Annotated in this window: 43 protein-coding genes and 1 pseudogene; 26 read left to right on the forward strand and 18 right to left on the reverse strand. The window is 54.1% G+C overall.

Translation table 11 applies throughout. The features are described from left to right. From Q0711_RS06370 to Q0711_RS06420, 11 genes are all read left to right on the forward strand, one after another. Positions 1 to 1,070: UDP-glucose/GDP-mannose dehydrogenase family protein (locus tag Q0711_RS06370; protein ID WP_299041996.1), on the forward strand; the 1,070-nt coding region annotated here is incomplete at its 5' end. Positions 1,071 to 1,072: 2 nt separating this feature from the next. Next, positions 1,073 to 1,720: a ribonuclease HII gene (locus Q0711_RS06375; protein ID WP_298611872.1), complete on the forward strand. Its 648-nt coding sequence runs from the start codon at positions 1,073 to 1,075 to the stop codon at positions 1,718 to 1,720. 35 nt (positions 1,721 to 1,755) lie between these two features. Further along, on the forward strand, positions 1,756 to 4,218 hold the full coding sequence (gene pheT, locus Q0711_RS06380; protein ID WP_298611869.1) for a phenylalanine--tRNA ligase subunit beta: 2,463 nt from the start codon (positions 1,756 to 1,758) through the stop codon (positions 4,216 to 4,218). Positions 4,219 to 4,239: 21 nt separating this feature from the next. Beyond that, a complete protein-coding gene (gene bioB, locus Q0711_RS06385) occupies positions 4,240 to 5,241 on the forward strand; it encodes a biotin synthase BioB (RefSeq protein WP_366142483.1) in 1,002 nt (333 codons plus the stop codon). 259 nt (positions 5,242 to 5,500) lie between these two features. Then, positions 5,501 to 5,656, forward strand: coding sequence for a hypothetical protein (locus Q0711_RS06390; protein ID WP_299041999.1), 156 nt, complete (start codon positions 5,501 to 5,503; stop codon positions 5,654 to 5,656). A 52-nt stretch (positions 5,657 to 5,708) separates the two neighbouring features. Next, positions 5,709 to 7,043 (forward strand): four-carbon acid sugar kinase family protein, encoded by a 1,335-nt coding sequence (locus Q0711_RS06395; RefSeq protein ID WP_298611860.1) that lies wholly within the window; start codon positions 5,709 to 5,711, stop codon positions 7,041 to 7,043. Positions 7,044 to 7,137: 94 nt separating this feature from the next. Next, a complete protein-coding gene (locus Q0711_RS06400; RefSeq protein ID WP_298611857.1) occupies positions 7,138 to 7,512 on the forward strand; it encodes a cytochrome c in 375 nt (124 codons plus the stop codon). 99 nt (positions 7,513 to 7,611) lie between these two features. Beyond that, a complete protein-coding gene (gene sipA, locus Q0711_RS06405) occupies positions 7,612 to 7,827 on the forward strand; it encodes a regulatory protein SipA (protein ID WP_298611854.1) in 216 nt (71 codons plus the stop codon). A gap of 12 nt (positions 7,828 to 7,839) precedes the next feature. Further along, entirely contained in the window at positions 7,840 to 8,979 is a 1,140-nt protein-coding gene (locus Q0711_RS06410; protein WP_299042002.1) for a TPR domain-containing glycosyltransferase, read from the forward strand. Positions 8,980 to 9,118: 139 nt separating this feature from the next. Next, positions 9,119 to 10,132 carry a 23S rRNA (adenine(2503)-C(2))-methyltransferase RlmN gene (gene rlmN / locus Q0711_RS06415; protein ID WP_298611848.1) on the forward strand — a complete coding sequence of 338 codons (1,014 nt, stop codon included), beginning with the start codon at positions 9,119 to 9,121 and terminating at the stop codon, positions 10,130 to 10,132. Positions 10,133 to 10,194: 62 nt separating this feature from the next. Next, the gene (locus Q0711_RS06420; RefSeq protein WP_299042005.1) at positions 10,195 to 12,060 is read left to right on the forward strand and encodes an NYN domain-containing protein; all 1,866 of its coding nucleotides are present in this window, start codon (positions 10,195 to 10,197) and stop codon (positions 12,058 to 12,060) included. Here the strand turns inward: Q0711_RS06420 and Q0711_RS06425 are convergent. Further along, positions 12,057 to 12,794 (reverse strand): response regulator transcription factor, encoded by a 738-nt coding sequence (locus Q0711_RS06425; RefSeq protein WP_298611842.1) that lies wholly within the window; start codon positions 12,792 to 12,794, stop codon positions 12,057 to 12,059. The two genes, Q0711_RS06420 and Q0711_RS06425, sit on opposite strands and share 4 nt — an antisense overlap. A 482-nt stretch (positions 12,795 to 13,276) precedes the next feature. On the opposite strand from Q0711_RS06425, the gene Q0711_RS06430 reads away from it, so the two are divergent. Further along, positions 13,277 to 14,944: a DUF3370 domain-containing protein gene (locus Q0711_RS06430; RefSeq protein ID WP_298611839.1), complete on the forward strand. Its 1,668-nt coding sequence runs from the start codon at positions 13,277 to 13,279 to the stop codon at positions 14,942 to 14,944. A 4-nt stretch (positions 14,945 to 14,948) separates the two neighbouring features. Next, positions 14,949 to 15,680, forward strand: a complete 732-nt coding sequence (locus tag Q0711_RS06435; protein ID WP_298611836.1) for a metallophosphoesterase family protein — start codon at positions 14,949 to 14,951, stop codon at positions 15,678 to 15,680. Here Q0711_RS06435 and lspA read toward each other — a convergent pair. After that, positions 15,677 to 16,153 (reverse strand): signal peptidase II, encoded by a 477-nt coding sequence (gene lspA, locus Q0711_RS06440; RefSeq protein ID WP_298611833.1) that lies wholly within the window; start codon positions 16,151 to 16,153, stop codon positions 15,677 to 15,679. The genes Q0711_RS06435 and lspA overlap by 4 nt on opposite strands. Further along, a complete protein-coding gene (locus Q0711_RS06445) occupies positions 16,150 to 17,229 on the reverse strand; it encodes an Mrp/NBP35 family ATP-binding protein (protein WP_298611830.1) in 1,080 nt (359 codons plus the stop codon). Before Q0711_RS06445 ends, lspA begins: the two co-directional genes overlap by 4 nt. Positions 17,230 to 17,439: 210 nt before the next feature. Between Q0711_RS06445 and guaA the strand changes: the two genes are divergently transcribed. Next, on the forward strand, positions 17,440 to 19,047 hold the full coding sequence (gene guaA, locus Q0711_RS06450) for a glutamine-hydrolyzing GMP synthase (protein WP_298617077.1): 1,608 nt from the start codon (positions 17,440 to 17,442) through the stop codon (positions 19,045 to 19,047). 94 nt (positions 19,048 to 19,141) lie between these two features. Further along, positions 19,142 to 20,773, forward strand: a complete 1,632-nt coding sequence (locus Q0711_RS06455; protein ID WP_299042009.1) for a hypothetical protein — start codon at positions 19,142 to 19,144, stop codon at positions 20,771 to 20,773. Between the two features lie 19 nt (positions 20,774 to 20,792). Here the strand turns inward: Q0711_RS06455 and dnaB are convergent, their stop codons facing one another. The 4 genes from dnaB to Q0711_RS06475 all read right to left on the reverse strand — a co-directional run bounded on the left by dnaB (position 20,793) and on the right by Q0711_RS06475 (position 23,465). Further along, entirely contained in the window at positions 20,793 to 22,142 is a 1,350-nt protein-coding gene (gene dnaB / locus Q0711_RS06460; RefSeq protein ID WP_298617129.1) for a replicative DNA helicase, read from the reverse strand. Between the two features lie 8 nt (positions 22,143 to 22,150). Further along, entirely contained in the window at positions 22,151 to 22,615 is a 465-nt protein-coding gene (gene rplI, locus Q0711_RS06465; protein WP_298616199.1) for a 50S ribosomal protein L9, read from the reverse strand. Between the two features lie 192 nt (positions 22,616 to 22,807). Further along, the gene (gene psaJ, locus Q0711_RS06470; RefSeq protein WP_011058244.1) at positions 22,808 to 22,933 is read right to left on the reverse strand and encodes a photosystem I reaction center subunit IX; all 126 of its coding nucleotides are present in this window, start codon (positions 22,931 to 22,933) and stop codon (positions 22,808 to 22,810) included. A gap of 37 nt (positions 22,934 to 22,970) precedes the next feature. Next, complete coding sequence (locus Q0711_RS06475; protein ID WP_298616196.1) at positions 22,971 to 23,465, reverse strand: Photosystem I reaction center subunit III; 495 nt, start codon at positions 23,463 to 23,465, stop codon at positions 22,971 to 22,973. A gap of 316 nt (positions 23,466 to 23,781) precedes the next feature. Between Q0711_RS06475 and Q0711_RS06480 the strand changes: the two genes are divergently transcribed. From Q0711_RS06480 to Q0711_RS06495, 4 genes are all read left to right on the forward strand, one after another. After that, positions 23,782 to 24,966 (forward strand): adenylate/guanylate cyclase domain-containing protein, encoded by a 1,185-nt coding sequence (locus Q0711_RS06480; RefSeq protein WP_299042013.1) that lies wholly within the window; start codon positions 23,782 to 23,784, stop codon positions 24,964 to 24,966. Positions 24,967 to 25,208: 242 nt separating this feature from the next. Continuing rightward, entirely contained in the window at positions 25,209 to 25,613 is a 405-nt protein-coding gene (gene psbU, locus Q0711_RS06485) for a photosystem II complex extrinsic protein PsbU (protein ID WP_298616192.1), read from the forward strand. Between the two features lie 31 nt (positions 25,614 to 25,644). Further along, positions 25,645 to 27,285, forward strand: coding sequence for an L-aspartate oxidase (gene nadB, locus Q0711_RS06490; RefSeq protein ID WP_298617132.1), 1,641 nt, complete (start codon positions 25,645 to 25,647; stop codon positions 27,283 to 27,285). 40 nt (positions 27,286 to 27,325) lie between these two features. Further along, positions 27,326 to 28,549, forward strand: a complete 1,224-nt coding sequence (locus Q0711_RS06495; RefSeq protein WP_298616188.1) for an MlaD family protein — start codon at positions 27,326 to 27,328, stop codon at positions 28,547 to 28,549. A gap of 50 nt (positions 28,550 to 28,599) precedes the next feature. Here Q0711_RS06495 and Q0711_RS06500 read toward each other — a convergent pair whose 3' ends face one another. Further along, on the reverse strand, positions 28,600 to 28,827 hold the full coding sequence (locus Q0711_RS06500; protein WP_298616186.1) for a hypothetical protein: 228 nt from the start codon (positions 28,825 to 28,827) through the stop codon (positions 28,600 to 28,602). 128 nt (positions 28,828 to 28,955) lie between these two features. Between Q0711_RS06500 and Q0711_RS06505 the strand changes: the two genes are divergently transcribed. Next, positions 28,956 to 29,489 (forward strand): tetratricopeptide repeat protein, encoded by a 534-nt coding sequence (locus Q0711_RS06505; RefSeq protein ID WP_298616183.1) that lies wholly within the window; start codon positions 28,956 to 28,958, stop codon positions 29,487 to 29,489. Between the two features lie 115 nt (positions 29,490 to 29,604). On the opposite strand, the gene Q0711_RS06510 is transcribed toward Q0711_RS06505, so the two are convergent. The 6 genes from Q0711_RS06510 to pyk form a co-directional block, all read right to left on the reverse strand. Next, positions 29,605 to 29,721: a photosystem I reaction center subunit VIII gene (locus Q0711_RS06510; protein WP_149820283.1), complete on the reverse strand. Its 117-nt coding sequence runs from the start codon at positions 29,719 to 29,721 to the stop codon at positions 29,605 to 29,607. Between the two features lie 48 nt (positions 29,722 to 29,769). Then, positions 29,770 to 30,237, reverse strand: coding sequence for a photosystem I reaction center protein subunit XI (locus Q0711_RS06515; RefSeq protein WP_298616180.1), 468 nt, complete (start codon positions 30,235 to 30,237; stop codon positions 29,770 to 29,772). A 162-nt stretch (positions 30,238 to 30,399) separates the two neighbouring features. Beyond that, positions 30,400 to 31,572: a molybdopterin-synthase adenylyltransferase MoeB gene (moeB, locus tag Q0711_RS06520; RefSeq protein WP_298616177.1), complete on the reverse strand. Its 1,173-nt coding sequence runs from the start codon at positions 31,570 to 31,572 to the stop codon at positions 30,400 to 30,402. 71 nt (positions 31,573 to 31,643) lie between these two features. Next, positions 31,644 to 32,996: a DUF3370 domain-containing protein gene (locus Q0711_RS06525; RefSeq protein WP_298616175.1), complete on the reverse strand. Its 1,353-nt coding sequence runs from the start codon at positions 32,994 to 32,996 to the stop codon at positions 31,644 to 31,646. Positions 32,997 to 33,015: 19 nt separating this feature from the next. Further along, positions 33,016 to 33,753, reverse strand: coding sequence for an SIMPL domain-containing protein (locus Q0711_RS06530; protein WP_298616173.1), 738 nt, complete (start codon positions 33,751 to 33,753; stop codon positions 33,016 to 33,018). 51 nt (positions 33,754 to 33,804) lie between these two features. Continuing rightward, positions 33,805 to 35,217: a pyruvate kinase gene (pyk, locus tag Q0711_RS06535; protein ID WP_298617883.1), complete on the reverse strand. Its 1,413-nt coding sequence runs from the start codon at positions 35,215 to 35,217 to the stop codon at positions 33,805 to 33,807. Positions 35,218 to 35,365: 148 nt separating this feature from the next. Between pyk and Q0711_RS06540 the strand changes: the two genes are divergently transcribed. From Q0711_RS06540 to Q0711_RS06550, 3 genes are read left to right on the forward strand one after another with little or no spacing between them, the layout of a single operon-like run. Next, positions 35,366 to 37,090, forward strand: a complete 1,725-nt coding sequence (locus tag Q0711_RS06540; RefSeq protein WP_299042018.1) for an ABC transporter permease subunit — start codon at positions 35,366 to 35,368, stop codon at positions 37,088 to 37,090. A gap of 7 nt (positions 37,091 to 37,097) precedes the next feature. After that, entirely contained in the window at positions 37,098 to 38,237 is a 1,140-nt protein-coding gene (locus Q0711_RS06545) for an anhydro-N-acetylmuramic acid kinase (RefSeq protein WP_298617877.1), read from the forward strand. After that, on the forward strand, positions 38,234 to 39,754 hold the full coding sequence (locus Q0711_RS06550; protein ID WP_298617874.1) for an NAD(P)H-hydrate dehydratase: 1,521 nt from the start codon (positions 38,234 to 38,236) through the stop codon (positions 39,752 to 39,754). Before Q0711_RS06545 ends, Q0711_RS06550 begins: the two co-directional genes overlap by 4 nt. Here the strand turns inward: Q0711_RS06550 and gatB are convergent. Beyond that, on the reverse strand, positions 39,737 to 41,332 hold the full coding sequence (gene gatB / locus Q0711_RS06555) for an Asp-tRNA(Asn)/Glu-tRNA(Gln) amidotransferase subunit GatB (RefSeq protein ID WP_298977415.1): 1,596 nt from the start codon (positions 41,330 to 41,332) through the stop codon (positions 39,737 to 39,739). The genes Q0711_RS06550 and gatB overlap by 18 nt on opposite strands. A gap of 67 nt (positions 41,333 to 41,399) precedes the next feature. Further along, entirely contained in the window at positions 41,400 to 42,548 is a 1,149-nt protein-coding gene (locus Q0711_RS06560; protein WP_298977414.1) for a citrate synthase, read from the reverse strand. Positions 42,549 to 42,740: 192 nt separating this feature from the next. Here Q0711_RS06560 and Q0711_RS06565 point away from each other — a divergent pair. The 3 genes and pseudogenes from Q0711_RS06565 to ahcY all read left to right on the forward strand — a co-directional run bounded on the left by Q0711_RS06565 (position 42,741) and on the right by ahcY (position 45,162). Then, positions 42,741 to 43,370 (forward strand): annotated as a pseudogene (locus tag Q0711_RS06565) (hypothetical protein). 71 nt (positions 43,371 to 43,441) lie between these two features. Beyond that, positions 43,442 to 43,822: a hypothetical protein gene (locus Q0711_RS06570; protein ID WP_298617521.1), complete on the forward strand. Its 381-nt coding sequence runs from the start codon at positions 43,442 to 43,444 to the stop codon at positions 43,820 to 43,822. A 65-nt stretch (positions 43,823 to 43,887) separates the two neighbouring features. Further along, entirely contained in the window at positions 43,888 to 45,162 is a 1,275-nt protein-coding gene (ahcY, locus tag Q0711_RS06575; protein ID WP_366142459.1) for an adenosylhomocysteinase, read from the forward strand. 81 nt (positions 45,163 to 45,243) lie between these two features. Here the strand turns inward: ahcY and speE are convergent, their stop codons facing one another. Both speE and speD read right to left on the reverse strand, forming a co-directional pair. Continuing rightward, positions 45,244 to 46,185 carry a polyamine aminopropyltransferase gene (gene speE / locus Q0711_RS06580; protein WP_298617525.1) on the reverse strand — a complete coding sequence of 314 codons (942 nt, stop codon included), beginning with the start codon at positions 46,183 to 46,185 and terminating at the stop codon, positions 45,244 to 45,246. A 44-nt stretch (positions 46,186 to 46,229) separates the two neighbouring features. Continuing rightward, positions 46,230 to 46,628 carry an adenosylmethionine decarboxylase gene (gene speD / locus Q0711_RS06585; RefSeq protein ID WP_298617527.1) on the reverse strand — a complete coding sequence of 133 codons (399 nt, stop codon included), beginning with the start codon at positions 46,626 to 46,628 and terminating at the stop codon, positions 46,230 to 46,232. Positions 46,629 to 47,184 lie beyond the last annotated feature (556 nt).

Genomic DNA, 47,184 nt, shown 5'->3' on the forward strand with positions numbered 1-47,184 from the left:
GGGGCATTGGAGCCCATTTGTCTTTGGGATACAAGGTCATTGTCAATAAATCCACCGTGCCGATTGGCTCAGGGGACTGGGTGCGGATGATCATTTTGGATGGTGTTGTGGAGCGAGAACCGGCGTTAGCCGATGCGATTAAAGCTGGAGCCACCCATCCGCCTTTGGATTTTGATGTTGTCAGTAACCCTGAATTTCTGCGGGAAGGTTCAGCGGTCTATGACACCTTTAATCCTGATCGCATTGTCTTGGGCAGCAGTAGCCGCAAGGCCATTCAAATCATGCAAGAACTCTATGCACCAATCATTGAGCGCAAGTACGCAGTTGATCCCAGCTTACCCCCCGTGCCTGTTTTGGTGACGGATCTTAGTTCGGCAGAAATGATTAAGTACGCTGCTAATGCTTTCTTAGCAACTAAAATCAGCTTTATTAACGAAATTGCCAATATTTGCGATCGCGTGGGTGCAGATGTGGTTCAAGTGGCCAAGGGGATTGGCTTAGATTCCCGCATTGGTGAGAAATTTCTCCAAGCGGGCTTGGGTTGGGGCGGCTCCTGTTTTCCTAAGGATGTCTCGGCCTTAATTCACACGGCGGCGGACTACGGCTACGATGCCCAGTTGCTCAAAGCAGCCGTTCAAGTGAACCAGCGGCAACGCTTTGTTGTCATTGAAAAACTGCAACAGGTGCTCAAAATCCTCAAGGGTAAGACCATTGGCCTTTTGGGGCTAACGTTTAAGCCCAACACCGATGATCTGCGGGACGCCCCTGCTTTGAATCTGATTGAGGAGCTGCATCGCTTGGGGGCCAAGGTGAAGGCCTATGACCCCCTTGTGTCCCAGTCCGGCCTACGCTCAGGTCTTTCCCATGTGATTGTGGAAACGGATCTGCTGCACCTCGCCGACGGCTGTGATGCTCTAGTACTGGTGACGGACTGGCCCCAGTTCCAAGAGGTGGATTATGGGGAATTGGCCAAGGTGATGCACCAACCTGTGATCGTTGACGGCCGCAATTTCTTGGATCGTGGGGGGCTAGAAGCTCTGGGCTTTCGCTATGTCGGGATTGGCCACTAGGTATGGGGCTGCCCAGTTTGATCTATGAGCAGACCTACTGGCGGCAGGGGTATTGCCGTATTGTTGGTGTGGATGAAGTGGGTCGCGGTTGTTTAGCAGGGCCAGTGGTAGCGGCAGCCGTGATTCTGCCTGTGGACTGTGTGCCCCTTCCAGGGGTGCGGGATTCCAAGCTGTTGAGTGGCCGCCAGCGATCGCGCCTCTTTGCAGAAATTTGTAACCAAGCGATCGCTATTGGCATTGGCAGTGCTAGTGTGAGGGAAATTGATCAGGTGAACATTCTGCAAGCTACCTATCGAGCAATGGCACGTGCCCTTGCACGGGTTGCCCCTTGGGATCACGCTCTGATTGACGGCAAGTTAACAAAAACGGCGCCCTTTGCAAAGGTAACGGCCATTGTGGGGGGCGATCGCCACAGCTACACCATTGCCTGTGCTTCAATCATTGCCAAAGTGTGGCGCGATCGCCTTATGGCAGGCCTAGCCCGCCACTATCCCCAGTACGGCTGGGAACGCAATGTGGGCTATGGAACCCCCCAACACCGTCAAGCCCTTATCCAGTATGGTCCGACCCCTTGGCATCGGCAATCCTTCTTAAAATCCTTGCTGCATCCCGACTCACTTGTGCAATGCCATCGGAGGAGAGTAGGCTGAAAAATGGCAGAGTATGACGTTTTTTTGAGGATTCCATGCGGGTTTCCCTTCGCTGGCTACGGGAATTAGTGGCTGTTGATCTGGATGTGGCGACTTTGGCCGATCGCCTGACGATGGCGGGGTTTGAAGTCGAAGAGATTGAAGATCGACGCACATGGGCGGAAGGGGTTGTTGTGGGTTACATTTTGGCCTGTGAACCCCATCCCAACGCACAGAAATTGCGTGTCTGCCAAGTGGATGTGGGTCAAGGAGAACCCCGCACCATTGTTTGTGGGGCACCGAATGCCGCAGCCGGCTTGTATGTGCCAGTGGCATTACCGGGAGCCTATTTGGCCAAAATTGATTTGAAAATTCGACCGACAACACTGCGGGGCGTCAAGTCTGAGGGCATGATCTGCTCCCTTGCGGAATTGGGTTTAGCCAAGGAATCTGAGGGTATTCACACATTCGCTCATGGAGTGACGGTGGGTGAAGATGTACGTCCCCTTCTTGGCTTAGATGATGTCATTTTGCACTTGACCTCCACCGCCAACCGTGCAGATGCCTTGAGTATGGTGGGCATTGCCCGCGAGGTAGCAGCCCTTACTGGTGCGCCCTTGACACTCCCTAGCCCAAGGGCGATCGCTCCGAAAAAATCCCGTGCCAAGGCGCCTGTACAACTGGCAATCGCTGACCCCCAGGCTTGCCCGGCCTACTGTGGCACCCTCATCACCAATGTTCAGATTGCGCCCTCGCCCCCTTGGCTCCAACAGCGCCTAGAGGCTGCCGGTTTGCGTGCCATCAATAATGTTGTAGATATTACCAACTACATTCTCCTGAAATGGGGGCAGCCCCTCCATGCCTTTGATTGGGATCGCCTCCAGGCCGTTGCTGGCCAGACCCCAGTGACAGTGGGAGTGCGCTTTGCCAAGGCAGGGGAAACCCTGAAAACCCTCGATGGCGAGGAGCGGCTGTTGAACTCAGATCATCTGCTGATTACCGCTGGTGACGTACCCGTTGCCCTTGCGGGCGTGATGGGGGGTGAAGCCACAGAGGTTTACAGGGGAACAAAGAATGTATTCCTTGAAGCCGCCCTTTTTGCCAGCCCAGTAATTCGGCGATCGAGCCGTGCCCAAGGATTGCGCACAGAAGCCTCCGCTCGCTATGAACGGGGCGTGAATTTCGCAGAACTGGAGGCCGCCACCGCAGAAGCGATCGCCCTGCTAACCGAGCTTGCCCAAGGGACAGTTGCCTACACTACCCTCGTGGATCGGCGACCCCCCCTAGAACGCACCCTGACCCTGCGGCTGGAACAAGTGCATCGCCTCCTAGGGGCAGTGATTGCCGAAGACGAGAGCGACGACCTAGCCTACCTAGACGCCGCAACGGTAGAAGAGCTGCTGCACCGCTTGGGGTTTCGCCTTAGCCGTCAAAAAACCTTTGGGGAGGAACAGGTGGTGTGGTCTGTAACCGTGCCTCCCTACCGCTTCCGTGATATTGAGCGGGAGGTGGACTTAATTGAGGAAATTGCCCGGCTCTATGGCTACGACCGCTTTGAGGAAACCTTGCCAGCGCAAGCAGAGGTGGGCGCATTACCCCCAGAACTGACACTGCTGCGGGAACTGCGGGCAGCCTTTCGGGGGGCAGGTCTCACCGAACTGATGCACTATTCTTGGGTCAAGGGGGGACAGCCCAACCAAGTCACGGTGGTGAATCCGCTCGTGGCCGAGTTTTCATCCCTGCGTACGGATTTAATTACGGGTTTGGTACAGGCCTTCCGCTACAACCAAGAACAGGGGAACCCGCCTCTCAATGGCTTTGAGATTGGCCGTGTCTTTGGCCAAGATGAAGAGGGGTTGTGGGAAAGCGATCGCCTCGGTGGCATTATGGGTGGCGATCCTTGGCAGGGGAAATGGGTGCGTCGCTCTCAGCAGCCCCAGCCCTTAACTTGGTACGAAGCCAAGGGTGTTCTGGAGAGTGTTTTTCAGCGGTTTGGTCTGCAGGTGGAATATCAAAGCGATCGCCAAGATGAACGGCTCCATCCGGGACGGACAGCGGCTCTCTGCCTGAATGGAGAACGCCTCGGTATTTTTGGCCAATTACACCCCCAGTATGCGGCTACCCTAGACTTGCCGGCGGCGGTGTATGTCTTTGAACTGGATTTGGAGGTGCTCCTGAGCCGCCTTGAGGAACGCTATTGCCAAATCACCTTCCAACCCTTTTCAACCTATCCCGCCAGCGATCGCGACCTGGCCTTCTTTGCGCCAGCGGATCTCACTGTGGCTGAACTGAGCCGCACCATTTGGAAAGCTGCCGGGGGGCGCGACTCTCTCCTTGAGAGTGTTGAGGTTTTTGATGAGTACAGTGGCCCAGGCGTCCCTGAAGGCCAGCGCAGTTTGGCCTTTCGTCTGCGGTACCGCGCCAGCGATCGCACCCTCACCGAGGCAGAAGTGAATGAACTGCACCAGCGCATCCGCGACAGCCTAGTGGAAAAATATGCTATTACCCTGCGTAGCTAAAAGAAAGACCCCATGAGCACAGTGTTAACCAGTGATTGGCAAGCCCTTGCCGATTTAGCCCTTGCCGGCGAATGCCTCAGCCGCGAGCAAGCCCGTGCAGTGCTACAGGCTCCTGACACCGAACTCCTGAATCAATTGGCGGCAGCCTACCGCGTGCGCTATCACTACTGGGGCAATCGCGTACGACTGCACTATCTCCTCAATGCCCAAAGTGGTCTGTGTCCAGAGGATTGCCACTACTGCTCCCAATCAAGAATCTCCGCCGCTGAGATTGAAAAGTATCCCCTGCTTTCCCAAGAGAAAATTCTGGCAGCAGCCGAGCGCGCGGCTCAACTCAAGGCCGGCACGTTTTGCATGGTGATTTCCGGGCGATCGCCCACCGAAAAGGTGTTTGAGCAGGTCCTTGCTGCAATTCGGGCGGTCAAGGAACGCTACCCCCTAAAAATTTGTGCCTGTCTGGGTCTGCTTACCCCTGAGCAAACGGCACGGCTGGCGGCAGCGGGCGTGGATCGGGTGAATCACAACCTGAATACCTCGGCAACCTTCTACGGTGAAATCTGCACTACCCACACCTTTGGCGATCGCGACCAGACCTTGGCCAATCTCCAAGCGGCAGGCATTCCCACCTGCTCTGGGGGCATCTTGGGCATGGGGGAATCCGATGACGACGTGATTGATCTTGCCCTTGCGTTGCGGCAGCGGCAGGTGACCAGTGTCCCCGTCAACTTTTTGATTCCAATTGCGGGAACGCCTCTGGCAGAACAGCACACCCTCAATCCCCGCCACTGTTTACGGATTCTTGTGCTCTTTCGGCTGCTTTTGCCGCGCCAAGAGATTCGTATTGCCGGTGGCCGCGAAGTACACCTGCGATCGCTCCAACCCCTGGGTCTCTATGCTGCCAACTCTATTTTTGTTGGCGACTACCTCACCACCCCCGGCCAAGCCCCCCACCAAGACTGGCAAATGATTGCCGATGCCGGCTTTGTGCTTGAGGATGCCGAAGGGCAGGCGATCGCTCCTTAACCTCTAGACTCCTCAGCCCTAAACTAGGAATGGGCAACCCTGTTTTGCGGCATCTCCGAGGGGCGTTGTGGCCGGCCTCTTGCGAGTGGTGGCGATTGTCTTCTTCACTATCGCCTAAAGCTTCTCAGCCTTACCCTTGCCACTCCCTCAACCACCGCCGATTTGCCCTATCTGTAGCAGCAAATTGCAATCTGCGGGAATACGTGAAAGTCTCTGGTCGCATTGGGGGGATCAGCCCCTGATCTGCGAGCGGAAGCAAGTGCCCTGTGTCCACTGGCGCATGCGTGTTAGCCGCGAATACGAACAGGTGAGGGAAACGGACGGCGAAGAACACAGTGAGGAGCAATCATCCGACTATTTCCTTGCACTGGGATGGGCACACCGGTGGCAACTGGCGGCAATTGAGTGCCGATGAGCGATCGCCCCGATGATACACTGCAAACGAAAGAGTGTCGGAGATACCTTCGGTGACGCGCCCAAAAATTATTGTCTTAGATGATGACCCCACCGGTTCGCAAACGGTGCACAGTTGCCTGTTGTTGACCCGCTGGGATGTGGATACCCTCTGTCGTGGCCTCACCGATGCTGCGCCTATCTTTTTTATCCTCACCAATACCCGTGCCTTGGCACCGGAAATCGCGGCGGAGGTAACGCGCACAGTCTGTCGCCATTTGAAGGAAGCGATCGCCCAAACGGGCACAACCGATTACATTGTTGTCAGTCGCTCCGACTCTACGCTCCGCGGCCACTATCCCCTTGAAACGGACGTGATTGCCGCTGAACTGGGCCCCTTTGATGCCCATTTTCTGGTGCCTGCCTTTCTGGAGGGGGGGCGGATCACCCGCGATAGCCGGCACTACCTCCTCGTTGACGGTCACCCTGTGCCTGTCCATGAAACCGAGTTTGCCCGCGATTCCGTTTTTGGCTACAACCACAGCTACTTGCCCGACTATGTAGCCGAAAAGACCCAAGGGCGGATTCCGGCAACAGCCGTAGAGCGCTTTGTCCTTGCCGATGTCCGCAATCCAGAGACCCTGCTCAGGCGCTTGACTCAGTTAACCGGCAATGTCTGTGCTGTTGTGGATGCCGAGACCCAAGGGGATTTAGACCAATTTGCAACGGCGGTGCTTCAGGTGACCGGTCAAGGCAAACGCTTTCTGTTTCGCAGTGCCGCGAGTTTACTGACTGCCCTCGCCCAATTGCCCCCCCAGCCCACCCCCCCAGAGGCAATGGCCGCCTATTGCCGCCCAGGTCGCTATGGCGCAGTTTTAGTAGGTTCCCACGTGCGCAAAACCACTGAGCAACTGACCGCCCTGCTGGAGGAACCCGATGTGTTGCCCATTGAAGTGCCAGTAGCACGATTGCGCGACAGTGCAGCGGCTGAACCTGAAATCATCGGCAAAGTCTTGGCGGCGGTGGATCAGGCGATCGCCGGTGGGAAAACCCCCGTCATCTTTACCAGTCGCGAAGAGCTAACCTTCGCGGATGCAGCAACACGATTGGCCTTTGGGCAGCGAGTCTCTGAGGTATTGATGGCAATTGTCCAACAGTTACCCGCCGATTTGCGCTACCTCATCAGTAAAGGAGGCATCACTTCTAACGATGTTCTGAGCAAGGGCTTAAACCTAGCCACGGTTCGTCTCTTAGGGCAAGTCCTTCCCGGCTGCTCCGTTGTGCGTACGGGCGCCGATCATCCCCGCTTTCCAGAGCTACCGGTGGTGCTGTTTCCCGGCAATGTCGGCGATCGCCAAGCTTTGCGTATGGTCTATCATCGCTTTCGGGGTAGGGGTACAGCAGCTTAGGAATAATTACTCACTTGCTTGAATTTCCCTAAGTTCAGGGTTTAGAATGCAGTTGCAACAATAATAAACAATTTTTAATCTCTCCCGATAAGTAATGGGTTTGGTCAACACGGTTGGGGCTAGATCAACGGTATGGCGCTGGCTGCTGCCCATCTTGGCAGTGCTGGTGGTAGGCGGCGGTTGGGGGGCTTCTCTCCTATTGCCCCTGCGGGATCCCTACATCCAATCCGTAAGGGCAGCGGTGGGCGATCCCAGTCGCGGCGAGCAAATTTTTATTCTCAACTGCGCCGGCTGTCATGGCATTGAGGGCAAAGGAGAAGTGGGGCCTAGTCTTGTGCAGATTAGTTACCGGCGATCGCAAGTGCAGCTCATTCAACAAATCATCAGCGGCAATACCCCCCCCATGCCCAAGTTTCAAGCCCAACCCCAAGACATGGCCGACCTATTGAGCTACTTGAAGACACTCTAAAGTTTTTGCCAAAAATTCCAGCGGTGAAGGCGGTATATTAGACGGTAGAGCGGAAATTGTGTTATCAACATTGCCAATTTTGAGCATCCTTTGGTGGGAATGGAAGAAGCCTTTGCAGTGGGCGATCGCGTTCGCCTTGTGGAACTGCCCCCCTATGTCAAAACCGCAGAACCGATGCCAATGTTGCGTCCATCCAGCATCCTGACTGTTGGTGAAGAAGGGGTGATCCTAGGTCAACAGCCGGGCAACTACTGGGTTGTGCGCCTAGAGCGGGGTGCCTTTTTGCTGGAAGCCAAGTATCTGAAGCGGCTGTAGTGCCTTGCTGCTATGGCTCCGTGGCTCTCCCTGTGCATGATTGTCAAAAACGAAGCCCATCAATTACGGCGCTGCTTGCAGTCGGTTCAGCCTTGGGTAGATGAAATAATTATTGTGGACACGGGTTCTACGGATAACACGATCGCCATTGCCCGCGAATTTACTCCCCATGTCCATTCCGTTGTCTGGCAAGCGGATTTTGCCGCCGCTCGCAATGCCGCCCTAGCCTACGCCACGGGGGAGTGGGTCTTTTACATTGATGCCGATGAGGAATTGGTGGTTACAGATCCCCGATGGCGAGATCAATTGACCGCCGAGAGTGCCGGTGCCATCAATCAGTGGAGTCTGTTGCGCCGTGAACAGGCAGAGGATCGCCACTGGAGCGAGTTTTGGAATGTCCGCTTTGGCCGCCGCTTCCCCGATCTGCACTTTGTCGGGGCACTCCACGAGCAACTGCATTATCGGGAACGTCCAGCCGTTCTGGGGGAACTCCAGGGGGTCTATCTCCTGCACCACAGTCAGCAAAGCCGAGCGCAGTTCCTAGCCAAGCTTCGCGATCGCAATATCCCCATTCTTGAAAAAATGGTGCAGCAGGGCGATCGCCGACTTCTCACCCTCGTCTGTCTGGGCGACCACTACGCTGCCTGTGGGGATAATGAGCGGGCCCAAGCTTGGTACGAGCAAGCCCTTGAGCAGATCGCCCCTGCCATTGAACAGGGAATCCTTCCGAAGGAGACAACATGGCTGCGTCATCTCCTCTTTTGGGTCAGCTACCGTGCCTTTGAAGCCAAGGACTATGAAACGGCTCAATACTACCTCAGCTATGGCCTGCGTTTCTTTGACCGCTATCCGCCTCTGCTCTATGTGGCGGGGGTACTCATCTTTGAATTGGGCTTACCTCGGGGAGCTTTGCCCTACTTTCACCGCTGTTTAGATCTTTTTGAGGGGGGAACCTACGATCGCGCCGAACCTTTCGATCGCCAGTGGATGACCACTCAGCCTGCTTACAGCCTTGGCTATACCTACATGACCTTGCAAGAGCGCGATCGCGCCATTGCCTATTTTCAAAAGACCCTAGAATTTAACCCTGACTATCCCCCCGCTCAGATGTACCTGCAGCAACTGTTGACGGCATCGGTCAATCAATCGTAATCCGAGTGCCCGCCCCCGCTGATGGTGAACATTTTAGCCGAGGTTAAATTTTTGCCGTTGGCCTTGTTCACGAGGATGAAGTCCGAGGTTAGGTTAACAGTTTGTTAGGATCAAAGGGCAGTTTAATTGGTTTAAGACTATGGTACTGCTGGGACAGTCCGCAGCAGAACTCAAAGCATGGGTTGAAGCTCAAGGACAACCCGGCTATCGGGGGCAGCAATTACATCAATGGATCTATCAAAAAGGGGCGCGATCGCTCCAAGAAATTACGGTTTTTCCCAAGCAGTGGCGTGAGGCCCTCGCTGAGGTGGCAATTGGCCGCTCTCAACTTCGCTATCGCCATGATGCCCAAGATGGCACTGTGAAGCTCCTCTTGACCCTGGCCGATGGCGAAACTATTGAAACGGTGGGCATTCCCAGTGGCGATCGCCTGACGGCGTGTGTCTCTTCCCAAGTGGGCTGTCCGATGGCCTGTGATTTTTGTGCCACGGGTAAAGGGGGCTATCGCCGCAATCTGGCTAGCCATGAGATCATCGATCAGGTATTGACCATTCAAAGTGAAATGGGGCGTCGCGTCAGCCATGTCGTGTTTATGGGTATGGGCGAACCCCTGCTGAACTTAAAGGCCGTCCTCCAAGCCGTCACCTGCCTCAACCGTGATATTGGTATTGGTCAGCGGCACATAACGATTTCCACTGTAGGCATTCCCCAACAAATTCAGCGCCTAGCACAGCACCACTTGCAAACCACCCTTGCCGTCAGTCTCCATGCCCCCAACCAAAGCCTACGGGAGCAACTCATTCCCAGTGCCAAGCACTATCCCCTCAGCCAGTTAATTGCCGATTGTCGTGCCTATGTACAGCAAACGGGTCGCCGCGTTACTTTTGAATATACAGTTCTCGCTGCGGTGAACGATCGCCCCCACCATGCGGAGGAACTGGCGCACCTGTTGCGGGGATTTCAAAGCCATGTGAATCTGATCCCCTACAACCCCATTGCCGAGGCGGCCTACCGGCGTCCCACCGAGCAGCGATTGCGACAATTTCTGGCACAACTACAAGCCCTGGGTGTTACTGCAAGCATCCGGCGATCGCGGGGTCTAGACCGTCAAGCTGCCTGTGGTCAACTACGGCAAGCTCAACTCAGTGTCTAAACATTTTTTGCTATCATAACTTTCATAACTTGCTAATTCCTGTAATTCCTACTGCATTTTGAATGAAACCTGAGCTTTGGTTTATTGCCCCCGTTAGCGCGATCGCCCTCGGTGGTATTACCACCCTGATTCAACCCCAACAACCCTTAGCCACACTTTTAGGAAGTGGCATCGGTGCCCTTGCCAGTGCTCCCTTCATTGAGAAGAACCAACGCCAGAGCGATCGCCTCCTTCGAGATATTCAGACCTTCCTCTCTTCCTCCCCAGAGACCCCAGAACTCAAGGTACTTCTCCTGCAAGAACTCGAGCAACAACGCCGACAACTCACCGACTTTGAACGGCAACTGCACCAAGTGTTTCCCGAAGCCTTGCGTCCGATTCGCAACGAGATAGCACAGACATTGCAAACCCTCAAGGACAATCTCAGGGACGCTGCCGTTAACACGCCGACGGCACAACAATTGGAGACGCTCATTGAAACCCTGCACACCCAGAGTGCTGCTCTGCAAACCATTCAAACCTTACTACAGAGACCCCAGCCGCCGGCAACCACCCTAAAAACCGCTGTCCTCTGCGACATTGAGAACCTAGTCTTTAACCAAGGGCAGCGACTGGATCCCGCCAGAGTAAATGAGCTAGTCTCCTTAGAAAACATTTTTGAATCAATTAAAAAAGCCATTGATCTAGGAGAAATCGCCATCAAGCGTGCCTATGGCAACTGGCAAAATGAAGTTCTCCAAGCCCTTAATGCGCAGCTGGAGGAATTGCAAATCGAGCGGATAGGGGTCTATGGTCGCAATCACAATCAACGTAATGCAGCGGACATTCAACTTGCGCTTGATGCTATTGACCTCGCCTATCAGCATCCCGATATCAATACCTTTGTACTCATCTCCGGAGATGGTGGCTTTGGCTCCATTGCCTTGCGCTTGCGGGACTACGGTAAAACCGTGATTGGCTGTGCTTACCGTAACGCTGACAGTGATAGCTTTCAGCGGGTGTGCCACCAATTTGTTTTCCTTGAAAATCCCTTCATTGACTCAGTACCCGCAATTAATGGTAGAAACGGCACCACACCTCGTCAATCCAGGGCAGAAAGTCGCACAGCACTACCCTCACCTCGGCGTCTGCCCATTGAACCGCTGAATTATGACCAAATTCCCCTCTCAGAAATTCGCCAACGGGAAACCGATAAACTATTGGAGCTATTCTCCTACTACACCCGCGATCCGGCAAAACGTCGGGAATTGGATCGGGGAATGGTTTTCAATGACGTATTTCTAGAAATGAAATCTGTAGCACCCCAATTGGATCCGCTGCGATTTGGCTTTTTCAAGCCCTCTGAATTAGTGGCCTACTTAACCGCGCAAAATCAATCAAAAATTGGGGAAATTGGCGTTGCGGTGAACAGTGGGTCGGGTAAAACCATTCTCTGCTGGCGAAATAACCTACCGCAAGGCTATACCCTCCGCACCTCTAGTCCCCAAAACATTCACACAGTCGCAATTTACCGTGGCATCTTTGCCGAGGAAGTGGCGGCGGATTTTTTACTGACTCAGGTGGGAAAGTGGTTAATTGAGTACCACCCGCGCAATGCTCCTGTTGAGCGAATAATCAACATTATTCTTGAGCAAGCTCACAGACAACAACACCGCATTAGTCAGCAAGGAATCAAACGGGCGATTGCTAACTACGTCAGAGCTGGCATTCTCACACGCACAGCGAACACCCTCAGCCTCAACCCTGCCATCCAAGATTTTTCTAGTTTGGTCATCGAGCTGCAAACCTGTTTTCGCCGAGCTGTGGAAGAACGCCTCAGCAAGATTGGCGAGACGATCAATGAGCAGATCTTCGCCGAGGCTGTTCCCCTCAAGTCACTGAAATTGCCCACAGAAAGTCCAGAAAAGGCACCAGACTCCCATTCCTAGGACACATTAGAGGGATTGGGGGGTTCAATATGACTCGGCAGCTCTAAGCAGTACCCAGCGCCATAGACCGTTTTGATGTAGCGAGGACTGCGGGGATCGGGTTCTAGTTTTGTGCGCAGGTGACGCACATGAACGCGGATTGTCTCAATGTCATCATCGGGGTCATAGCCCCAGACTTCCTTGAGAATCTCACTGGGGGAAACGGTTTGGCCGTGGCGTTGCAGCAGGCAGTGCAGCAGTTCAAACTCAAGGCGCGTCAGCTTAATGATTTTACCAAACCAAGAGACCTCAAATCGTTCGGGTATCAGCGTCAACGGGCCATAGCTGAGGATTTCTCGGTGTGCTGCGGTCGCCGGAATGCGATCGGCCCGTCGCAAAAGAGCACGTACCCGTGCCAGCATTTCCTCCAATTCAAAGGGCTTGGTGAGATAATCATCGGCACCGGCATTAAACCCCTCCACCTTGTTATGGGTTTGGCTGAGAGCTGTCAACATCAAAATCGGAATATCTTGGGTACGCGGATCGCGCCGCAGCCGCTGACAAATCGTAAAACCATCCACTTGAGGCAACATCAAGTCAAGAAGAATAAGATCGGGAGAGAGTTGCACAGCAAGGGCTTGCCCTTGCATCCCATCTAAGGACTTTGTAACCTCGTAGCCCGCCATTTGCAGGTTAATTGCCAAAACGTCAGCGATCGCAGGGTCATCATCAATGATTAAGATGCGGGGCTTCATAGGATAGACGGTACTCAATCCTCACGGGCGGTGAACTGCCGCTTCTGAGAGAATTATAAACATGCTTGCAAAGACCTTAAGAGTTTGTTGAGTTTCTTTAGATTTTCTCAATATTTGACGCCAACCTACGGATACAGGCCTTCCTCTAAAATAGGAGCTATACCTAGGAGATAAAAGACTGTCCTCATATCAGCTTGTGCAGTGTTAGGCGTGTTCAATCTATGGGACACTTAACGCTCTAACATTGGCCTAGACCACTTTTTAATCAGCCCTTATCAGCGTCTAAAACCCAGTTCTAGGCTGGCATCGCACAAAGCACCTAGACTGGAAAGACGCCCATGCCGCAACCTTCATGCGGTCTTCAGCGGATTTTCTACAAAGCTGGGCTATACTTTGGGAATGCAACTTTTGGGCAGAAACGATGATCCTGTCCTGACTTTTGCGAACTGCTCACTCGTGTAATGCTGTGGTTTGGATTGAATATGCTGGCTCCCATTCTTGTGGCACAAGCCGCTTTAGCCACTCCACCCCAACATTCATCCACCGTTGTGCAGGAATATTCGTCCCGCTCAAATGTTGTTGTTCAAGCCAATGCTCTACCCGCAAAGGCAGTGCCGCCGCGAGTCTCTGCGCCCCCTTCTGCAACAGCCTACGTCACACCAACCAATTTCGCCTATTTTCCCCAAGACATCCGTCCACTGCCTGGGCAATTAGATAATGTGCCGGTATTTAACAGCAACAGTCCAGAGATGGTGCGCTCTGAGGGGATTCTCCTTTCAACATTTCCACCCCAAGGGAAATGGCAACCGGCGGCTCACCTCAACTACCCCCTAGAGGGGCGCTTTGATGTCTTTGCCCACCACATTACTCAATCCAATCGGGCAGTAAGTACGCCCACTCTCTACCTGGGGCTGCTGGCCTATAACCCAACAAATCACTATGTCACGGTGAGATTTCATCAAGCTGCTAGTTTCTTGAGTACTCCGGATGCTCCTTTCCGCAATTTGCCCGCCATACTCGATAACCCGACTGGTTTTGTCTTCTCAGGACCCGGCAGTCGAGTGACTAACCAAGTGCTGCGGGGGGTGCGGCAAACCTTCTTTCCCTCCCAGGTGACCATTCCCCCTCGCGAAGCGCGGATGCTAGCTAATCTGCCACTGCCGTTGCCTACTCAATTTCCCAATGCGGTACTCAATCGTGCCCGCGCAGAGTTTATACTCAATGCCGATGCCACGGTTGGCTCCAGGTTGCCTTTAATTCCGGATCCAAGTCCCTTTGGGGAGGTCTCCTCCTCCAATGGCCGCTCTACTTTGATGTATTTAGAAAGCAGTGGCCCAATTTACTTAGCACAAATGTCAATGTTTGCCCGCCTGAACGAGCAGGGCACAGAACGGGCACCTACCCTAGAGGAATGGTGGGCAATGCTCCATCGGGGTCAACTGGTTACCCCCCGTGACATCCCCCCCACTCCCCCGAATAGTAGTCAGTTTGGCCGCTTCTTTTATGGTCGCGTTGCTGGAGTAAGTCAGGGGTCTCAATGGCAGGCCACCCTGACGGATGCTGAAAGGACTGTTCTGCATATCCCAGCTCCCGGACGAGCTATCTCCTATGGGATTAGTACGCTCCACCGAGGCACACTGGGCACCGGTCAAATTCAAAGTGCCCCCATGTTGGTGCGCTATCCTGACACTGCTTACTATGCCCACGGCAACTATGGGGTTCACTACAGCTTGACTTTACCTTTAATCAATCAGACCCGCCAATTTCAGTCAGTGGTGTTAACACTGCAAACTCCGGTCAAGCAAGATCACCGCAGTGTCACCCTCCGGTTTTTGGAGCCGCCGCCGCCCCAAGTCTTTTTCCGAGGGACGGTGCGGGTTCGCTTTGTAGATGATTTAGGACAGAGGCAAGAGCGCTATGTCCACTTGGTGCAGCGACGTGGTCAGCGGGGAGAACCATTAGTTACATTAAATATGCGTCCAGGTGAAAAACGGGATGTAACGGTGGATTTACTCTACCCACCCGATGCAACTCCGCCCCAGGTGTTGACAGTGGCTACCTTGCTCGGCTCTAGCTATGAGAACACCACCCAAGTCCCCTCGGCATCTCGATCTCTGTCTTTGACTCCTGCAACGGTACCTCAGGAGTAAGCGAGTGGGCGATCGCCTGATCCTGATTGGAGATGTCCACGGCCACTACGAAGGGCTGTGCCGCCTCCTGGATCTCCTCTCACCGAGAGTGGGCGATCGCCTGTACTTCCTTGGCGACCTTGTGGATCGAGGATCGAGTAGCGCCTCTGTCGTGGAATTAGTGCGTCAGTGTAGCTATGGTGCTGTGCGGGGCAACCACGAAGACATGATGCTCCTCACCTTTGAGGGCAAACAAATCAATGCTGCGCGGCTCTTTGCCTGGTGCAATAGTGGCGGTGATGCGACCCTTGCCAGCTACACGTCCACCGATTTGCTTTGGCAACATCTCGACTGGCTGCATACGGTTCCCCTCTATCAAGATTTAGGGGATGTGTTTGTTGTCCATGCGGGTCTGCATCCATGTCTTCCTCTAGAACAACAAACGCGCCGGGAATGCTGCTGGATCCGCGAACCCTTTTTCACTCACCCGACGCCCTACTTTAGGGATAAGACCATTGTTGTCGGCCATACCATTACATTTACATTTTCTGGTGTTGAACCAGGACAGCTGGTGCGCGGTACCGGCTGGTTAGGGATTGAAACTGGTGCCTACCATCGCCGTAGTGGTTGGTTAACAGCGCTCGACTGGACAAATCAGTGGGTGTATCAAGTCAATGTGCTCTACGGCGGTACCCGCCAAGGGGAATTGACCCAGTTTTTGGTGGATTTAGCGGATTTTTCTTGCAGTACCAGCTAACGCTGGCGCCATGCCGACCACAGCAGACAGGCAATGCCGATGTTAATGGCAATGTCGGCTACGTTAAAGACAGGAAACTGAATTAAGCGAAAATCTAAGAAGTCAACGACCTCGCCGGTGAGAAAGCGATCAATACCGTTGCCCAAAGCACCGCCGAGTAAACAGCCATAGCCCACCTGCTGCCAGCGATCTAAGCGCGGACCTAGGACTCCCCAAACGATCAGACCTAAGCTAACAATGAGGGACAGCCAGCGTAACCAGAGACTGCCGTTGGCAAAGAGGCTAAAAGCCGCGCCGGTATTGGCGACGTAAGTAATATGAAAAACACCGGGGATAATTGGCGTTGTTTGCGGTGGCACTGTTAGGGCATAAGTAGCCAAAATCCACTCTTTGGTCAGGCGATCGCTGATTAAGGCAAGGCTAGAAGCCCACCAAAAGAGGGGGTTCTTGATCTTGAGTTGCTGACTACTCATCCCACGGCACTGAGGGCGGCCACGGAGACCCGTGCTGCTACCTGTTGGGCGATCGCCCGCAGGGCTTGAGCGGAAGCTGACTGTGGATCACTGATGAGAATCGGCTGACCCAAATCTCCCCCTTCCCGCACAGGCAACTCCAAGGGCACCTGTCCCAAAAGGGGCACTCCCATCTCTGCCGCTAGGGCTTCGCCGCCGCCACTGCCAAAAATGTCATAGCGACGATTGGGCAGATCGGGGGGGATAAAGTAGCTCATATTTTCCACCAGACCGAGAACCGTTACCCCCAGTTGCTGAAACATCCGCAAGCCGCGCCGGGCATCCCCAAGGGCAACGGGTTGCGGTGTAGTCACAATCACCACCCCTGCCATGGGCACTGCCTGCGCTAGGGTGAGTTGCGCATCCCCAGTGCCGGGGGGTAAATCCACAATCAGATAGTCTAGACTTCCCCAATCGCTTTGGTAGAGAAATTGGCGAATAATGCCATTGAGCATAGGACCGCGCCAAATCACCGGCTGATCGCGCTCAATCAGGAAGGCCATGGAGACCACCTTTAGGCCGTGGGCAACTGGGGGTACCAGGACCTCTCCTCTGGCTTCCTTGCGTACTTCGACAATGGCCTCCTCTAGTCCCAGCATTGTGGGTACATTGGGGCCATAGATGTCGGCATCAATCATGCCAACCGCTGCGCCGGCTTGGGCAAGGGCAAGGGCTAAATTCACGGCAACGGTACTTTTGCCGACCCCCCCTTTACCGCTGGAGACGGCAATGATGTTCTTGACCCCCGGTATATCGGTGCGATCGGGCAGGCTTTTTTGCTGCGGCGTTTCGGCGGTAACCGCCACTTGCACATCCATCACCCCCGGCAGAGTAAAGACGGCTTTTTTGCAATCCTCCACAATAAATTCCCGCAGAGGGCAGGCGGGGGTTGTCAGCACCAAGGTAAAGCGAACCGTGCCCTCCTCAATGGCGACATCGCGGATCATGTTCAACTCCACCAGCGATCGCCGCAGCTCGGGATCTTCCACGGGACGGAGCACGGCCAACACAGACTCAACGGTAAGAGGGGCACTCATGCAGATGATTCATTACAGTGGCTACTTAGATAGCGATCGTACCACTGTTGGGCAGATTCCCCCGCCCACCACAGCAGTGATACAGCCCTGTGCCCGAGAATGCCATAGGCCTAAGAGAGCTAAAACGGCTCTCAGACAGGATTACATTATTTCAGAAAAGGGCGGTATTCTGGAAAATATTAGCTACTTGGGATCAGAAGGACTGCAACGTTGACTCACTCCACCCTCCACCAACCTGCCACAGCCGCCGGCCAAGGCCTGCAACGCCAACTCATTGTCATTCTCGATTTTGGGTCACAATACTCCGAACTCATTGCCCGCCGCATTCGGGAAACCCAGGTCTATTCCGAGGTCATTTCCTACCGCACCACCGCTGAGCAACTGGCGCAATTGGCACCCAAGGGCATTATTCTCTCCGGTGGTCCTAGCTCTGTCTATGACGAGAATGCGCCCCAATGCGATCCTGAGATTTGGAACTTGGGGATTCCTATCCTTGGGGTGTGCTATGGCATGCAACTGATGGTGCAACAGTTGGGGGGAACTGTAGAACGAGCCAGCGCTGGGGAGTACGGGAAGGCAGCGCTCTTTATTGATGACCCCACAGATCTGCTCACCAATGTGGAGCAGGAAACGATTATGTGGATGAGTCATGGTGATAGCGTGACCAAGTTGCCCCCCGGTTTTCGCGTCCTAGCCCATACCCACAATACGCCAATGGCGGCGATCGCCGATCCAGAGCGGAAACTCTATGGCGTTCAGTTCCACCCAGAGGTGGTGCATTCCGTAGGCGGCATTGCCCTAATCCGCAACTTTGTCTATCACATTTGCGACTGCGAACCCACTTGGACCACTGCCGCCTTTGTCGAAGAAGCCATCCGCGAAGTGCGCGCCAAAGTGGGGGACAAACGGGTTCTCCTTGCTTTATCCGGGGGAGTGGATTCCTCCACCTTGGCCTTTTTACTCCACCGGGCAATAGGGGATCAACTCACCTGCATGTTCATTGATCAGGGCTTTATGCGCAAAGGGGAACCTGAGCGCCTCCTCAAGCTCTTTCAGGAGCAATTTCACATCAAGGTGGAGTACATCAATGCCCGCGATCGCTTCCTTGCCCAGTTGGTGGGGGTCACCGACCCCGAAGAAAAGCGCAAACGCATTGGCCATGAGTTTATCCGTGTTTTTGAGGAAGAGTCCCAGCGGCTGGGACCGTTTGACTACCTGGCTCAGGGAACACTCTATCCCGATGTCATTGAATCGGCCAATACGAACATTGACCCCCAAACTGGTGAGCGCGTTGCTGTTAAAATCAAGAGCCATCACAATGTGGGCGGCCTTCCTGAAAATCTCCGCTTTAAGCTAGTGGAACCCCTGCGGAAACTCTTTAAGGATGAAGTACGCCAAGTGGGGCGATCGCTGGGGCTGCCCGAAGAGATTGTGCAACGGCATCCCTTTCCCGGTCCGGGTTTAGCGATTCGGATTCTGGGGGAAGTCACCCCTGAACGCCTAGAAATTCTGCGGGAGGCGGACTACATTGTGCGGCAGGAAATTAACCGCGCCGAGATGTACCACGACTTTTGGCAAGCCTTTGCCGTACTGTTGCCAATTCGCACCGTGGGGGTGATGGGAGATCAGCGCACCTATGCCTATCCGGTGGTGCTGCGGTTTGTGACCAGTGAAGATGGCATGACCGCCGACTGGGCACGAGTGCCCTACGACCTCCTTGAGCGCATTTCCAACCGCATTGTCAACGAAGTACCGGGGGTGAATCGGGTCGTCTATGACATTACCTCCAAGCCCCCCGGCACCATTGAGTGGGAATAAACTTGCCGGCCAGGGGTGCGATAGTTTAAGTGGAAGAGAGGATGGTGTGAGTGATGTGGCATGAATAGCAAATGGGTACTGGTCTTCGGTTTCAGTGCAGGCACCGACGCCGGTCATTGCCGAAGCACCCCAGTATCGCATTCCTCCCTTAATGCGTCCGCCCACCCGTCTGTTTAATTTGGAGACGGCCAATATCCTACCGGAGCAAACCCTTGAATTGCGGGGGGGAATTCGTAATTATGATCCCGGCCCCTTGGGTCAAGGGGGTGGCCTGCAAATTTTCTATGGTTCCCTCGACTATGCCATTAACAACCGCACCCAGGTCAGTTTTAGCGCCAATCTCTTCGACGATCTTCTGGGGCGCGTGATTAATGGTCGTCAACCTGAGGTGCAAATAGCTGCCCTTGCTGCTGGCCTTAAGTATCAGATACATCACCGTAAAAACTTAGCAATTGGAGTTGGGGGTTCCCTAGAAGCCCTGTGGGTCTCCTCAAACAACTTTCTTTTTGTGCCCACAGCTGAAACCCTGGGTACGTGGACACTAGCCGGTTCGCTCCAGTTCCCCATTACCTACTCGCTTAGCCCTCAACTGCAGTGGCACTTTACGCCAAATCTCACCTACTTTCCCGACACAGTGAACAAGGGAGGAGACTTTTACGGCACAAACTTCAACTTTGGCACAGGCATCAGTTGGCAGCCCCATCCTCGCTTTAACCTTTTTGCCGATGTCAATCTGCCTGTAGGCCCTGGGGGCAATGCCGTGCGCAGTAGCGATGGCGCGATCGTCAACCTGCCGGTGTGGAGCCTCGGACTGCGCTTTCTCGCTACCCCCCTCGTTGCCATTGATCTGGCCGCAACTAATGGCCTTGGCATCACACCGGCAACGCGAACGCTTGCTTTTTTGCCAGATGCCGATCAAGTGGCAATTATGGCCGGCTTGACTTACACTCCCAACAGCGGACCTAATTTTTCCCCTCCCCTGCTGCCTAGGTTTCGCCGTGGGTCTCGGCAAGCTCTCACGGAGCGCGATCGCTATCTGCTCTTCAATGGTTTGACCCTCACCTCTGCTGGCACGCTGGAGCCGGGGATGTTCCACTTACGAGCTAACACAGGCACAGCGGGAACAGGCTGGCAAATGGGGATTAGCTTGGGTGAGGATGCCCAATTTACAGTTGCTGTGGAGCAATGGGAACGAGGCGAAACCCTCTCGGAGACTTTCAACTATAGCCCCGGTTTGCAATTTGGCTTGGCTGCTAAGCTTCGCTTTCTTGATCAAACCCAAGGAGACCCTATTTCCCTTGCAATTCAGGGCTCATTTAATCACAGCTTTCCCACAGATGACCCCGGCCTTAGCCGCGGACTGGTCGGCGCTGAATTAAGCTTGATGCTGCAGCCCCATAAGACGCTGGCCTTACTGGTGAATCCCAAAGTTGGCCTCTTTACTCCTAGGAGCAAAATCGTTGGCGGCATTGGCGTGGGACTCAATCTGGAACTTACTCGCAATCTCCAATTTATTGCCGAAGCCACTCCCGTCTTTGGCCAAACCGGTGTTTATAGTGTCGGATTGCGCGATGTCGTCCCCCAGTGGGGCTTGGGAATTGATCTTTACGGGTCAAATGCAGCTGGCAGCAGTATTCCCAATGGGGGTCTAGTGGGTCAGGGGTCAGCGGGGGTGGGCGTCAACCTCCATTGGCTATTTGGTGGATCTCAGCGGAAAGCGGATTAGAAAAATTCTCCCCACTCAACTAATTTCGGGCAAGGTTTTCAAAGCGGGTGTATTGGGGGTCAAAAAGGAGCTTAACGGTACCCACCGGGCCGTTGCGGTGTTTGGCAATCAGGAGTTCGCAAATGCCGCGATCGGGGGTGTCGGGGTTATAGTATTCGTCGCGATACAGCAGGATCACTAAGTCGGCATCCTGTTCAATGGAACCAGATTCGCGCAAATCGGACATAAGAGGGCGTTTATTTTGCCGTGATTCGACACTGCGGCTCAGTTGGGAAAGGGCAATGACAGGTACATTCAGTTCCCGTGCCAGTCCTTTGAGGGAGCGGGTAATTTTCGAGAGTTCCTGCACCCGGCCCTCTGTCGTTTCTTCACCCCCCATTAGTTGCAGGTAGTCAATTAAAATGAGGCCGAGACCGTTGGGATGCTCCGCATGGAGACGACGGGCTGTGGAGCGAATCTCGCCAAGGGTGGGGTTGGGAGTGTCGTCAATGTAAATAGGCAGTTGGGAGAGAACACCAATTGCCCGACTCAGGGGTTCCCACTGGTGTTGGCTAATGCGCCCCGCCCGTAAATAGTTGCTGTCAATGCGGGCTTCGCTGGCGAGGAGACGTTGCACCAGTTGTTCCTTGGACATCTCAAGGCTGTAGATTGCCACCCCCAGGTTGTGAATTTCGGCAATGCGACGGGCAATTTGCAGGGCGATCGCCGTCTTGCCCATCGAAGGACGACCGGCAATGATAATTAAGTCCGATCGCTGGAAGCCCTGGGTCATGTTGTCCAGATCATAGAAATTGCAGAATAGACCCGGCTGAATGTTGCCGATCGCCCGTTGTTCTAATTCCTTAAACGTACGGGTAAGAATCTCATCGGTGCGGGTTAACCCCTGCTGAATCCGATCCTGCGTCACACTAAAGATCTGCTGCTCGGCCTGATCCAGGACCGCATTCAATGAGAGGCTACTATCGTAGCCCAGCTGCACCACTCGGGTACCCGCTTCAATGAGCTTGCGGCGCAGGTATTTTTCCTTGACCAAGAGGGCGTAGCGATCGATATTAATCGCACTCACGGTGCGCTCCACCAGCTCTGCCAGCTTTGTGTGCCCCCCCACCTGATCCAATAGCCCCTGATCCTGTAGCCAAGCAGTGACGCAGAGGAGATCCGTGGGGCTGCCACGACTGTGGAGGGAAATCGCTGCTCGGTAGATCTCGCGGTGGTCACTGAGGTAAAAGGCCTCAACCGGCAAAATATCCACCACACGGCTAATAGCTTCCGGGTCTAGGAGAATACCCCCCAAAATCCACTCTTCCGCTTCGAGGTTCTGGGGGGGAATGAGTTGGCTATCGGGCTGAAAGCTCGGTTCCTGAACCATCAGGGAAGTTAGCCCTCATCTGCAACCACTTGGATATTAAGTTTGACACTCACTTCGGGATGGAGCTTGATTTCAGCCGTGTAGGTGCCCAATTTGCGAATCTCGGGCAAAACCATGTTGCGGCGATCGATGGTTTCACCTGTGATCGCTTGAATGGCATTGGCCACATCTTGGGCCGTGACACTGCCAAAGAGCATATCCTTTTCGCCCACGGGCATTGAGATGGTAATGGTGGCCAGTTTTTCGAGGGTGGCTTTTTGTTTTTCCGCAGCGCTTTTGAGTTCGGCAAGCCGTTGCCGTTCTTTTTCTTGGAGCCGCTCTACCCGCCGTAGGGCATTGGGGGTTGCTGGCTCAGCAATTCCTCTGGGAAATAGGTAATTCCGGGCATAGCCGGGGGCGACTTCGACAACTTGACCTATTTGCCCAAGTTTATTGACAGTTTGATTCAGGACAACTTGCACCCGCTTTGCCATGGGGATCCTCTTTCATTAACTGGATGGGGTAACAGCAATCGCCAGTGCTGGTGGCGACGGCTGCTATTTTAAGACAAATAACGATTATATAGCCTCTAGGGTGCGAACACCCACAGTGCGCGACGCGATCGCGACAAAAAAGGGCAGAACCCCTGTTCCACCCTTGTACCGAGTTTGTTCTCAAGAATTGACTTAAAGGGGATGGAAGAGCAAGTCGGGATAGAAGCGATTAAACTCAATCAAAATCCCGGCAGTAATCGTCATCCAAATGGCAGCCAACACAGGCGCGGTGGAAAGATAGGTCAGAAAATGTTTCATGGCACGTCGTCCTTATGACAATTAACCAACAGTGGAGTTAGCGAGGAGAAACGGTGATTTCGTTATCTTTAGCGGTGAGTTCACCGGCGGCCAACTCTTTGAGGGCAGCCAAAGGCCAAGCAAACCCCGTGAGCATGCATTTGATGGCAAGGGGCACATCAATAATAATTTCCTTTTCGTTAGCTTCACCGCTGTGACGCACCGCAATCAAGTAGGCACGACCCACCCAGCCAATCCAGCCGGCAATGTACAGGAAAAGCACACTGGGGATGAGGAAATCACCGGCATGGCTGAGGCGACCGTCCACCACGAGGTGGGGCAGCCCATCTTCGCCACACAGGGCTTGGCTGTAGCGCTCAAAGCGTTTTTGACCAGAGGTTGGATCAGCGGTGGTATTTACAGCAGCGGCAGCGCGCTTTTGAAAGGCAGGAGAATCTTTGCAGGGGACAAGTCCTGCCACCTCAGCGGAGGCTAAAGGGGTAAAGCCTAACCACAGGGTCAAGACAAGGAGTAGGGCTAACAATTGACGCATGGAGTGTTGTCCTCAAATGCAGACAGGTCAAAGTGCATTCACGGAGAGAGCAATCCCTCCCAAAGCTGCCATCATTTTAGCGGATGGGCTTCAACCCAACCCCAGGGAAAAGGTTAATAATTTTTACGAGCGCAAATAGGAACTAATGCTTTCTGTGGCGATCGCTCTATAGTTGCTCGATGCTGCCGCGCAAACTGTGTCTATTGAGTCAGACAAAGCTCCTTTGCTACACTGGATCTATTGCTGGAATTGACTTTGAAGCGTTTGGATGTCGGTGGCGCTGGGGGAAGAGCTGGCCCACTGTAAGGTCTCAACTATGAAAAGTGTTTCTCCTATTTCCCCCCTCATGGATGCTGACCTGACATTTAACTTACCCGATCAGAAGATTCTTGAGACCTTACCTCCCCAGCAATTGGTAGCGATTATCTTGCGTCAGCAGCAAATTATTAATCAACTGCGCCATAGCCTATCGCAGATTCCCGCTGCCCCTGAGACCCCACCCCCCTCAGACCCCCATCTAGCTCTGGTGAGCGAGGACACGGTTTGTTATTTTCCCTTAACGAAGGGGAACTGCTGGACAATAGGCCGCAGTGAAGACAATTCCCTTGTGCTCAGCGATCGCTGGATCTCGCGGAACCACGCCATGATTCAGCGCATGGGACAGGGAGAGTTCTATCTTATTGATCTTGGCAGCCGCAATGGCACATTTGTGAATGGTCGCCGCGTCAGTATTCCCATCGCCCTGCGCAATGGCGATCGCATTACCTTTGGCCAAACGGAACTGGACTTTTTTCACGAACCCTTTGCCCCTCTGTTTACTGAAAATGCCACTTTGTCCTTGCCCCAATCGGAAGGCTTCTCCACCGCATTGCTCCATGTCCGCCGCCTGTTGACGGTTCTCGTTGTTGATATTCGTGACTTCACTAAGTTGACGCGGCACCTAGAAGAGGAACTACTGTCGGAGCTAATTGGCACATGGTTTCATCGTGCAGGTGAGATTATCCGTCAATACGGCAGTTGGGTAGATAAGTATATTGGCGATGCGGTCATGGCGGTTTGGATCCACGACAGCGAGGAAATTGGCTATCAAGAAATTTGCCACACCCTCTCTGCCCTAGAGGATCTACGGCTGATGACGGGAGAACTGCACCGGCAATATCCCTTGCCGTGGCCATTGCGCATTGGTTCCGGCTTGAATACGGGCTATGCAATGGTGGGTAATACAGGGAGTGGCGATCGCCCCGACTATACTGCCCTAGGAGACACCGTTAACACTGCCTTTCGCCTCGAGAGTGCCACCAAAACCATTGCCGCTGATCTAGCCATGGGGGCAACCACTTACCACTACCTTGTGCAGTCTTGTCCAAGCCCTGTCCCTTTTCGACCGCAAGTGCTGAACCTCAAGGGCTATGATGCTCCTGTGCCTGCCTACGTGGGCAGCTTTGATGACCTCCATGAATTCCTTGTCCAAGCTATCAAAGACAGGGACACCCTGCACTAACCACCTGAAAAAAGAGATTCAGGGGCAGCCTCCCTCTGATATTATTGAATCACACGTAGGGGACAGCCTAGACATCAGTCTATTGTGGGCATTATGCCTCAGTTTCCTCTGTTACCCTGCTAACAATCGGCTACCGCCGCCTGCGCTCGCTGTGCGATGTGGTCAGTTCTTTTCTTTACTTTGACTCTGAATGAACCGCTGTTTTTTGTAATGACCTATGAGATGTGGGAGGTAAAGGAGTTATGCAACGTTTGGGCCGCTGGCTAGCACTGGCTTACTTCGTGGGCGTTAGCCTGTTGGGCTGGATCAACTGGAGTGCCCCAACCTTGGCGGCAAGTGCATCCACCGAGGAAGAGCTGGTCAATGTGGTAGATGAGAAACTCGGCACTGCCTTTGGTGAAAAAATTGACCTTAACAATGCCAACATTGCCGCCTTTATTCAATACCGAGGTCTGTACCCAACTCTAGCAAAACTCATTATTAAAAACGCTCCCTATCAATCCGTTGAGGATGTCCTGAACATTCCCGGCTTGACGGAGCGGCAAAAAGAAATTTTGCGGCAAAATTTGGATCACTTTACCGTAACGGAGATGGAAACGGCTCTCGTTGAGGGGGGCGATCGCTATAATAATGGGCTATACAAGTAACCGCCCTCGTTAGATAAATTTTGGGTTAGCGTTGACTCCCGCAACTTCTGGATTTGATGTCTTAATCATTGGCAGTGGTGCTGCGGGTCTCAGTGCTGCCCTTGCCCTTCCCTCCTGCTATCGCATTGGCTTGATTACCAAAACCGACCTCCAGCAATCTGCCAGTGGCTGGGCACAGGGTGGTATGGCTGCGGCCATTGACCCGACAGATTCTCCCTTACTCCATGCCCAAGACACCCTAGCTGCGGGAGCGGGTCTCTGCGACCCAGTAAGTGTCCAGTTCTTGGTTGAGCAGGCACCGGCCCAGGTTGAGCGGCTCTTGTCCCTGGGGGTAGCCTTTGATCGCACAGGCGATCGCCCTGCCCTGACCCTTGAAGCTGCCCATTCCCGTCCCCGTGTTCTTCATGCCGCTGATACGACGGGGCAAGCCCTAATTACCACCCTGTTAAAACGGGTGACTGCTGCGTCCCATATCACTCTCTTACCCAATAGCTTTGTCTTTGATCTGTGGCTAGAGTCGGGGCAATGCTGTGGCGTGTGTCTATTGCATCGGGGACGGTTTCAGTGGTTAAGGGCAGGGGCGGTTGTGCTGGCCACAGGCGGCGGCGGTCAAGTTTTTGCCCAAACCACCAATCCTCCCATAAGCACTGGCGATGGTGTGGCAATGGCATGGCGGGCGGGAGCGCAGATTCGCGATGTCGAGTTTTTCCAATTCCATCCCACGGCTCTCGCTGTTGAGGGGGCGCCGCGATTTCTCATCAGTGAAGCAGTCAGGGGTGAAGGGGCGCATTTAATAGACCACACCGGTCATCGCTTTGTGGCGGATTACCATCCTGCTGGGGAGCTTGCACCGCGGGATATTGTCAGTCGTGCCATCTACCGCCACCTGCAGCAAACCCATGCCCCCTATGTCTGGCTGGACTTGCGACCGATTCCCCGCGATCGCCTGCACTACCGCTTTCCAAAAATTATTGCTGTCTGTCGGCAGTGGGGCATTGACGTTGAGGAGCAGCCCATTCCCGTGTCCCCCGCTGCCCACTACTGGATGGGGGGAGTGGTCACTGATTTACAGGCCAAAACCAGCCTTTCCGGCCTCTATGCTGTTGGCGAAGTGGCCAGCACCGGCGTTCACGGCGCGAATCGCCTTGCGAGTAACTCCCTGTTGGAATGCTTTGTCTTTTCAGCGCAACTGGCACATCTGCACCCTCAGTCCCTCCCCTTGGGGGTGTCCCCTGTTGGTCAGCAAGCCCTTGAAATTAAGCCCGTCAGTTTTCGTCAGTGGCGCCAAAATCTGCGGGAACTCCTGTGGCAAAGTGCTGGGATTTGTCGCGATGCCCCGACGCTGATGGCTGCTCTTTCCCAAGTGAAGGAATGGCGCCAAGAGCTGCTGGCTCATCCAATCGCGATCGCCTTTCGTCAACTAGACCCCAGTTACTGCTATACCCTCAGCAATGAAGCCGCGCAAACGACCCTTTGGGAATGGGGCGAGCTACGCAACCTTTTGGACATTGCCTACTTAATTCTCAAAAGTGCCCTTTTTCGGGAGGAAAGCCGAGGGGGTCACTATCGCCAAGACTATCCCCAGCCCGATCCCAACTGGCAAATGCATACCCTGATTCGGGGAGAGCACTGGCAAAAAGCGCCCATTCAAGGCGTCCAGAGTAAACTATAGTGGCTATAGATTTCATAAATTTTTGCAGTGCTCTATCCCTATGATGCAGTCACGGCGTGTGCAGGAAAGTTTGGTGGGTCTGGTGATCCTTGCAGGCTTAGCCACATTGGGGGTCGGCCTTTTGTGGTTGCGGGGCAACCTTGCCGGTGCCAATAGCTACACCCTTGAGGTGGAATTGGAGACCGCACCGGGCTTGGCAGTGGGAACACAGGTGCGCTATCGGGGTGTCCAAGTGGGACGAGTCACGGCCATTGGTTTTGATGCCAACGGTGTTCAAGTTACTGTGCGTGTCAACAATGTGCTGATTCCCCGTGGGGCTGTACCGGAGATTCGACAGTCGGGATTCATTGGTCAGGCCTTCTTAGACTTTACCCCCAAGGAGCGAGTGCCGGAGATTCCAGAGGGTGTAACGGCCTTTGCGCCCAAATGTCAGCCAGAGTTGATTTACTGCAATGGCGATCGCGTAACCGGCGTACGTACTGCCAGCTTAGAAGATTTAGTGCGAGCGGCAAGCCGCTTTGCCACCGCCCTTGAGGAATCGAGGATTATCAACAATGCCAATACCCTCATTTTGGGGGCAACCCGCACTATCAACCGGGCTGATCAATCCTTGACGAAGATGACCACTGCCCTTGATAGCTTCAACGCCCTCAGTAACGAAGCCCGTGCCGAACTACGGAATTTTGGCACCGCCTCGCGGGCCGTGACCCGTGCGGCCAATCAAATCAGTGAAATCGTTGAGGTCAACCGCACCACCATTAACTCTGCTTTGCGCAACATTGACGGCGCTGCCCGAGATCTAAGAACCACCCTCAAGGCACTGCGACCCCTGACGCATCAACTGGAGCAGGGGGAATTGCTGGCTAATTTAGACAGGCTCATTAAAAATGGTGCGGAAGCCGCAGCCAATCTCAATAAAGTTTCCGGGGCGCTAAGTAGTCCAATTATTATGCTGTCGATCGCCCAAACCTTAGATGCTGCACGCGCCACATTTATCAATGCCCAAAAATTGACGAATGATTTGCTCAAACTCACCAGCGATCAATCCTTTCAATCCGATTTGCGACGCCTCATTAAAATCCTGAGCCGCCTCTTAGCTTCAAGCCAAGACCTTGAGCAGCAATTCTTAGCACTCCATGCTACTGCCCTAAGAGCAACTCAATCTGTCCCCTCCAGTTCTGCCCTCACTCCAACCGTGGCAGCCACGCCAACCAAGGAGGAAGAAGCCGCAATTACAAGGGATAGTGATACAAGTGATCCCTAGACTGACAATGGGTGTATTGGAGTGCAATAATCCCCTAAATCACACTGCAACTAACGAGCAGTTTCTGTGTAACCCATGCGGGTAAAGCGGACTTCGACACGACGACGGGAAACATCTGGATTACGGTTCACTGGCCCTAAGTTACCGTTGAGTCCAACACTTTCCGTAGGATCAATTGCCAGTACCCCATCCCGCCCGCCCCAACGCCCAACCCACGCCAGCCCGTCCTTTTGCTGGGGGGTGAAGGGACGATTGCCGGGAACCAGAGGTGGATTCATAATCAGGGGCTTAAATTGCGAGATTTTTAGGGTTAAGGGGGTCGCCTCTGTTTATCATAAACCTAGGGAATCAGGGTGTAGAGCCACAATTTTAGAGTGATTGGTTGTTACTGGAGATACGACTTGCCATGGAGAATGCCTTACCTGCAATTTATCTCAGTGTGTTGATTATTCTACTGGGCGTCTCAGCATGGTTTGTGGTCAAACAAATTCTCAAAACCCGTCGCATTGAATCTAGTTTGGCACGCCTCCAACGCAAACTCAAGCAGGAACCGGGCACGACTCAGGAATACTTTGAGCTAGGCAGCATCTACCTCACCAAAAAACTGGCCAGTCAAGCCATTCCTCTCTTTCAAAAAGCCTTGAAGGCGGCTGAAAGCGAAGGGGAAACCTACGTTGCCCCGATTTACAATGCCCTTGGCTACGCCTACTTTATGCAGGAGCAGTATGACTTGGCAATTCGCCAGTACAAAGAAGCCCTGAAGAATCAACCAGAATATGTGACCGCCGCTAACAACCTCGGTCACGCCTACGAGAAAAAGAATTTAGTCCAGCCTGCCCTAGAGGCCTATCAGCACACGCTGAAATACGACCCCAATAACGCGATCGCCCAACGGCGGGTAAACGCCCTGAAAAAACGGTTGAGTGGCACGGCAGCTTAAGGAGACCTCAGGCAACAAAAAACTGGCTAGGACATTCCCCAACCAGTGCTCAATTCACTATTTTCACTATTTAGGCTAGGTTTAAGTATTTTAGCTGGGTAAGCTAGCCCGCGGCTTAGGCGTCCCCTTCAATGTAGAGGAACAGCAATCCCATCACCACCGTGGGCATCAGCCAGCACACCACGGGAATAAAAATCCAAGGCAAAAAGGATGCAGCATAAGATCCCATCATAATCAGCGGTTCTCCTTCTGGATGTTCAAAATTGGGGTGACCAAGGCTCTAGTTAAAAAGACCGGTCATGATGCCATCAACAACAGAGAAGTTTTCAAGGAGGAAGAAGGCGACAAAGGCTGCTCCCATAGCCCCCACAAAGAAGCCGGCCGTAAACTGACTCCAACCTTCAGCGGTTTTCAGGGGATCGCTGCTGCTGCCACCCTTTTGAAAACTGACCAGACCATAGGCTGCTAAGCAGGCCGTGGCAATCAAAATCAGGGCGATACCAGAAATCAAACCGCCCAAGTTGGCCACATCGGAATCCCGTAGGGGACCAAGCTTGACCCAAGGACCGATGACAAAGTAGCCGTGAGCCATGCCAATTTCCAGCCCCCGCAGAATCGGGGAGAGGCCCTGACGATAGGCGGGGAGGTTACCGATAAACGTCTTCACTAGGCCAGAGTCGGAAATGGGTGTTGATAAGTGCCCCACAAAGGGATCGCCATTGTATGGCTTAATCAGTTCTTCTGCCATGATTTTTATTTCCCTAGCATTCCGTCATGTCCGCGCACAGGCACAGACCTAAGTGGTTATTCTAGGCAAGGGTGGGCGATCGCGCGAGAGACAGCGTTCATCTCTTCAAGAAAGTTCATGTATCGCAACATCCCCTTACGCGGCCTCACCCCTGATCTTGGGTTAGTAGGTGGGTACGTTAGGATCGATTTCCTGACTCCAGGCGTTGATGCCCCCTTTGATATTGATCCCCTCAATGCCGGCTTGCTTAAGAATGCCTAGGGCTTTGGCAGAGCGCCCCCCCATTTTGCAGTGCACCAAGAGGCGATGGCCATTCAGCAGACTGCGGATTTTCTCCACACCGGGGCCATTTTCAATTTCCGAGAGGGGAACAAGCACAGAGCCAGGAATCCTAGCAATTTCGTACTCATTGGGGTTGCGCACATCCACGAGCACGTAATCTTGGGCACCGCTGTCCATGAGGGCCTTGAGTTCCTGCACGGTCATTTCGGGAATTTCTGCCATTTGGGCGGCCTCCTGGGCTTTGGCTTGGCGAATACCACAGAATTCTTCATAGTCAATGAGCTTGTCAATCACTGGCCGCTCAGGGTTGGGGCGCAGCTTCAGTTCACGGAATTTCATCTCTAGGGCATTAAAGAGCAGGAGACGACCACTGAGGGTAGTACCCTTGCCAAGAATGATTTTAATCGTCTCCGTGGCCTGGATAAGACCAATGATGCCTGGTAGAATTCCCAGTACTCCGCCTTCCGCACAGGAGGGGACTAGACCCGGCGGCGGCGGTTCGGGGTAGAGATCGCGGTAATTGGGTCCGCCTTCATAGTTAAAGACGGTGGCTTGGCCTTCAAAGCGAAAGATCGAGCCATAGACATTGGGCTTATTGAGAAGCACGCAGGCATCGTTGACCAAGTAGCGGGTGGGGAAGTTGTCGGTGCCATCCACCACAATGTCGTAATCCGCCATAATCTCAAGGGCATTGGCGGCGCTCAAACGGGTTTCGTAGAGATCCACTTGGCAGTGGGGATTGATTTCCAGGATGCGGTGCTTGGCAGATTGAATTTTCGGCTTGCCCACCCAAGAGGTACCGTGAATGACCTGCCGTTGCAAGTTGGAGCTATCCACCACATCAAAATCCACGATGCCAAGGCGCCCTACACCGGCAGCGGCAAGATAAAGCAGTAGGGGTGAGCCTAGACCGCCTGTGCCAATGCACAACACACTGGCTGCCTTGAGGCGCTTTTGACCCTCAACACCCACCTCCGGCAAGATCAGATGGCGGGAATAGCGTTCGTATTCGTCCTTCGTGAGTTCAATCTTGGAGAGATCTGGATTCAGCATGGTAGCCCTTCATCAAAAATGCGGCTGATCTAACCCGATCAGCAAGGGTGAGGGGATGCTCTCTATTGTACTCAGGAGCGGGACAGCGGATCTGCCAAGGTTTCAATGGTCAACACTTGAGGTGGGGTGGCATCCGGCGGATAGAGCAGGGTGAATTGAACCCGGCGGATTTCTTGGGGTTGCAGCGTTAGCCGCACCAGATCCTCTCCCTGCTGGCCTTGGCGTTGGACAAGGTGAATGATTCGACTTTGGGGGGTGCCTTGATCGTCGCGGAAGCGCAGTCGGACACTGCCTCGGAAAAAGATGCGGTTGGGCGGCTCGGCAAAGAACCGTAATCCGCTGGCGGGGGTGTCGAACTTGATAGGAGTTTGGAGGGCAAGGCGCACGGTGTGGGGGCGATCGCTGGTATTTTTCAACGGTAGAATCAAGTCGTATTCAACGCCGTAGTTGCCGTGGGCTGCATAGGCCGTATCGGGATAACGCCGCACCAAAGGAGCGCTTTGAATTTGCCCGCTGCCCAAGCGCCCTGCCACCAAGGAACTGATGGGATAGGAAAAAGCGCTGCCCGCTTCGGGAATGGGAATCGGTGGCTGTTGCGGATTGTGCCAGCGGGAGCCAAGGGCAACACCGGCCACTCGGCCATAGATAATCCTGCCCCCTTGATCGGGAGGGGTGGGAGGGCGATCGCGGGGCGTGACCAGTTCCCCTTCCATGAGAGTCTGCTGCCATTGCTCGAGGGTCGGCGGTTCATGGCCAAAGCGGGCTAAACCGGCAAGGTAAATCTCACCGCTGCTGCGGGCACGAATCAGCAGGGAACGGCCATTGAGGGGGGGATCTAGTCCTTGGACAGGAATCGGTAAATTGGCAATCAGGGCATAACTGCGAGGGGAAATCACAATTTGGGCAGGCCAGCCTGCTTGCCGCCGTCGTTGCAGAATATCCAGCATGACGCGATCGCCCGGACCGGCAAAACTTTGCCCTAGATCATTGGCCTGTTGACTGGGCAGGGGACGAAAGGGGGCATCCGGTTGACTTAGGTAACTGGCGGCATGGATTAAATTCACCGTGACCGGTTCAGAGCGGGGGTTATAGGCCAGAATTCCCAAGTAGAGGGTCGTCCGATCCTGCGGGTCGAGGGGGCGGGCAATATGGTGGGCAAAAATATCAAAGCGATCGCGAAACGAAAAGTTCAAGTGGGCACTGGGGGTAGCTTTACCTGCTGGCGGAAATGTGGACAGGAGAATGCCCGGCCGCTGGACTACCTCTGGGCTATTGCTATTGAACACCGGCACTTGGTCAAGGGCACCGGGTAAAGGCAGCACTTTTTGCGGTGTTTCAATCGTTTCTGGCGCTTGAGCCATCGCTGGAAAAATGACCACAAGGGCCGCCCAGCTCCCCAGCCACCAACGGCGTTCAATGGCCATTCTCCCAACTTAGTCCAACTTAGTAGTTAATCTGCAGCGTTACACTTGCCTCCACCTGTAATTCCCCGGACACCACAGGTGTGCTCTCCGCCATTGTTGCCGCGCGAACAACAAAGGGTCTAGGCGGTGGCATTGCCTGACTAATCTGAATACTCACTACTTGGCGCGGCTGCAGATTGAGGGCACTTAGGACTACTTGGGCTTGACTTTGGGCCTCTTGGGTGGCCCGCTGTAGGGCAGTGCGTTGGGCAGCAGCAATGGTGGCCTCCGGAGCAGTAAAGCTAATGTTCTCGATTGTGGTTGCGCCGGCTTGGACGGCAGCGTCAAGCAGGGGGCCTACGCGATCGCTGGCAATGCGAAAACTCACAGTATTGCGACCGATGTAGCCCAGCAAAATTCGCCGATTCTCCTTGTATTCATAGTTGGGCGCGAGGCTTAGCCCCGTGGTTTGCAGTTGACTGACCTCCCGTCCCCGCAGCACCGCCAAAACGGCGTTGGCTCGCCGTGCCACCTCCTGCTGCACCTCCTGAGCTGTACGGCCTTGAACTTCAACGCCAAGGCTGACTTGGGCAAGGGTGGCGGAAATGGCTTCTGTGCCCCGACCGGTTACCGTGAGGATACGTTGGGCTTCTTGACCCATGGCGGGTTGCTTAGCAATCACAACCGCCCCCCCAAACAGAAGAGCGGCAAGACCAAGGGTATAGATAGGCGCCAGTGTCTCTTTTATAGCGGTATTCACCACAGTTAACTCAAACACTTGTCAACTTCTCGTTTCTCCAGACCGCCGTGGATGGGGCGCTGTTCCTCCTTAGGAACGAATGGTGTGAATCTTAATAAAATTTGTTCCCTGGGGAGTTTGGGCAGGAATCCCCCCTAGAATTACAATCTTATCCCCCTCGGTGGCTATCTGATGCTCCTTAAGTTGGTTTTCAGCTACGGCAATCATCCCTTCAAAGGTCAGGGGGAGCGTTTCCAAAAGAATCGGCTTCACGCCCCAGAGCAAATTCATCCAGTGATAAACCCGCGGGCGATCCGTAAAGGCAACAATCATGGGTTTTACCCGTTCTCCAGAGGCAATGGTTGCAGTGTAGCCCGTTTCCGTAAAGCAGGCGATCGCCCGCAGATCAAGGATTTTGGTAATAGTCGTCAGGGCCTCCCCCAGCGCATGGGTCTCATCATTGCGGTAGGCGGGCATATTCTCAAACTCAAGGTGCGGCTCCACATCTGCGGCAATGCGCGCTAGCATCTTCACCGCTTGCACGGGAAAAGCTCCCACTGCCGATTCTCCCGACAGCATCACTGCATCGGTGCCATCGAGAATGGCGTTGGCAACGTCACTGGCCTCTGCCCGTGTGGGTCGGGGATGGTGGATCATACTTTCCAGCATTTGCGTTGCCGTGATTACGGGAATGCTGCGGTAGTTGCACTCGCGAATAATCTGCTTTTGCAGCAGCGGCACTTTCTCTACCCGCATTTCTACGCCCAGATCACCGCGGGCAACCATAATGGCATCGGCTACACCCAAGATTGCCGAGAGATTTTCCACCGCCTGAGGTTTCTCGATTTTGGCCAGCACTGGCATATCCCCAGCACCATGGGCAGCAAGGTACCCTCGCAACTCCCAGAGATCCTCGGCGCGGCGCACAAAACTCAGGGAGATAATATCAACCCCTTGCTCAATGCCAAATTGAATGTCTTGCTTGTCTTTATCCGTGAGGGAAGGTAACCGCAAATTCAGATCCGGCAAGTTCACCCCCTTGCGACTTTTCAGCGTGCCCCCCTGCACGACTCGGCAGATGACCGTATTTCCCCTAATCGCCTCAACCTCTAATTCCAAGAGGCCATCGTCCAAGAGCACCTGCATCCCCGGCTGTGCCTCTTCGGCAAGGTAAGGATAATCAATGCCAATGCCCTGCATCTGTTTCTCGGTGAGCGGCACAAGGTGGACTTGCTCCCCTTCCACCAATTCAATGCTCCCTTTAGGAAGCTCGCCGACACGAATTTTAGGGCCTTGTAAATCTTGCAGGAGCGTCAGAGGCGTTGCTTCTGCACTGGCCACTTGCCGCAGCAGGGCAATGGTTTCGGCATGCTCCTGATAGTCGCCGTGGGAAAAGTTTAACCGCGCCACATTCATGCCGGCAGCCAGCATCTGCTGAATCACGTCCCGCGATCGACTGGCAGGGCCAATGGTGGCGACAATTTTGGTGCGACGAAAAAGCATAAAAGAAGGGGATAATGGGTCATTCCCTAAATCTTAGGTATAGATCAGGAAATTCAGCAGTATTCTGGCTTGCATTCAGGATTAAGTTTTGTGGATACAGGGATGTGGCTATAATTTGCCTCGTGACGCTTAGCTTGTGGAGGCCGCGATGACACGTCCCCTCACGCCCGATAATCAAACACTGAGTCGTCCTTGGACGTGGCAAGATGGCCTGATTATTCTGGCCTTGATTGCCCTGATTTTTTGGATTGTCAATACCGCTGCTCAGTTTACAGGGGAGTACGATCCCACGATTACCATTGAGCTGAGTCCGGCGGTCTTGCCGAGTTACACCGCTCAAACGCTCCTGCGGATGCTCATTGCCTACATTATTTCCTTGGTGTTTAGCATCCTCTATTCCTATATTGCCTACTACAACCGTACTGCCGAAAAAGTCCTGTTGCCTCTATTGGATATTCTGCAATCGATTCCCGTGCTGTCGTTTCTTCCGGGGGTGGTGCTGGCACTGATTGCCCTCTTTCCGGGAAGTCGTATTGGTGTGGAGTTGGCGGCCATTATTCTCATCTTCACGGGGATGGCCTGGAACATGACATTTAGCTTTTACCAGTCTTTGATTGGTGTGCCTCAGGAGCTGCGGGAGGTGGCAAAAATTTATCGGCTGGGGTGGTGGCAGCAGGTGTGGACCCTAGATCTGCCGGCGGCCGCCATTGGCCTGATCTGGAATAGTGTCATGTCGGTGGCCGGCGGTTGGTTTTTCTTGATGGCCATCGAGTCTTTTACCCTTGGCGAGAAAACCTTTACGCTGCCGGGCTTAGGTTCCTATCTGGCAGAGGCAGCCAACCAACAGAGTTATGCAGCATTGGCCTATGGTCTGGCGGTTCTGATTGGTGTGATCATCGTTATTGATATTTTGGTGTGGCGTCCGCTCATTGCTTGGGGTGAAAAATTCAAGGTGGAGATGGTGGAGGCGGAAAATGTGCCTAAATCTTTTGTTCTTGATTTCCTAAGGCGATCGCCCACATTGCGAGCCTTCCACCAAAATATCTTTGCTCCCCTCTGGGAACGACTCGATGAGCAGTTGCGCCCTAAACAGCCACGTCAATTCCCTGTACCCCAGAGTCGTCAAGGCAACTGGCCAATAACACCGATTATTTTGCTGATTTTGGCTGTGTTCGTGGTTTGGGGGGCGATCGCCTTTTTGCGGCAAATGTTTGGTGTGAGTTGGCAAGATTGGCAGCAAATTGGTCTAGGGGCAGTGCTGACAACGGTGCGCGTAACGGTAGCTCTAATTCTGTCTTTAGTCTGGACAGTTCCAGTGGGGGTGGCGATCGGTCGCAATCCCCGCGCGGCTCAAGTGTTGCAACCCCTTGTCCAAATTGCGGCATCGGTGCCGGCCACGGCGCTCTTTCCTGTCCTACTGTTGACCCTTGCCAATGTGGGCGGAGGTTTGGAGATTGGCTCTGTGGCGCTGATGATGCTGGGCACGATGTGGTACATTCTCTTCAATGTCATTGCCGGTGCCCAAGCAATTCCCACGGAATTATTTGAAGCAGCAGTGGTCTATCAACTCCCTTGGTGGCAGCGGTGGCGCATCCTGATCTTGCCGGGGATTTTTCCCTACTTGATTACGGGTATCATTACCGCTGTGGGGGGAGCTTGGAACTCCAGCATCGTCAGTGAATATGTGGAATTTCAGAATCAAACAGAGCAGACCCTTGGCTTAGGAGCCATCATTTCTGAGGCTAGCGTTCGGGGGGATTTTCCCCTACTGATGGCAGCAACAGCAGTGATGTCGTTACTAGTGGTTTTAACCAACCGCCTCGTTTGGCGCCCCCTCTATCGCTTGGCGGAAACCAAATATCAACTGCTGTAGGTGCTAGATGATGCGGGTCATTGGCCTGATGAGCGGCACCTCGGTGGATGGAATTGATGCGGCTCTAGTGGAGTTAGAGGGGGGCGATCGCCACCTTCAGCTAGAGGTGCTCAACTTTTGTACGGTGCCCTATCCTGCAGACCTGCGGCAGCGGATTCTTGACCTCTGCGGGGAAAAACCTTTGACCCCTAGGGAGTTGGCGGACTTGGATGAGGAGATCGCTGAAGCCTTTGCACTTGCGGCACAGAGGGTTCAACAGGGCTATCCCCGCGCAGAACTCATTGGCTCCCATGGGCAAACGGTCTTTCATCGCCCCCCCACCGGCGATCGCCTGGGCTATAGCCTGCAACTGGGACGGGGAGACTGGATTGCTTGGCGCACGGGCATTACGACCATTGCTAACTTTCGCGCTCAGGATATTGCCTTGGGCGGTCAAGGGGCGCCTCTTGTGCCTCGGGTGGATTGGTGTCTTCTGAGTCATCCCACGGAAGTGCGCTGTGTGCAAAACATCGGCGGGATTGGCAATGTCACCTACTTGCCCCCCCACCTAGAAGATGCCGACGGCAAAGGGGTCATGGGCTGGGATACTGGCCCCGGCAATATGTTGCTTGACCTAGGAGTCATGGCATTATCTGGGGGAGAGCGCACCTACGACGCCGATGGGGCATGGGCACGGCAGGGTCAGATCATCGAACCCTTGGTGGAGCAGTGGCTGCAGGACTCCTTCTTTCATCAGCCGCCGCCGAAGTCCACGGGGCGAGAATACTTTGGTTTGGCCTTTTGGCAACGGTGTCGTGCCGATGCAGTGGGTTTAGCCCCTGCGGATATTTTGGCCACCCTCACAGAACTCACTGCCCGCAGTATTGTGGAGAGTTATCACCGATTTTTGCCCCGACCACCGCAGCGGGTGTTTCTCTGTGGTGGGGGTGCCCATAACACCTTTTTGCGGGAACGCCTTCAGGTGCATTTTGGAGACATTCCGGTGGAAACCACTGCGACGGCTGGGGTACCGGTGGATGCCAAAGAGGCGATCGCCTTTGCTATTCTTGCCTACTGGCATGTGTTGGGGTTGCCGGGGAATTTGCCCCAAGTCACGGGGGCACGCCAAGCGGTTCCCCTAGGTCAGCGATGGAGTGGACAGCAATGACAAGAACCGGATTTTCTCGGATTGTCACCACGGCTGAAATGCAGGCCATCGAGGGAGCAATGTTCAATGGCGGCTTCCCTGTTCCGGCCCTGATGGAAAAGGTGGGACAGCGCCTCAGTCATTTTCTCCAGGGTGAGTTTCCAAGGGCACAGTACCCCCATGTGGGCATTTTGGCCGGCCCTGGGCACAATGGTGGCGATGCTCTAGTGGTGGCACGGGAACTCTGGCACCGAGGGTATGCGGTCACCATCTGGCAGCCCTTTGAGCGCCTCAAGCCCCTGACGGCGGAGCATGCCCGCTATGCTCGCTTTCTCGGTCTGCCCTTTGCCGAGACGGTGGCGGCGTTGCAGGAGGTTGACCTGATTGTGGATGGCCTGTTTGGCTTTGGCCTAGAGCGGGAGCTGACGGGTGACCTTGCCCATGCCATTGATCAGATCAACACTTGGCGACAGCCACGGGTGAGTATTGATGTTCCCTCTGGGCTCCACAGTGATACAGGGGCAGTGTTGGGTAGGGCAATTCAGGCCGATCGCACCCTCTGCTTGGGACTGTGGAAGCGGGGACTCTTGGTGGAGGAGGCTCAGCCTTGGGTAGGGCAGGGGGTGTTAATCCCCTTTGATATTCCCCCCCCTGTCATCGAGGAAGTCTTGGCCACAACGCCGCGACGATATTGTCTAGAGGCTTCCTGTTGGCAAAGTTTGCCTTTGGGGCGATCGCCCATTACCCACAAGTATCAGCAGGGGCAACTGCTCTTGATCGGTGGCTCGGCGGCCTACGGCGGCAGTATTCTCCTCAGTGCACTCGCGGCGCGCTGTACAGGGGTAGGGATGTTGGTGGTGGCGGTGCCGCAGTCTTTGAAGCCCCTTGTCTTGATGCGCGTTCCCGAGGCCATTGTTGTCGGCTGTCCTGAAACGCCTACGGGGGCGATCGCTCACTTACCGGAGACCTTAGATTTAACGCGGTTCTCGGCTATTGCCTGTGGGCCGGGGTTGACCCCTGAGGCGGTGCCCGTGGTAGAAGCGGTGTTGCACTCTGGGCGATCGCTCGTGTTGGATGCCGATGCTCTGAATATCCTAGCCAAACTCACCCCCTGGCCCCTGCCGAATCCCACGATTTTGACTCCCCACTACGGCGAATTTCGCCGCCTTTTTCCCGACCTGGTAGCAGCAGGGGGCGATCGCCTCGACCAAGTCACCGCAGCCGCAGCTCGCAGTAATGCCGTTGTGGTTCTCAAGGGGGCACGAACCGCCATTGCCTCCCCTAAGGGTGACCTCTGGATCAATCCTGAGAGTACCCCTGCCCTTGCGCGAGGGGGTAGCGGCGATGTGCTCACCGGACTCATAGGTGGTCTGCTGGCGCAGCAGGAGGCTCTTACCGCAGCTTGTGGTGGGGTCTGGTGGCATGCCCAAGCGGGACTTCAAGCAGAACGACAGGTAACTTCCCTAGGCGTCTATCCTGAACACTTGATTGCCCACCTGTTACCCACACTGCAGGCGGCTCTAACTGCTGGCGTTTAGCTTTTGCGCCAAGAGTTGATTCGTCAGCTTGGGATCGGCACGTCCACCCGTTTTCTTCATCACTTGGCCCACAAAGAAGCCCTGAAGTTTTGTTTTGCCGGCGCGGTATTGCGCCAGTTCATTGGGATGTGCCGCCAGCACTTCGTCAATCATCGCCTCTAGGGTAGTCACATCGGAGATTTGGCTGAGGCCTTTTTGCTCCACCAGGGCTTTGGGGGAGCCGCCCTGAGCCAGTAATTCCGGCAGCAGATCCTTAGCCATTTTGCTACTAATCGTGCCCGCCTCAATGAGTTGGATCAGTTCCGCCAATTCGGGGGGTTTTAGCGGGAGTGCCGCGATCGCCAGTTTTTGTTCCTTGAGATAGGCCGTAATATCGCCCATGATCCAGTTGGCCGCCAATTTCGGGGGTGCCCCAGCGGCAACCGTGGCTTCAAAATATTCGGCAACAGGGCGTTCATCGGTGAGAACGCGGGCATCCTGTGGCGGTAAGCCCCACTCGGTCTCGTAGCGGTGACGCTTTTGCGCCGGCAGCTCCGGCAGTTCCGCACGCCATGCCGCCAATTGCTCAGCACTGACTTCAATGGGGCCAAGATCGGGTTCGGGAAAGTAGCGGTAGTCACTGGAACCTTCTTTGACGCGCATGGTGCGCGTTTGCTGAGTGGCCTCATCCCAGAGGCGGGTTTCTTGAACGATGGGTTCTCCCGCTTTGATGGCAGCCACTTGTCGCTCAATTTCATAGTCAATGGCGCGTTGGATGGCACTAAAGGAGTTCATGTTTTTAATCTCCACCTTTGTGCCAAAGGTGTTGCTGCCCACAGGCCGCACAGAGATATTCACATCACAGCGCAGTGACCCCTCCTGCATATTGCCATCGCAGACCCCCAAGTAACGGAGAATGCGCCGCAGTTCTTGGGCATATTCTGCCGCCTCTTGACCCGTGCGCAGATCGGGTTCGGAGACAATTTCCACAAGGGGTACGCCCGCCCGATTCAAGTCCACTAAGGAGTAGGTGGAGCCAGACAGGCGATCGCTCCCCGCGTGCACCAATTTGCCTGCATCTTCCTCCATGTGCAGGCGGGTAATGCCAATTTTTTTGCGGCTGGCGGTGCCGTTATCATCCACCAGTTCAATCTCTAGGTAGCCATGCTGGGCAATGGGCAGGTCGTACTGCGAGATTTGGTAGTTTTTCGGCAAGTCGGGATAAAAATACTGCTTGCGATCAAACTTGCTGTAGGGGGCAATCTGGCAGTTGAGGGCTAAGCCCGCCTTCACCGCATATTCGAGCACCTTTTCATTCAACACAGGGAGGGTTCCCGGCAAGCCCAAACACACCGGATCAATGTTTGTATTCGGAGGTGCCCCAAACTGGGTTGAGCTACTGGAGAAAATTTTGGTTTGGGTACTCAGTTGGCAATGAATCTCTAAGCCAATCACCGCCTCGTAGGTAAGACTGGCGGGATCCACAGGGGTGGGTTCAGGAGCAGGGGTTGCTGCCTGTTTCTTCGAGGCTGACTGGGTGGATTTCGACGTTTTTGCCGTGTTTGATGCTTGCCGTTTGCTGGATTTTGCCTTTGCCATCAGAAACTCCACAAGGATACCGCCACTATAAAGCAGCTTAGTCAGCGAGGGAGTTGAGAATCAAGAGTTAGGGGCGATGATTGCGCTCCTCCATGGGTACATAGGGCTGATTGTGGGCACCCGTATAGACTTGGGTGGGGCGATAGATGCGGTTGGCCTCCAGTTGTTCTTTCCAGTGGGCTAGCCAACCCGCCACACGGGCGATCGCAAACACAGGGGTAAACAAGTCATTGGGAATCCCCAATCGCCGATACACAAGGCCAGAGTAAAAGTCCACATTGGGATAAATCCCCTTGTAACTGAGATATTCGCCCACCACTTCCTCCAGTTTCAGGGCAATGTCGTAGTAGCGATCGCCGCCAAACTTATCAAACAACTGCTCCGCCAACTTCTGCAAAATTGTGGCGCGGGGATCCTTCACCTTATAGACGCGGTGGCCAAACCCGGCAATTTTAATCTTATTCTGGATGCACTTTTCCACATAAGGACGGACATTCTCCACACTGCCGATCTCTTCGAGCATATTGATGACATCCTCATTGGCTCCTCCATGGAGTGGCCCTGCCAGTGTACCCACTGCTGAAGCAACTACGGCATAGGGATCTGTCAATGTCGAGGCCGTCACCCGTGCCGAGAAGGTGGAGGCATTCATCGTGTGCTCCGCATGGAGAATCAAGCAAATATCAAACACCCGCGCCGCAAAGGGATCGGGACGCCGTTCATTGAGCATATAGAGGAAGTTGGCCGCGTAGTCCAGTTCATCACAGGGCATGACCGGATCATTGCCCTTGCGGATGAGTTGAAACGCCGCCACCATTGTTGGAATTTTCGCCAACAGACGAACGACCGCTGCCCGAATGTACTCTGGATCGTCAAGTGCCCGCCGTGAATAGAATAATCCCAATGCTCCCGCCGAGGCCTGGAGGGCGTCCATGGGGTGGCCACTCTCCGGAAAACACTTCATCATGTCGCGGATGCGGTACTTCACGCGGCGGTGGTAGGTAATATCGTGTTCAAAAGCGGCCAACTCCTCTTTGCTCGGCCAGTAGCCCCAAATCAACAAAAAGGCGGTTTCCAAAAACGTGCTTTTTTCTGCCAGTTCCTGAATCGGGACACCGCGATACTCCAGAATACCGGCTTGGCCATCCACATAGCTAATGGCCGATTGGGCAACGGGAATACCCTCAAGACCGGGGCTAAATTCGCAGGCAACCATGCGTGGGTGTCCTTAGTTCTTAAACAGGGCAAGCTGAGTTGGAATTGCAGTATCTATCAATTTTAGGGGAGAGGGGAAAGATGTTGATAACCAAGCTGCTCACTACTTCCCTGAAGTTTCACAACGTTTTGTCAGCCTTGGAAAACGGCCTCGCTACGGTCGCGATTCGGACATCCCCAAGGAGTTGACGCGATGAAACTTGCCCACTGGATGTATGCAGGGCCTGCTCGCATTAGTACCCTGCGCATTGCCAGTCCCTTCAAACTTCAAAAATGTTCATGGCATTATGCACGCGCCCCTTGGGGATGATTATTTTAACGTTATGGGATCAATGCTAGAGCGAGAGCACCACTTTACGCCTGTCACCGCCAGTATTGTGGAGCGCCATGTTCTAGCACGCGGTTTTCAAGAAAAAGTTGAACCCGCAGCCATCTTTGGCAGCCAGAGGGAGCGCCATGTGGGCAAACGCTTCAAGATTCCCTGTGGCGTGATTGCCGCTCCCATCCACATTCAGGACTTTCCCGTGGGCTATCGGTTGTTCTTGGGCTATGAGGGGACTCGTCAACCGGTGGATTTAATCTACAACTCCTTCACCTTGGGTATGGAAGACCACCTGCTAGAAATTTTTGGTGGCCATGACACCAAAGAAGTAATTTACAAAGGACTTTCCGCCGACTCAGATTTGACATGGACGGCCGATGGGCTAGCGGAATTAGATAAGATTCCCGGCTTTGTGCGTGGCAAGGTGAAGCGCAACACCGAAAACTTTGCTCGCGAACAGGGAATTCGCGAGATACCGTGGAAGTCCTCTATGCCGCTTAAGTTTCACCCGTGGAACCTGCATGAACCTGATCGTTGCGGCGTATAACGCTCGGATTCAACAACCAATTGCTATGGTATTGCTGAAACGCATCTTTGCCCTTGGTTTACTGGTAGCAGGGGCTGGCTTTGCGCCAAGTGCTCTTGCCCAGGGGGTACCCCGTTTCCGCCAAGGCATGAGCTATACCGATGCCCGTCAACGTCTCGTTGAGCGCGGTTGGCAACCCGTCGTCAATCCAGCAATGGCAGCTCCGACAACGACGACGCCAATTGTGGCCTATCTGCTCAGTCAAGGCTATAGCGAACTAGTGGGCTGTCAACTGGTGGGGGTGGAGATTTGCACCTTTCAGTTTCGCAATCGCAAGGGGCATTTGCTGGAAATTGCGACAGTTCACATGCCCGTGATTCCCGCTGGCACAGTTACCAGTTGGGCACTGCGGAAGAAGTCCCCTTAGGCGATTCTTGCGTATAATGGGAGGCCGTAACCTTTTTTAGGAACCACAGTATGGTGTCTTCTCCGATTAAGCCTGAAGCCCCAGTTCGTCACGATGTCAAAGACTTGAGCCTTGCCCCTTTAGGACAGCAACGGATTGAATGGGCCAGTCGCGAGATGCCAGTGCTGCGACAGATTCGCGATCGCTTTGAGAAAGAAAAGCCCCTAGCGGGGATTCGCCTAGCTGCCTGCTGCCATGTAACCACAGAAACGGCCAATCTGGCGATCGCCCTCAAAGCCGGAGGTGCGGATGCAGTGCTTATTGCCAGTAATCCCCTTTCTACCCAAGACGATGTGGCCGCTAGTCTAGTGGTGAACTATGGCATTCCAGTCTTTGCCCAAAAGGGAGAAGATACCGAGACCTACAGACGCCACGTCAATATTGCCCTTGATCACCGTCCCAATATCATCATTGATGACGGCTGTGATGTGGTTGCCACTTTGGTGAAAGAGCGCCAGCACCAACTCGGCGACATTATTGGCACCACCGAAGAAACCACCACCGGTATTGTTCGCCTCAAGGCCATGTTCCACGATGGCGTCCTCACTTTCCCTGCCATTAACGTTAACGATGCCGACACCAAGCACTTCTTTGACAATCGCTACGGCACCGGTCAATCCACACTAGACGGCATCATTCGGGCGACCAACATTCTCCTTGCCGGCAAAACCATTGTGGTGGCTGGCTATGGCTGGTGCGGTAAAGGGACAGCCCTGCGGGCACGGGGCATGGGCGCTAACGTGATTGTGACCGAAATTAATCCTGTGCGAGCCATTGAAGCAGTCATGGATGGCTTTCGGGTCATGCCAATGCTTGAAGCTGCCCCCCTCGGCGATATTTTTATTACCGTGACGGGGAATAAGCACGTGATTCGGGCGGAGCACTTTGCCGTCATGAAAGATGGGGCAATCGTAGCCAATTCTGGTCACTTTGACATCGAAATTGACCTTGCCACCCTAAAAACCCTCGCTAAGGAAGTGCGGGTAGTGCGTAACTTTACCGAGGAATACCTTCTGCCAAGCGGCAAATCCATCATTGTGTTGGGTGAAGGACGGCTAATTAACCTTGCGGCTGCTGAAGGCCACCCCGCCAGCGTCATGGATATGAGCTTTGCCAACCAAGCCTTGGGCTGTGAGTACCTTGTGAAACACAAAGGTCAGCTGGCTGCGGGGATTCACCCCATTCCTGCTGCCGTGGATCAAGAAATTGCCCGTTTGAAACTCCAAGCTATGGGCATTGCCATTGATACCCTTACGCCTGAACAGGTGGAGTACATGAACTCTTGGACATCCGGCACCTAGGCGGCTGCATCACTCCCCAAATCAGAGCAGAACTCAACCCAGAGCCTTCCTGAGCTAAATCGGGAAGGCATCATGCAACTTTTAGGTTTGGGGAATAATTTTCAGGCGTGAGGTTGGTGGCTCTTCTTCAAGAGTGGTATTCCCATCCGTGAGCGGCGTAAGCGGCTGACTTAGCAGAGTGCGGATAAAGTTTGGCAGCGCAAAGACTCCCTGATGGGTCTCGCCATTGTAGAAGCGGAGGTCAGAAATCCCCCTTGTGGCAATTCGCTGCTCCACCGCTGCTGCTGTGAGGGTACAGGGGTCACTGCTTTCCGAGGCTGTTGCCATTCCCCACAGCGTACCGTACAGGGGAATATACACCAAGTAGGGACGGACAATTGGAAAAACCTGCCGCAGCGTCGTAACCAAGCGAGCATAGGTGGTAGGCCGAGCAATTGGCGATTCTACGTGCAGAGCAACCAGTCCTGCCGCTGCCAGATGCTGCTTACACAGGTGATAAAACTCTTGGGTGTAAAGGTTCAGGGAAGGACCTTGGGGATCGGTGAGATCGAGAAGGATTAAATCAAACTGGGCACTTGTGTTTTCCAGATAGGCGCGACCATCGCCAATCACCAGTTGTAGGCGGGGGTCTTCAAAGGCACCCCGGTGAATCGTGCCTAAATGTTGACGACAGACCTCAACGACCTCCTCATCCAACTCCGCTAAAACGACCTGCTCGATTGTGGGATATTTGAGGACTTCCTCGGCCGCACCGCCATCGCCACCCCCAATAATTAGAGCTGACCGTGGTGCTGGATGCGTCATCGCTGCCGGATGAATGAGATTTTCATGGTAGAAAAATTCATCGGCTTCCGAGGTCATAAAGAGGTGATCCAAGCACAGGAACTTGCCAAAGTGGGCAGACTCGTAGAGCGCCAGTTCTTGGTAACGAGTCTTTTTTGCCAATAGACAGCGATCGGCTCGGATAAAGTAACCGGCAGCAGGGTTGAGCTGCTCTAGAAGATACAGATGGTGGGTCGTCATTGCTAATTACTCTGATCCTAATCTGGAACCTTGAATACCGCTGGCTATTCCCGCTCTACACATTGGGTACGGGGTAACTCGGGGTCAAAAACGGCAACCAGTTGATTAAACAGTGCTTGTGCTTTGCCCCGATTGTCTTGGCTGTAGTTACAGACATACACGTCCAAGGTGACGTAGCGCTTTTCCGGCCAAGTGTGGATGGCTAAATGAGACTCCGCTAGGACAACGGCGCCAGTGACCCCTCCTGCTTCTCCAAATTGGTGAAATAGCTCGCCCAAAACGGTTAGACCAGCTTTACGCACTGTCTCCAGGCATAGCGTTCTGAGGCAATGGCGGTCCACAAAATAACGAATGTCGCCACGACACCGATATAAATCGCCGATGAGATGAATCCCTAAACGAGGCTTCACAGGCTGCAGCGCAGCCACAGGACTATACATCATCGCTGCTCCTCCTAAAAACAACCACGATAGCAATACGTACCTTGCGGTACGCACTACCCCGGCAATGAAGGTTGAAGTGCCTTCACTGCCAAAACGTATAATCCTCCTCCTTGCGGAGGTTGAAAGTGGCTTGCTGAGGACAACCCTTTGCCTCTTAAGCCATGTGTTTATTGCCAGCGAATGCTAGCTTCTACTTTTTTGAAGTAGAGGTCAGAGACTAAAGCTGCCGACCAAAGTTACTATTGTAGCTGAAAATTAGATGCTTGTAAAGAACAACCAAAGACTCCGTTGCTAGCAAAGACGGTGAGACAGTGCTTCTAACTTAGCTAAGCAGTATAGGCTCAGGCAGCCCATAAACCCTAACGCCTAACAGCATCGGCACTATCCAGTCCTTTTGGTGCCCATAGCGTCTTACGTATCAAAGTGTCCTAAAGCTTCTGAGGACAGGTCGAAGACGCTGTTTTTTTCCACTCTCCAGACTCCCCTTTCGGGCGCATGCCGTTCGAGCACTGCCTGCGTGGTGGCAACACTATCTGGATCAATATCGATAGCCACC

The organism is uncultured Thermosynechococcus sp. (genome assembly GCF_937958135.1).
In the GTDB taxonomy this organism is placed as follows: Bacteria; Cyanobacteriota; Cyanobacteriia; order Thermosynechococcales; family Thermosynechococcaceae; genus Thermosynechococcus.

Excerpts from the sequence above, each read along its gene's own strand:
- Q0711_RS06375 (WP_298611872.1), top strand. The coding sequence starts at position 1,073 with ATGGGGCTGCCCAGTTTGATCTATGAGCAGACCTACTGGCGGCAGGGG.
- pheT (WP_298611869.1), top strand. The coding sequence starts at position 1,756 with ATGCGGGTTTCCCTTCGCTGGCTACGGGAATTAGTGGCTGTTGATCTG.
- Q0711_RS06400 (WP_298611857.1), top strand. The coding sequence starts at position 7,138 with ATGGGTTTGGTCAACACGGTTGGGGCTAGATCAACGGTATGGCGCTGG.
- sipA (WP_298611854.1), top strand. The coding sequence starts at position 7,612 with ATGGAAGAAGCCTTTGCAGTGGGCGATCGCGTTCGCCTTGTGGAACTG.
- Q0711_RS06410 (WP_299042002.1), top strand. The coding sequence starts at position 7,840 with ATGGCTCCGTGGCTCTCCCTGTGCATGATTGTCAAAAACGAAGCCCAT.
- rlmN (WP_298611848.1), top strand. The coding sequence starts at position 9,119 with ATGGTACTGCTGGGACAGTCCGCAGCAGAACTCAAAGCATGGGTTGAA.
- Q0711_RS06420 (WP_299042005.1), top strand. The coding sequence starts at position 10,195 with ATGAAACCTGAGCTTTGGTTTATTGCCCCCGTTAGCGCGATCGCCCTC.
- Q0711_RS06425 (WP_298611842.1), bottom strand. The coding sequence starts at position 12,794 with ATGAAGCCCCGCATCTTAATCATTGATGATGACCCTGCGATCGCTGAC.
- Q0711_RS06430 (WP_298611839.1), top strand. The coding sequence starts at position 13,277 with ATGCTGGCTCCCATTCTTGTGGCACAAGCCGCTTTAGCCACTCCACCC.
- lspA (WP_298611833.1), bottom strand. The coding sequence starts at position 16,153 with ATGAGTAGTCAGCAACTCAAGATCAAGAACCCCCTCTTTTGGTGGGCT.
- Q0711_RS06445 (WP_298611830.1), bottom strand. The coding sequence starts at position 17,229 with ATGAGTGCCCCTCTTACCGTTGAGTCTGTGTTGGCCGTGCTCCGTCCC.
- dnaB (WP_298617129.1), bottom strand. The coding sequence starts at position 22,142 with ATGGTTCAGGAACCGAGCTTTCAGCCCGATAGCCAACTCATTCCCCCC.
- rplI (WP_298616199.1), bottom strand. The coding sequence starts at position 22,615 with ATGGCAAAGCGGGTGCAAGTTGTCCTGAATCAAACTGTCAATAAACTT.
- psaJ (WP_011058244.1), bottom strand. The coding sequence starts at position 22,933 with ATGAAACATTTTCTGACCTATCTTTCCACCGCGCCTGTGTTGGCTGCC.
- Q0711_RS06475 (WP_298616196.1), bottom strand. The coding sequence starts at position 23,465 with ATGCGTCAATTGTTAGCCCTACTCCTTGTCTTGACCCTGTGGTTAGGC.
- Q0711_RS06480 (WP_299042013.1), top strand. The coding sequence starts at position 23,782 with ATGAAAAGTGTTTCTCCTATTTCCCCCCTCATGGATGCTGACCTGACA.
- psbU (WP_298616192.1), top strand. The coding sequence starts at position 25,209 with ATGCAACGTTTGGGCCGCTGGCTAGCACTGGCTTACTTCGTGGGCGTT.
- Q0711_RS06495 (WP_298616188.1), top strand. The coding sequence starts at position 27,326 with ATGATGCAGTCACGGCGTGTGCAGGAAAGTTTGGTGGGTCTGGTGATC.
- Q0711_RS06500 (WP_298616186.1), bottom strand. The coding sequence starts at position 28,827 with ATGAATCCACCTCTGGTTCCCGGCAATCGTCCCTTCACCCCCCAGCAA.
- Q0711_RS06505 (WP_298616183.1), top strand. The coding sequence starts at position 28,956 with ATGGAGAATGCCTTACCTGCAATTTATCTCAGTGTGTTGATTATTCTA.
- Q0711_RS06510 (WP_149820283.1), bottom strand. The coding sequence starts at position 29,721 with ATGATGGGATCTTATGCTGCATCCTTTTTGCCTTGGATTTTTATTCCC.
- Q0711_RS06515 (WP_298616180.1), bottom strand. The coding sequence starts at position 30,237 with ATGGCAGAAGAACTGATTAAGCCATACAATGGCGATCCCTTTGTGGGG.
- moeB (WP_298616177.1), bottom strand. The coding sequence starts at position 31,572 with ATGCTGAATCCAGATCTCTCCAAGATTGAACTCACGAAGGACGAATAC.
- Q0711_RS06525 (WP_298616175.1), bottom strand. The coding sequence starts at position 32,996 with ATGGCCATTGAACGCCGTTGGTGGCTGGGGAGCTGGGCGGCCCTTGTG.
- pyk (WP_298617883.1), bottom strand. The coding sequence starts at position 35,217 with ATGCTTTTTCGTCGCACCAAAATTGTCGCCACCATTGGCCCTGCCAGT.
- Q0711_RS06540 (WP_299042018.1), top strand. The coding sequence starts at position 35,366 with ATGACACGTCCCCTCACGCCCGATAATCAAACACTGAGTCGTCCTTGG.
- Q0711_RS06545 (WP_298617877.1), top strand. The coding sequence starts at position 37,098 with ATGATGCGGGTCATTGGCCTGATGAGCGGCACCTCGGTGGATGGAATT.
- Q0711_RS06550 (WP_298617874.1), top strand. The coding sequence starts at position 38,234 with ATGACAAGAACCGGATTTTCTCGGATTGTCACCACGGCTGAAATGCAG.
- gatB (WP_298977415.1), bottom strand. The coding sequence starts at position 41,332 with ATGGCAAAGGCAAAATCCAGCAAACGGCAAGCATCAAACACGGCAAAA.
- Q0711_RS06560 (WP_298977414.1), bottom strand. The coding sequence starts at position 42,548 with ATGGTTGCCTGCGAATTTAGCCCCGGTCTTGAGGGTATTCCCGTTGCC.
- Q0711_RS06570 (WP_298617521.1), top strand. The coding sequence starts at position 43,442 with ATGGTATTGCTGAAACGCATCTTTGCCCTTGGTTTACTGGTAGCAGGG.
- speE (WP_298617525.1), bottom strand. The coding sequence starts at position 46,185 with ATGACGACCCACCATCTGTATCTTCTAGAGCAGCTCAACCCTGCTGCC.
- speD (WP_298617527.1), bottom strand. The coding sequence starts at position 46,628 with ATGATGTATAGTCCTGTGGCTGCGCTGCAGCCTGTGAAGCCTCGTTTA.